50 protein-coding genes and 2 pseudogenes (1 of these 52 cut by a window edge) are annotated in these 56413 nt (G+C 73.4%); 13 read left to right on the top strand and 39 right to left on the bottom strand.

The window, feature by feature from the left end:
- A pseudogene (locus tag ABTY56_RS30125) lies at positions 1-342 on the top strand (serine/threonine-protein kinase); its annotated part reaches 1002 nt to the left of the window's first position; the annotation flags it as partial.
- 950 nt (positions 343-1292) lie between these two features.
- Here the strand turns inward: ABTY56_RS30125 and ABTY56_RS30120 are convergent.
- Positions 1293-2105 carry a TrmH family RNA methyltransferase gene (locus tag ABTY56_RS30120; RefSeq protein WP_350632515.1) on the bottom strand — a complete coding sequence of 271 codons (813 nt, stop codon included), beginning with the start codon at positions 2103-2105 and terminating at the stop codon, positions 1293-1295.
- 89 nt (positions 2106-2194) lie between these two features.
- Between ABTY56_RS30120 and ABTY56_RS30115 the strand changes: the two genes are divergently transcribed.
- Positions 2195-4939 carry a SpoIIE family protein phosphatase gene (locus ABTY56_RS30115; RefSeq protein WP_502893213.1) on the top strand — a complete coding sequence of 915 codons (2745 nt, stop codon included), beginning with the start codon at positions 2195-2197 and terminating at the stop codon, positions 4937-4939.
- A 36-nt stretch (positions 4940-4975) separates the two neighbouring features.
- Here ABTY56_RS30115 and cobA read toward each other — a convergent pair whose 3' ends face one another.
- The 16 genes from cobA to ABTY56_RS30035 form a co-directional block, all read right to left on the bottom strand.
- The gene (cobA, locus tag ABTY56_RS30110; protein WP_350632513.1) at positions 4976-6223 is read right to left on the bottom strand and encodes a uroporphyrinogen-III C-methyltransferase; all 1248 of its coding nucleotides are present in this window, start codon (positions 6221-6223) and stop codon (positions 4976-4978) included.
- A 114-nt stretch (positions 6224-6337) separates the two neighbouring features.
- Entirely contained in the window at positions 6338-10306 is a 3969-nt protein-coding gene (cobT, locus tag ABTY56_RS30105; RefSeq protein WP_350632512.1) for a nicotinate-nucleotide--dimethylbenzimidazole phosphoribosyltransferase, read from the bottom strand.
- Between the two features lie 507 nt (positions 10307-10813).
- Positions 10814-12067 carry a precorrin-6y C5,15-methyltransferase (decarboxylating) subunit CbiE gene (gene cbiE, locus ABTY56_RS30100; RefSeq protein ID WP_350632511.1) on the bottom strand — a complete coding sequence of 418 codons (1254 nt, stop codon included), beginning with the start codon at positions 12065-12067 and terminating at the stop codon, positions 10814-10816.
- A gap of 237 nt (positions 12068-12304) precedes the next feature.
- Positions 12305-12940: a GNAT family N-acetyltransferase gene (locus ABTY56_RS30095; protein WP_350632510.1), complete on the bottom strand. Its 636-nt coding sequence runs from the start codon at positions 12938-12940 to the stop codon at positions 12305-12307.
- Positions 12941-13142: 202 nt separating this feature from the next.
- Positions 13143-13967 (bottom strand): MetQ/NlpA family ABC transporter substrate-binding protein, encoded by an 825-nt coding sequence (locus ABTY56_RS30090; RefSeq protein ID WP_350632509.1) that lies wholly within the window; start codon positions 13965-13967, stop codon positions 13143-13145.
- 59 nt (positions 13968-14026) lie between these two features.
- The gene (locus tag ABTY56_RS30085) at positions 14027-14758 is read right to left on the bottom strand and encodes a methionine ABC transporter permease (protein ID WP_350632508.1); all 732 of its coding nucleotides are present in this window, start codon (positions 14756-14758) and stop codon (positions 14027-14029) included.
- On the bottom strand, positions 14755-15780 hold the full coding sequence (locus ABTY56_RS30080) for a methionine ABC transporter ATP-binding protein (RefSeq protein ID WP_350632507.1): 1026 nt from the start codon (positions 15778-15780) through the stop codon (positions 14755-14757). The genes ABTY56_RS30085 and ABTY56_RS30080 overlap by 4 nt, the downstream gene beginning before the upstream one ends.
- Before the next feature lie 549 nt (positions 15781-16329).
- On the bottom strand, positions 16330-16830 hold the full coding sequence (locus ABTY56_RS30075; protein WP_350632506.1) for a GNAT family N-acetyltransferase: 501 nt from the start codon (positions 16828-16830) through the stop codon (positions 16330-16332).
- A gap of 210 nt (positions 16831-17040) precedes the next feature.
- Positions 17041-17298 (bottom strand): winged helix-turn-helix domain-containing protein, encoded by a 258-nt coding sequence (locus tag ABTY56_RS30070; RefSeq protein ID WP_350523765.1) that lies wholly within the window; start codon positions 17296-17298, stop codon positions 17041-17043.
- A gap of 109 nt (positions 17299-17407) precedes the next feature.
- Positions 17408-18832 (bottom strand): argininosuccinate lyase, encoded by a 1425-nt coding sequence (argH, locus tag ABTY56_RS30065; RefSeq protein WP_350632505.1) that lies wholly within the window; start codon positions 18830-18832, stop codon positions 17408-17410.
- A 113-nt stretch (positions 18833-18945) separates the two neighbouring features.
- Positions 18946-19494 carry an arginine repressor gene (locus tag ABTY56_RS30060; protein ID WP_049652068.1) on the bottom strand — a complete coding sequence of 183 codons (549 nt, stop codon included), beginning with the start codon at positions 19492-19494 and terminating at the stop codon, positions 18946-18948.
- A gap of 23 nt (positions 19495-19517) precedes the next feature.
- Positions 19518-20723, bottom strand: coding sequence for an acetylornithine transaminase (locus ABTY56_RS30055; protein ID WP_350632504.1), 1206 nt, complete (start codon positions 20721-20723; stop codon positions 19518-19520).
- Complete coding sequence (gene argB / locus ABTY56_RS30050; protein WP_350632526.1) at positions 20720-21595, bottom strand: acetylglutamate kinase; 876 nt, start codon at positions 21593-21595, stop codon at positions 20720-20722. The genes ABTY56_RS30055 and argB overlap by 4 nt, the downstream gene beginning before the upstream one ends.
- Before the next feature lie 176 nt (positions 21596-21771).
- Positions 21772-22926, bottom strand: a complete 1155-nt coding sequence (gene argJ / locus ABTY56_RS30045; protein ID WP_350632525.1) for a bifunctional glutamate N-acetyltransferase/amino-acid acetyltransferase ArgJ — start codon at positions 22924-22926, stop codon at positions 21772-21774.
- Positions 22927-22940: 14 nt separating this feature from the next.
- Positions 22941-23969 (bottom strand): N-acetyl-gamma-glutamyl-phosphate reductase, encoded by a 1029-nt coding sequence (gene argC, locus ABTY56_RS30040; RefSeq protein WP_350523768.1) that lies wholly within the window; start codon positions 23967-23969, stop codon positions 22941-22943.
- A gap of 142 nt (positions 23970-24111) precedes the next feature.
- A complete protein-coding gene (locus ABTY56_RS30035; RefSeq protein WP_350632503.1) occupies positions 24112-25323 on the bottom strand; it encodes a methyltransferase in 1212 nt (403 codons plus the stop codon).
- 96 nt (positions 25324-25419) lie between these two features.
- Between ABTY56_RS30035 and ABTY56_RS30030 the strand changes: the two genes are divergently transcribed.
- Complete coding sequence (locus ABTY56_RS30030; protein ID WP_350523769.1) at positions 25420-25824, top strand: VOC family protein; 405 nt, start codon at positions 25420-25422, stop codon at positions 25822-25824.
- A 124-nt stretch (positions 25825-25948) separates the two neighbouring features.
- Positions 25949-26323, top strand: a complete 375-nt coding sequence (locus tag ABTY56_RS30025; protein ID WP_350632502.1) for an RNA-binding S4 domain-containing protein — start codon at positions 25949-25951, stop codon at positions 26321-26323.
- A gap of 18 nt (positions 26324-26341) precedes the next feature.
- Here ABTY56_RS30025 and ABTY56_RS30020 read toward each other — a convergent pair whose 3' ends face one another.
- From ABTY56_RS30020 to ABTY56_RS30005, 4 genes are all read right to left on the bottom strand, one after another.
- Positions 26342-26866 carry an FBP domain-containing protein gene (locus ABTY56_RS30020; protein WP_350632501.1) on the bottom strand — a complete coding sequence of 175 codons (525 nt, stop codon included), beginning with the start codon at positions 26864-26866 and terminating at the stop codon, positions 26342-26344.
- A gap of 37 nt (positions 26867-26903) precedes the next feature.
- Entirely contained in the window at positions 26904-27395 is a 492-nt protein-coding gene (locus tag ABTY56_RS30015; RefSeq protein WP_350632500.1) for a hypothetical protein, read from the bottom strand.
- Between the two features lie 81 nt (positions 27396-27476).
- Complete coding sequence (locus ABTY56_RS30010; protein WP_350632499.1) at positions 27477-27689, bottom strand: hypothetical protein; 213 nt, start codon at positions 27687-27689, stop codon at positions 27477-27479.
- A gap of 124 nt (positions 27690-27813) precedes the next feature.
- Positions 27814-28698 (bottom strand): SAM-dependent methyltransferase, encoded by an 885-nt coding sequence (locus tag ABTY56_RS30005; RefSeq protein ID WP_350632498.1) that lies wholly within the window; start codon positions 28696-28698, stop codon positions 27814-27816.
- 209 nt (positions 28699-28907) lie between these two features.
- On the opposite strand from ABTY56_RS30005, the gene ABTY56_RS30000 reads away from it, so the two are divergent.
- Positions 28908-29816, top strand: a complete 909-nt coding sequence (locus ABTY56_RS30000; protein ID WP_350632497.1) for a polysaccharide deacetylase family protein — start codon at positions 28908-28910, stop codon at positions 29814-29816.
- A 15-nt stretch (positions 29817-29831) separates the two neighbouring features.
- Here the strand turns inward: ABTY56_RS30000 and ABTY56_RS29995 are convergent, their stop codons facing one another.
- Positions 29832-30650, bottom strand: a complete 819-nt coding sequence (locus ABTY56_RS29995) for an SDR family NAD(P)-dependent oxidoreductase (RefSeq protein WP_350632496.1) — start codon at positions 30648-30650, stop codon at positions 29832-29834.
- 313 nt (positions 30651-30963) lie between these two features.
- Between ABTY56_RS29995 and ABTY56_RS29990 the strand changes: the two genes are divergently transcribed.
- Complete coding sequence (locus ABTY56_RS29990) at positions 30964-31833, top strand: 3-hydroxybutyryl-CoA dehydrogenase (RefSeq protein WP_350632495.1); 870 nt, start codon at positions 30964-30966, stop codon at positions 31831-31833.
- Between the two features lie 94 nt (positions 31834-31927).
- Here the strand turns inward: ABTY56_RS29990 and ABTY56_RS29985 are convergent, their stop codons facing one another.
- From ABTY56_RS29985 to infC, 12 genes are all read right to left on the bottom strand, one after another.
- Positions 31928-33019 (bottom strand): sugar ABC transporter substrate-binding protein, encoded by a 1092-nt coding sequence (locus tag ABTY56_RS29985; protein ID WP_350632494.1) that lies wholly within the window; start codon positions 33017-33019, stop codon positions 31928-31930.
- A gap of 264 nt (positions 33020-33283) precedes the next feature.
- Positions 33284-34120, bottom strand: a complete 837-nt coding sequence (locus tag ABTY56_RS29980) for a chitosanase (RefSeq protein ID WP_350632493.1) — start codon at positions 34118-34120, stop codon at positions 33284-33286.
- A gap of 119 nt (positions 34121-34239) precedes the next feature.
- Positions 34240-35205 (bottom strand): ABC-2 membrane transporter-related protein, encoded by a 966-nt coding sequence (locus ABTY56_RS29975; RefSeq protein WP_350632492.1) that lies wholly within the window; start codon positions 35203-35205, stop codon positions 34240-34242.
- Positions 35202-36128 carry an ATP-binding cassette domain-containing protein gene (locus ABTY56_RS29970; RefSeq protein WP_350632491.1) on the bottom strand — a complete coding sequence of 309 codons (927 nt, stop codon included), beginning with the start codon at positions 36126-36128 and terminating at the stop codon, positions 35202-35204. The genes ABTY56_RS29975 and ABTY56_RS29970 overlap by 4 nt, the downstream gene beginning before the upstream one ends.
- Positions 36128-36565 carry a GntR family transcriptional regulator gene (locus ABTY56_RS29965; RefSeq protein WP_350632490.1) on the bottom strand — a complete coding sequence of 146 codons (438 nt, stop codon included), beginning with the start codon at positions 36563-36565 and terminating at the stop codon, positions 36128-36130. Before ABTY56_RS29965 ends, ABTY56_RS29970 begins: the two co-directional genes overlap by 1 nt.
- 130 nt (positions 36566-36695) lie before the next feature.
- Positions 36696-39197, bottom strand: a complete 2502-nt coding sequence (gene pheT / locus ABTY56_RS29960; protein WP_350632489.1) for a phenylalanine--tRNA ligase subunit beta — start codon at positions 39195-39197, stop codon at positions 36696-36698.
- Complete coding sequence (pheS, locus tag ABTY56_RS29955; protein ID WP_350632488.1) at positions 39197-40318, bottom strand: phenylalanine--tRNA ligase subunit alpha; 1122 nt, start codon at positions 40316-40318, stop codon at positions 39197-39199. Before pheS ends, pheT begins: the two co-directional genes overlap by 1 nt.
- 232 nt (positions 40319-40550) lie before the next feature.
- On the bottom strand, positions 40551-41654 hold the full coding sequence (locus ABTY56_RS29950; protein WP_350632487.1) for a sensor histidine kinase: 1104 nt from the start codon (positions 41652-41654) through the stop codon (positions 40551-40553).
- Positions 41655-41819: 165 nt separating this feature from the next.
- Complete coding sequence (locus ABTY56_RS29945; protein ID WP_350632486.1) at positions 41820-42686, bottom strand: TrmH family RNA methyltransferase; 867 nt, start codon at positions 42684-42686, stop codon at positions 41820-41822.
- A 113-nt stretch (positions 42687-42799) separates the two neighbouring features.
- Positions 42800-43195 carry a 50S ribosomal protein L20 gene (gene rplT, locus ABTY56_RS29940; protein WP_030055649.1) on the bottom strand — a complete coding sequence of 132 codons (396 nt, stop codon included), beginning with the start codon at positions 43193-43195 and terminating at the stop codon, positions 42800-42802.
- 109 nt (positions 43196-43304) lie between these two features.
- The gene (rpmI, locus tag ABTY56_RS29935) at positions 43305-43499 is read right to left on the bottom strand and encodes a 50S ribosomal protein L35 (RefSeq protein WP_045701618.1); all 195 of its coding nucleotides are present in this window, start codon (positions 43497-43499) and stop codon (positions 43305-43307) included.
- A gap of 145 nt (positions 43500-43644) precedes the next feature.
- The gene (gene infC / locus ABTY56_RS29930; protein WP_350632524.1) at positions 43645-44394 is read right to left on the bottom strand and encodes a translation initiation factor IF-3; all 750 of its coding nucleotides are present in this window, start codon (positions 44392-44394) and stop codon (positions 43645-43647) included.
- Between the two features lie 476 nt (positions 44395-44870).
- Here infC and ABTY56_RS29925 point away from each other — a divergent pair, with 476 nt between their 5' ends.
- Positions 44871-45248 (top strand): DUF1844 domain-containing protein, encoded by a 378-nt coding sequence (locus ABTY56_RS29925; protein WP_350632485.1) that lies wholly within the window; start codon positions 44871-44873, stop codon positions 45246-45248.
- 59 nt (positions 45249-45307) lie between these two features.
- On the opposite strand, the gene ABTY56_RS29920 is transcribed toward ABTY56_RS29925, so the two are convergent.
- The gene (locus tag ABTY56_RS29920) at positions 45308-46081 is read right to left on the bottom strand and encodes an SseB family protein (protein WP_350632484.1); all 774 of its coding nucleotides are present in this window, start codon (positions 46079-46081) and stop codon (positions 45308-45310) included.
- 91 nt (positions 46082-46172) lie between these two features.
- On the opposite strand from ABTY56_RS29920, the gene ABTY56_RS29915 reads away from it, so the two are divergent.
- The 3 genes from ABTY56_RS29915 to ABTY56_RS29905 all read left to right on the top strand — a co-directional run bounded on the left by ABTY56_RS29915 (position 46173) and on the right by ABTY56_RS29905 (position 49037).
- Positions 46173-47390 carry an amino acid deaminase/aldolase gene (locus ABTY56_RS29915; RefSeq protein ID WP_350632483.1) on the top strand — a complete coding sequence of 406 codons (1218 nt, stop codon included), beginning with the start codon at positions 46173-46175 and terminating at the stop codon, positions 47388-47390.
- Positions 47391-47451: 61 nt separating this feature from the next.
- Complete coding sequence (locus ABTY56_RS29910) at positions 47452-47874, top strand: hypothetical protein (protein WP_350632482.1); 423 nt, start codon at positions 47452-47454, stop codon at positions 47872-47874.
- A 245-nt stretch (positions 47875-48119) separates the two neighbouring features.
- Entirely contained in the window at positions 48120-49037 is a 918-nt protein-coding gene (locus ABTY56_RS29905; protein WP_350632481.1) for a lytic polysaccharide monooxygenase auxiliary activity family 9 protein, read from the top strand.
- A 172-nt stretch (positions 49038-49209) separates the two neighbouring features.
- Here ABTY56_RS29905 and ABTY56_RS29900 read toward each other — a convergent pair whose 3' ends face one another.
- The 3 genes from ABTY56_RS29900 to ABTY56_RS29890 all read right to left on the bottom strand — a co-directional run bounded on the left by ABTY56_RS29900 (position 49210) and on the right by ABTY56_RS29890 (position 53021).
- A complete protein-coding gene (locus ABTY56_RS29900; RefSeq protein WP_350632480.1) occupies positions 49210-50457 on the bottom strand; it encodes a DUF2510 domain-containing protein in 1248 nt (415 codons plus the stop codon).
- Between the two features lie 111 nt (positions 50458-50568).
- Positions 50569-51369: a 3-oxoacyl-ACP reductase gene (locus ABTY56_RS29895; protein ID WP_350632479.1), complete on the bottom strand. Its 801-nt coding sequence runs from the start codon at positions 51367-51369 to the stop codon at positions 50569-50571.
- A gap of 116 nt (positions 51370-51485) precedes the next feature.
- Positions 51486-53021 (bottom strand): glutamine synthetase family protein, encoded by a 1536-nt coding sequence (locus ABTY56_RS29890; RefSeq protein WP_350632478.1) that lies wholly within the window; start codon positions 53019-53021, stop codon positions 51486-51488.
- Positions 53022-53195: 174 nt separating this feature from the next.
- On the opposite strand from ABTY56_RS29890, the gene ABTY56_RS29885 reads away from it, so the two are divergent.
- The 3 genes from ABTY56_RS29885 to ABTY56_RS29875 all read left to right on the top strand — a co-directional run bounded on the left by ABTY56_RS29885 (position 53196) and on the right by ABTY56_RS29875 (position 56229).
- Positions 53196-53996, top strand: coding sequence for a gamma-glutamyl-gamma-aminobutyrate hydrolase family protein (locus ABTY56_RS29885; RefSeq protein ID WP_350632477.1), 801 nt, complete (start codon positions 53196-53198; stop codon positions 53994-53996).
- A 194-nt stretch (positions 53997-54190) separates the two neighbouring features.
- On the top strand, positions 54191-55267 hold the full coding sequence (locus ABTY56_RS29880; protein ID WP_350632476.1) for a cation diffusion facilitator family transporter: 1077 nt from the start codon (positions 54191-54193) through the stop codon (positions 55265-55267).
- Between the two features lie 59 nt (positions 55268-55326).
- A complete protein-coding gene (locus ABTY56_RS29875) occupies positions 55327-56229 on the top strand; it encodes a 5'-3' exonuclease (protein WP_350632523.1) in 903 nt (300 codons plus the stop codon).
- Between the two features lie 90 nt (positions 56230-56319).
- Here ABTY56_RS29875 and ABTY56_RS29870 read toward each other — a convergent pair.
- Positions 56320-56413 (bottom strand): annotated as a pseudogene (locus tag ABTY56_RS29870) (LuxR C-terminal-related transcriptional regulator); the annotation flags it as partial.

The following is a 56413-nucleotide window of genomic DNA, read 5'->3' as shown; positions in this document are numbered from 1 at the left end:
GGGCGCCGCCCGCAGGGGGCCGCCGCACCACTCCCCCGGCCCGAGCCGACGCCCGTGACCCGTCCGCTGCGCCCGGACCGTCCGCAGACGCCGCCCCCGGCCCGTCCCGGCCCCCGCGACCGGGTCCGCCCCCGCGACCGCCAGCACACCCCCGCCCCCGGCGGACGGCCCGGCACGGCGCGGCAGCGGCTGCTGCGGCAGCGCCTGGTGGTCTTCGTCACGGTGACCATCGGGGTGGCGCTGGCCATCGCGGCCGCACAGGGGTGCGAGGACCGGGGCAACCAGGGGCTGAAGCCGCCGACCGGGGCGGTCGCGAGCGCCGGTGCCGGTGCCGGTGCGGGCGGCGGCGGTGGCGGTGGCGGTTTGCTGGCGGTGCCGGGGACATCGGTGGACGTCGTCCCGCAGGCCACGACCACACCACTCCCGGCGGCAGCGCGCGGCGGCACGGCGGACGGTGCCCTGACCGCCCCGCAGGGGCCGGTACCGGCGGTCGACTGGCCGAACCGCAGCTACCCCGACGGGGCGGGCGGACCGGCCATCGCCCTGAAGGACGGCCACTCGGCCGGGGCCGGGCCGCAGGTCGCGCTGACCACGGTGCTGCCGGCCCGGTACAAGGGCCTGCCGGCCGCGGTCGTGGTCCTGCGGCGAGCCGAGGGCTCGGCGCCGGTCGACCTCGTCCAGCTCTACACCTTCACCGGGGACAGCCCGGTCTCCGCCACCTCCCGCACCTCGGCGGCGGACCCCCAGGCGGCGGCCACCTGGCGGCTGGACGGCAGCACGGTCGTCCGCGAGGAACGCGTCGCCGCCACCGGCGCGGTCACCTCCACCCGCTACACCGTCCGCGCCGACGGCACCCTCGACGAGTCCTGGCCCGGCGCCCCCGGCGTCCCCGCCCAACCCCCCGCCGCCGCCCCGGCCCCACCCACGGCCGCCGCAACGGGCTGACCGGGGGCGGGGTGCAGCACGGGACGTCGGATCGGCCGACTTCCCGTGTCACGGCGGCACGCACGGCAGGGGCTGCGCGGGTTTCCGGCCGGTGAAGCTGCCCCGCGCCGCGCACGGTGAGCCGCTGAAGGGCGAGCCGGCTACGCGGAGCCGGGCCGGCCGACATCGAAGGCCATGCAGTACGGCACGGGAACGCGGTTCGCCCCGGTGTGAAGGCTGCCACCGGGGCCGCGGACGAGGGGCCGGCCGCACCACGATGCCGCCGGGTGCCCTGTGGACGCAGGAAGTCGAACCGGCCGACCTCCGGTGACATGGCGGCACCCGCGGCCTCCGGCGGCGGGGCGGGGTCAGGTGGTGGGGGTGGTGACGGCGTAGAAGGCCACGGCTGCGGCGGCGCCCACGTTGAGGGAGTCGATGCCGTGGGCCATGGGGATGCGGACCGGGTGGTCGGCGGCCGCGATGGCGTGGGGGGTGAGGCCGTCGCCCTCGGCGCCGAGCATGAGGGCGGCTTTGGGGAGGCGGTGCGGGGTGAGGCCGGCGAGGTCGACGGCGTTGTCCGCGGGGGTGAGGGCGAGGAGGGTGAAGCCGGCGGCGCGCACCGTGTCGAGGGCGGCCGGCCAGGGGTCGAGGCGGGCGTACGGGACCGCGAAGACGGCGCCCATGGAGACCTTGACGGCGCGCCGGTACAGCGGGTCGGCGCAGTCGGGCGAGAGCAGGACGGCGTCCATGCCGAGGGCGGCGGCGCTGCGGAAGATGGCGCCGAGGTTGGTGTGGTCGACCAGGCCCTCCAGGACGGCGACCCGGCGGGCTCCGGCGAGCAGGTCGGCCGCGTCCGGGAGGGGCTTGCGCTCCATCGAGGCGAGGGCGCCGCGGTGGACGTGGTAGCCGGTGACGGCTTCGGCGAGCGTGGGCTCGACCACGTGGACCGGGGCGTCGGCCTCGGCGATGACGTCGGCCATCACGTCCAGCCACTTGGCAGTGAGCAGCATCGACCGCATCCGGTAGCCGGCGGCGAGGGCCCGGCGGATGACCTTCTCCCCCTCCGCGATGAACAGGCCCTCGGCGGGTTCGCGGCGGCGGCGCAGTTCGACGTCGGTGAGGCCGGTGTAGTCGGCGAGTCGGGGGTCGGCCGGGTCGGTGATGGTGCTGGGTTCGGACACCCTGCGATCTTGCCAAGCCGGGGCGGGGAAGGCCAAACGGCCGATGGGACGGGGTGGTCCCCGGCTGGTCGGAGTGCAAATATGACCGTATGGCCCGATATCCGGGCCGATCCCGGGCTCCGTCGGCCTCTGGCGCCACTGGCTCCGCCGGCTCCTCCGGTGGGCGCCCACACGGTCGGCCACAGCTGCCGCGCGCGATGCGGGAATGGCCGGTGTGGCACCGGTCGCTGGCGGGACAGGTGTTCGCGCTGCAGATCCTGGTCGTGCTGCTGCTGGTGGCGGCGGCCGTGGTGGCACTGGTGGTGCAGTCGCACAAGGACGCCGACAACGAGGCGCGCAACCGCTCGGTGGCGGTCGCCCAGACCTTCGCGAACTCGCCGGGCATGGTCGAGGCGCTCCGCTCCCCCGATCCGACCGCGATCCTCCAGCCGAAGGCGCAGTCCGCACGGATCGGCTCCGGCGTGGACTTCATCGTCGTCCTGAACAACCAGGGCATCCGCTACACCCACCCGAACCCGGCCCGGATCGGCCAGAAGTTCGTCGGCACCTACGAGCCCGCCCTGCACGGCCAGGTGGTGACCGAGCACGTCACGGGCACGCTCGGCCCGCTGGTGCAGGCCGTCGTGCCGGTGTACGCGCCGGACGGCCAGGTGGTCGGGCTGGTCTCGGCGGGCGTCACGCTGGCGAACGTGAGCACGGCGAGCGAGCGTCAGCTGCCGGTGGTGCTGGGCGCGGCGGCCGGCGCGATCGGGCTGGCCACGCTCGGGACGGCGCTGATCAGCCGTCGGCTGCGGCGGCAGACGCGCGGGTTGGGCCCGATCGAGATGACCCGCATGTACGAGCACCACGCGGCCGTGCTGCACGCGGTGCGCGAGGGCGTCATGATCGTCGGTGGGGACGGGCGGCTGCTGCTCTGCAACGACGAGGCCCGCCGACTGCTGGACCTGCCGCCGGACGCCGAGGGCCGTCCGGTGACCGAGCTGGGCCTGGAGCAGGCGCCGCTGGCGCTGCTGACGGCCAACCGCCAGGTGACCGACCAGGTGGTGCTGGCCGGGGAGCGGCTGCTGGCGGTGAACGTCAGGCTGACCGACCAGGCCCCCGACGGGCCGCCCGGCTGCGTCGCCACGCTGCGCGACTCCACCGAGCTGCTGGCGCTGTCCGGCCGGGCCGAGCGCGCCCAGCGGCGGCTGCGGCTGCTGTACGACGCCGGGGTGACGGTGGGCAGCACGCTGGACGTGACGCGGACGGCGGAGGAGCTGGCGCAGGTCGCGGTGCCGCGGTTCGCGGACTTCGTCACGGTGGACCTCGCGGAGCAGGTCCTGGCCGGCGAGGAGCCGCCACCAGGCACCTCGCTGGGGCGGATGCGGCGGACGGCGGTGCAGGGCGTCCGGGACGACGCGCCGTTCTACCCGGTCGGCACGGTGCTGGACGTGGTGCCCGAGACCCCGCTCGCGGGGGTGCTGCACAGCGGGGAGCCCGCCCTGGAACCGGACCTGGCGGAGGCCCTGCGGTGGCGGGAGCAGGACCCGCAGCGGTCGGCGCAGCTGCTGGCGTACGGGGTGCACTCGCTGGTGCGGGTGCCGCTGCGGGCGCGCGGGGTGCCGCTGGGGGTGGCCCGGTTCTGGCGGGCGCAGCGGGAGGAGCCGTTCGAGACGGACGACCTGGCGCTGGCCGAGGAGCTGGTGTCGCACGCCGCGGTGTGCATCGACAACGCCCGGCGCTACACCCGGGAGCACGCGATGGCGGTGACGCTGCAGCACAGCCTGCTGCCGCGCAGCCTGCCGGCCCAGAACGCGCTGGAGGTGGCGCACCGCTACCTGCCGGCCCAGGCGGGGGTGGGCGGGGACTGGTTCGACGTGATCCCGCTGCCGGGCGCGCGGGTGGCCCTGGTGGTAGGGGACGTGGTGGGGCACGGGCTGCACGCGGCGGCCACGATGGGCCGGCTGCGCACCGCGATCCACAACTTCTCGACCCTGGACCTGCCGCCGGACGAGCTGCTGGGGCACCTGGACGAGCTGGTGAACCGGATCGACCAGGACGAGGCGGCGAGCGGGGAGCACGCGGGACTGACCGGGGCGACCTGTCTGTACGCGATCTACGACCCGGTGTCGCGGCGCTGCACGCTGGCGACCGCCGGGCACCCGCCGCCCGCCGTGGTGGACCCGCAGGGCCGGGTGGCGTTCCCGGAGCTGCCGACCGGGCCGCCGCTCGGGCTGGCGGTGCTGCCGTTCGAGACGGCCGAGCTGGAGCTGGCGGAGGGCAGCCGACTGGTGCTGTACACGGACGGGCTGATCGAGGACCGCGACCGGGACATCGACGAGGGGCTGGAGCTGTTGCGGACCGCGCTGAGCGGCCCGCTGCGCACGCCCGAGCAGACCTGCGCGGACGTGCTCGGGGCGATGCTGCCGTCGCACCCGCAGGACGACATCGCGCTGTTGGTGGCGCAGACCAGGGTGCTGGCGCCGGACCACGTGGCGGAGTGGGACGTGCCGTCCGACCCGGCCGCGGTGGGTGCCGTGCGGGGCGAGGTGGCCCGGCGACTGGAGGCCTGGGGGCTGGAGGATGCCGCGTTCGTCACCGAGCTGATCCTCAGCGAGCTGGTGACCAACGCGATCCGCTACGGCTCGGGGCCGATCCGGGTACGGCTGCTCCGGGACCGTGCGCTGATCTGCGAGGTGTCGGACGGCAGCAGCACCTCGCCGCACCTGCGGTACGCGGCGACCGAGGACGAGGGCGGGCGCGGGCTGTTCCTGGTCGCCCAGTTCGCGGACCGCTGGGGGACGCGCTACACGGCGACCGGGAAGGTCATCTGGACGGAGCAGCCGCTGGAGTAGGAAGTCGGCCGGGCCGACTTCCCACTCCGGGGGTGCCTACCGCTGGAAGGCGGCGGCCAGGACGTTGACGACGTCGCCGACGACGATCACCGCCGGGGGCTTGACGCCCTCGGCCTCGACCACGGCGGCGACGGTGCCCAGGGTGGCGTCGACCCGGCGCTGGGCGGCGGTGGTGCCCTCCTGGACGATCGCGACCGGGGTGTCCGCCGGCCGGCCGTACTCGACCAGCCGGGCGGCGATCGCGCCGATCTTGTCCACGGCCATCAGCAGCACCAGGGTGCCGCTCATCTTCGCGGCGGCCTCCCAGTTGGTGAGGGAGCGCTCGTCGTCCGGGCCGACGTGGCCGGAGATCACGGTGAACTCGTGGGTCATGCCGCGGTGGGTGACCGGGACGCCAGCCGAGGCGGGCACGCTGATCGAGCTGGAGATCCCGGGCACGACGGTGACCGGCAGGCCCGCCTCGGCGCAGGCCAGCAGCTCCTCGCCGCCGCGCCCGAAGACGTACGGGTCGCCGCCCTTGAGACGGACGACGAACTTGCCGGCCTTGGCGTGCTCGATCAGGGTGCGGTTGATCGCCTCCTGGGCCATGAACCGGCCGTACGGGATCTTGGAGGCGTCGATCACCTCGACGTGCTCGGGCAGCTCGGCGAGCAGCTCGCGCGGGGCGAGGCGGTCGGTGACCACCACGTCGGCATCGGCGAGCAGGCGGCGGCCGCGCACGGTGATCAGGTCCGGGTCCCCGGGGCCGCCGCCGACCAGGGCGACGCCGGCGCCGTGCGAGCGGTACTGGCGGGCAGCCAGCGAGCCGTCCCGCAGGCCGTCCACGATGGCGTCGCGCAGGGCGGCGGAGTGGCGCGGGTCGCCGGTGAGGACGGCCACGGTGGCGCCCGCGTCGCGGCCGCTGGCCGGGGTCCAGGCGGTGGCGGCGGAGGCGTCGTCGCTGCGGGAGCAGAACACCCGGCCGCGCTCGGCCTCGGCGCTGACCGCCGCGTTGACGGCCGGGTCGTCGGTGGCGACCAGGACGTACCAGGTGTCGGCCAGGTCGCCGTCACGGTACGGGCGGGCGTGCCAGGTGAGCTCGCCGGCGTCGGCCATCGCCTGGACGGCCGGGGTGGTGGCCGGGGATATCAGGTGCAGCTCGGCCCCGGCCGCGATCAGGGCGGGCAGCCGGCGCTGGGCGACCTGGCCGCCGCCGACCACGACGACGCGGCGGCCGGCCAGCAGCAGGCCGACCGGGTAGGGAGTACGGCCCTCGGTGCTCGGGTGCGGGGTGGGCGCGGTCATCGGCGCTGCTCCTGATCGGGGTGAGGGGTGAGGTGTGGGGACGGTACGGCGAGACGCCGCTCCGCGGCCCGGCGCGCCCTCGGGCCGGTCCGCGGAGCGGTGACGAGGTGTGCGTCAGGCCTTCTCGGTGACCCCGGCGGAGTCGAAGGTGGCTACATCGTGCATCGCCCGGGCCGCGCTCTGCACCAGCGGAAGGGCCAGCAGGGCGCCGGTGCCCTCGCCGAGCCGCAGGTCCAGGTCGATCAGCGGACGCAGGCCGAGCTTCGCCAGCGCGGCCTGGTGGCCGGGCTCGGCGGAGCGGTGCCCGGCGATGCAGGCGGCCAGCACCTCGGGGGCGATCGCCTTGGCGGCCAGGGCGGCCGAACCGGCGATGACACCGTCCAGCACCACCGGGGTGCGCAGCGAGGCGGCGCCCAGCAGGAAGCCGGCGATGGCCGCGTGCTCCAGGCCGCCGACCGCGGCGAGGACGCCGATCGGGTCGCTCGGGTCGGGCTGGTGGAGGGCCAGCGCGGCGCGGATGACCTCGATCTTGCGGGCGTGGGTCTCGTCGTCGATGCCGGTGCCGCGGCCGGTGACCTCGGCCGGGTCGAGACCGGTGAACACCGAGATCAGGGCGGCCGAGGCGGTGGTGTTGGCGATGCCCATGTCACCGGTGACCAGCGCCTTGTTGCCCGCCGCGATCAGGTCGCGGGCGGTCTCGATGCCGACCTCGACGGCCTGGAGGACCTCCTCGCGGGTCATCGCCGGGCCCTGGGTCATGTCGGCGGTGCCGGGGCGGACCTTGCGCGGCAGCAGGCCGGTGGCGCGGCCCTGCTGGACGGCCTCCGGCAGCTCGGCGGCCACGCCGACGTCGACCACGCAGACCTCGGTGCCGATCTGCTTCGCGAAGGAGTTGATCACCGCTCCCCCGGCCAGGAAGTTGCCGACCATCTGGGCGGTCACCTCCTGCGGCCAGGGGCTGACTCCCTGGGCGTGCACGCCGTGGTCGCCCGCGAAGATCGCCACGCAGGCGGGCTCCGGGATCGGCGGCGGGCACTTGCGGGACAGGCCGCACAGCTGGGCGGAGATGATCTCCAGCATGCCGAGCGAACCGGCCGGCTTGGTCATCCGCTTCTGGCGGTCCCAGGCCTCGCCGAGCGCCTTGGCGTCCAGCGGGCGGATGCCGCGCAGGGTCTCGGCGAGCAGGCTCTGCGGCTCCTCGCCGGGCAGCGCGCGGTTGCCGTACTGCTCCTCGTGGACGACCCAGGACAGCGGGCGCTTCTTGGCCCAGCCCTGCTGCTCCAGCTCGGGCTCGCCCGGGAAGGAGTCGACGAAGCCGACGCACAGGTAGGCGACGACCTCCAGGTGCTCGGGCAGGCCGAGCTCGCGGACCAGCTCCTCGTCGTCGAAGAAGCTCACCCAGCCGACGCCCAGGCCCTCGGCGCGGGCGGCCAGCCAGAGGTTCTCGACGGCCAGGGCGGCCGAGTACGGGGCCATCTGGGGCTGGGTGTGCCGGCCGAGGGTGTGCCGGCCGCCGCGGGTGCGGTCGGCGGTCACCACGATGTTGACCGGGGTTTCGAGGATGGCCTCGATCTTGATTTCCTTGAACTGCTTGGCCCGGCCCTTGGGCAGCGAGTCCGCGTACGCCTCGCGCTGGCGCTCGGCCAGGGCGTGCATCCGCTTGCGGGTCTTGCGCGAGCGGATCACCACGAAGTCCCAGGGCTGCGAGTAGCCGACGCTGGGCGCGGTGTGCGCGGCCTCCAGGACGCGGATCAGCACCTCGTGCGGGATCGGGTCCGGGCGGAAGCCGTTGCGGATGTCGCGGCGCTCGCGGATCACCTGGTGGACGGCGTCGCGACCGGCCTCGTCGTACCCCGGGGCGGCCGGGCCGCGCGGCTCGGCGGGCTCCTCGGGCTGCTGCTCCTCGGCGGCCGGCTGGTCGGCGGCGGGGGCCTCGGGGGCCTGCTCGGCTCCGACCGGCTGGTCGGCGGCGGGCTGCTCGGCCTCGGGGGCCTCGGGGGCCTGCTCGGCGGCGACGGGCTGTTCGACCTGCTCGACCTGCTCGACCTGCTCGGCGGGCTGGTCGGCCTGCGGCTCCTCGGCAACGGCGGCCTCGGCGGCCTGCTCGGCGGTCTCGGCGACGGCTGCGTCGGCGGGGGCCTCGGCCGGGACCTGGGCCTGGGCCTGCTCGGCGACCGGCTCGGCGGCGGCCTCCGGCGCGACCGCAGGGGCCTCGGCACCGTTCTCGGCCGGCGCGACGACGGCCTCGGCGACCTCGGCGACCTCGGCGAGATCGGCGACCTCGGCGACGGACTGCTGCTCCGGCTCCTGCGCGGCGGCTTCGACGGGCTGCGCCGCCTCGGCCGCGGCGGCCGGCTCGGCGACGGTCTCGACCGCGGTGTCGCCCGTGGTCCCGGCGACCGGCTCGGTGACACCCTCGGCGGGAGCCTCGGCCGGCGACTGGGCCTGCTCGGCGACCGGCTCGGCAGGGGCATCCGCCGGGGTCTCGGCCGGCGCGGCCTCCTGCTGCTGCGGCTGCTCGGCCTCGACGGCGGGCTCGTTGACGGCCTCGCTGCCGGGCTCGCTGACGGCCTGCCCGGACGGCATCTCACCGGTGCCCGCGGCGGTCTCGGCGACCGGCTCGACGACGGCCTCCGGCGCGACCGCAGGGGCCTCGGCGGCCTCCGCGCTCTGGGCGGGCTCGGCGGCGGGAGCGGCCTGGACGGCCTCGCCGCCTTCGACGGCCTGCGGCGCGTCGGCGGCCACTATGGGCGCGGACGGCTGCGGAGCCGCCTCCTCGACCGCCGGGGCCTGGGTGGCCTCGACCTTGGGCAGGCCGTGCGGGGTGGGCGCGGCGAGGAAGGCGGAGATCCGGCGCGGCTGACCGGCCGGGGCGGCGGCCTCGGCCTCGGCCTGCTCGACGGCGCCCTCGACCGCGACGGTCTCGACGGCGACGGACCCGGCGGCGGCCGGGTCGACCATGACCGACTCGACGGCGACCGACTCCACGGCGACGGACTCGACCGCGACCGGAGCGGCGGTGGCCTGGGCCTGCTCGGCGACCGGCTCGACCACGACGGCCTGCGGCGCGACGGCCACGGCCTCCGCGGCGGCCTGCGCGGCCTGGGCACCCTGGAAGGCCTGGGCGGCCTCCGGCGTCTCGATGACCTCGATCACCTCGATCGCCCCGACCGTCTCGACGGCGAGCACGCCCTCGACCGGCTGCGAGGCATGCGGCACCTGCAGCGGCTGCTGGAGGTCCGGGGCGAGCGGCGGCTGCTGACCGTCCGCCACCGGAGCACCCGCGACCAGCGGGACGATCGGCGGCACCGGTGCTGCCGGAGCGGCGTGCGGCGCGGCGGCCGGAGCCTGGAAGGCGGCCTCGGCCATCGGCGGCCGGCCGACGACCGGGATGCCGTGCGCGGGCGTGCCGCCCTGCGACGGGCCGCGGTCGGCCAGCGAGCGGACCGGGACCTGGCCGGTCATCAGCGACGGGTCCGGGATCGGCGGGCCGGCGTGCAGCGGGCGACGCGGCGGCTGAGCCTGCGTCATCGGCTGCTGCGCCTGCTGCTGCAACTGGACGGGCTGCTGCTGGACCTGCTCGGCGCCGAGCGCCGGCGGGTCCACCGGCGGCCAGGACGGCTCGACCGGGGTGCCGTCCTGCTGCTGCGCGAGCGGCAGTTGCTCGGCGGGGACGGCGGCCATCGGCTCGCCCCAGGAACCCTGCGGGCCGGGCATCAGCAGCACGTCGTCATCGTCGTCCAAGCCGTCCGGCGAGTCGGGCTGGTCGAGGAAGTGGAAGGCCGGACGCGGGGCGCCCTGGTCGACGCCCATGCCCCATCCCTCGCCGGGGTGACCGCCCGGCGGCACGCCGGGGACGGCGTAACCGGGCTGGCCCTGCGGCGGGATGGTGCCCATGCCCGGCGGCATCGCGCCGGGCATGCCACCGACTGGGGCCGCCGGGTTCGGGATCATTCCGCCGTCCGTCGCGACGCCCTGCAGAGGTGCAACGCCCGCGACGCCCTCCGGTCCGCCGAGCGGGTCAGGCCCGGCGTGCAGGTGCTCCGGCAGTCCCTCGCCCGGGACGTGGCCGCCATCGGTCATTGTCAAAGCTCCTTCCAGGCCGCTGCCGCGCCCTTGGCGACACGATCACCGATCGCAGCGCCCATCCGCACGGGCCGGGCCTGCACCGACCCGCCCCTCAACCACACGCGGCCGCCGCGCCGTGGCGCTGCGGCCCAAGTCCATCCGGCGCGCTGCGGCGCCCCGGCCCGGTGCACCGCCCGCACGGGGCGGCGCATCGTCTGAAACAACGACAACCCGGAGCAACCGGCACGACCGCACCGGACCCTACGGCATTCTCCAGGTCCGGCACGAGGCTCGTCGAATTGCCCACACTCCGAGCGGAACCGGCTTGCACCACGTCAAAAAGGTGACAAACCGACCGAATCGGGTGGGTCGCCGATCACTGCAGCCGCCCAGGACGTCACACTACCGGCCCGGCGCGGTCACCTCTCGAATCGGTGTCCGGATGCGACCTGGATCACCGTCCGTGCTATGCGCGGGCGACCGCCCGCGCGACCGTCGCGCCCCGGCGCACGCCCGAGGCCTTCACACGATCTGCTCACCCCAGAGCACCAGTGCGCCGGTTCCGCCCGCCCCCAGTTCCAGCCCGCCGCCCTCGCCCGCGGACCTCAGCGGGGTCGACTGGAGCAGCACGCCGTCCGCCCGGTAGCCGGCCGCGCCGATCGCCCGGCTGATCTCCTCCACCTCGGCGAAGGTGCGGGCCAGTGCGACGAAGCGGGCCGGCTTGCGGGCCAGCACCGCGCGCACCACCTCCGGTCCACCGGACTCCACCACCGCCGCGTCCGGTTCCGGCAGGCCGCCCAGCACTTCGGGGCCGCTGCCGTACACGGCCTCCACCTCGACGCCGTACCGGCGGGCGTTGACGGCCAGCCGGGCGCAGGCCGAGCGGGAGCCCTCGACCGCGACCACGGCGGCGCCGAACCGGGCCGCCTCCACCGCGAGGGCGCCGTTCCCCGCGCCGACCGACCAGACCAGGTCCCCGGGACGTGCACCCAGACGGGCCAGCACCAGGGCGCGCACGTGGGCAGGGAGCTCCTCCGACGCGCCCGTTTCACCACCCGTGCGCCCGGCGCCCGCGTAGGCATCACCGGGGAGCGCCCAGCCGCGCTCCGCGCCGGGGTAGCCGACCGGGCGCCCGGCCAGCCAGCCTGCCGCCTGGTCCACCGCCGCCGCCTGGGCGCCGCCGATCACCAGCACCACGTTGGGGTCGCGCCAGACGTGGTCGGCGATCCGGTCGGAGGTGAGGACGGTGACGTCCTCGTCCGGGGTGCCGAGGGCCTCGCAGACCACGAAGGTCCGGTGCACCCCGCGCAGCATCAGGGCGAGTTCGGCGGGGCCGGCGCCCGGGGCGGTGAGCACCGCGACCTTGGGGTGGGCCCGGCAGATGTTGGCCGCGCGGCGCAGCCGACCGCCGTGCGCACTGACCACCTGGGCGTCCTCCCAGGGCATGCCGGCCCGGGCGAAGGCGGTGGCGACGGAGGAGACGGCGGGCAGGACCTCCAGTTCGAGGCCGTACTCGGGACGGCGCAAGGTGCGCACCACGCCGAAGAAGCCCGGGTCGCCCTCGGCGACCACGACGGCGGCGCCGCGGTGTTCGGCGATCCGGCGGGCAGCCTGCCGGATGTCGCCGAGGGTGATCCGCTCGGCGGCGTCCGGCACCGGGAGGGCGCCCAGTTGGTAGGGGGCTCCGGCCACCAGGGTCGCCGCGGCCAGGGCCGCGCCGGCGGCCTCGGTCAGCGGCGTGCCGTCCCACCCGATGACCGTGATCCGGTCAGCCATCTGCGGCCGTTCTCCCTCGACTCGGTGCGCCACTCGGTGCGCCGTGGTGTGCCGTGGTGCGGCGTGCTGCGGCGCCGGTCAGAGGCTACCGGGTGTGATCCCCCGGAGGCGGACATCTCGTACACATGTCCGTGGCGAGCGGGTGACCGGCGGCTGTCGGGATGTGCGGATCCGACCGCGCGGGCCCGACCCCGAAGGTCCGACCGCGCTGGTCCGACCGCCCCGGACGGCGCGGGTTCAGTCGCGCAGCACGTAGCGGTGGTCGCCGTGCCAGCCGTCCCGGTGCAGCTCGGGCGACTCCAGGTCCTCCGGGAGCAGGCTCCAGAGGATGAGGTCGCTGCGGCTCTCTTCCACGACCTCGCCGGACTCGCCGCGCACTATCCAGGCGCTGCGCAGCACGCCCTCGCTGATGCCGCCGATCTTCTGGGCGACCTGCTGGGCGGCGGTGTTCCCGGCGGCGGTGCGCATCTCCAGACGCAGGAAGCCGCGGTCCTCGAACAGCCACTGGGCGACCCCGAGGACGGCCTCCGGGGCGTAGCCCTCGCCGCGCGCCCAGGAGGCGGTGACGTAGGAGATCTCGGTGCTGCGCAGCCGCCAGTCGGTGTTGCGCAGTTCGACCAGGCCGACCAGGCGCTGGGTCAGGTGTTCCGTGACGGCGAAGACGATGCCGCGCCCGGCGGCCCGGTGGGCGGGGGCGAGGCTGCGGGTGAGCTCGGCGGCGTACGCCTCGGTGAACGGGTGCGGGAGGTCGGTCCAGGCCAGGACGAGGTCGTCAGCCATCATCGTGGCCAGGCCGGGGGCGTCGTCCTCCGCAAGGGGACGCAGCAGCAGCCGTTCGGTGCTGATGGCGGTCTCGGGGAAGCTCGCTGCCATGCCGTCTCTCCTCGCCGGGTCGTGAACACAACACCGTACGCCTCCGTCGCACTCCGGGTACCACGCGGTGCGCCGCGCGCACGACGGTACGTCAGAACGCCGTCGCCCGAAGGTGTCCCTGGTGCATACTGCCCGACCGGGCCCCCGCCGAGGTGCGGCGGGGGCCCGGTCGGGCGTCGGGGGCGTACGGCGGTGCGACGGATCAGAACGCCGGGACGACCGAGCCCTGGAAGGTGTCGTCGATGTACTTCTTGACCTCGTCGGAGTGCAGCAGCTCGGCGAGCTTCTTGACCCGCGGGTCGTTCTCCTTGCCCTTCTTGACGGCGAGGATGTTGGCGTACGGGTTGCCCTCGGCCTTCTCCAGCACCAGTGCGTCGGTGGCGGGCTTCAGGCCGGAGTCCAGCGCGTAGTTGCCGTTGATGACGGCGGCGTCGACGTCGGCGATGGAGCGGGGCAGCTGGGCCGCCTCCAGCTCCTTCCACTTGAGGTTCTTCGGGTTGCCGGTCACGTCGGCCGGGGTGGCGGCGGTGCCGGCGCCGTCCTTGAGGGTGACCAGCTTGTTGTCGGCGAGCAGCTTGAGCGCGCGGCCCTCGTTGGTGGCGTCGTTGGGCAGGCCGATGGTGGCACCGTCCGGGAGGTCGGTGATCGACTTGACCTTCTTGGAGTAGACGCCGAGCGGCTCCAGGTGCACGGTCCCGACCGAGACGATGTCGGTGCCACGCTTCTTGTTGAAGTCCTCCAGGTACGGGACGTGCTGGAAGTAGTTGGCGTCGGCCGAACCGTCCTGCACCGCCGTGTTGGGGGTCACGTAGTCGGTGACCTCCTTGATGTCCAGCTTGAGGCCGGCCTTCTCCGCAAGGTTGTCCTTGACGAACTTGAGGATCTGCCCGTGCGGGGTGGGGCTGGCCACGACCTTGAGCGGCGCGTTCGGGTCCGAGGAGGACGAGCCCGAGCTGCTGCAGGCGGCCACCGAGAGGGCGAGACCGGCGGTGGCGAGGACACTGGTGAACTTCACAACGTTGCGCACGAAAAGTGCCTTTCTGCGTGATGCGGGGGAGCCGCGTCCGGGGATCGGACGTGGGAGGTCTAGGAGGCGACGAGGTCCTCGTCGGCGGTGGCGACGCCACGGGAGCGGAGCAGGCGGGTCCGGCCTCCGCCGTGGCCGCGGTTGGCCAGCCGGCGCACGAGGTAGTCGCCGGCCAGCTGGACGACGGTGACGATGACCGCGATCTCGGCGACGATGATCCACATGAACGCGGTCTCGAAGCGCAGGTAGCCGTACCGGTAGGCGAGGTCGCCGAGGCCGCCGCCGCCGACGGTGCCGGCCATCGCGGAGTAGCCGATCAGCGCGATGATCGTGGTGGTGACGGAGGCGACGATGCCGGGGAGCGCCTCGGGGACGAACGTCTTGCGCACGAGCGTCCAGGTGCCTCCGCCCATCGCCTGCACGGCCTCGACCAGGCCGCGGTCGACCTCGCGGACGTTGGTCTCGACCAGCCGGGCGAAGAAGGGGATCGCGCCGACGGTCAGCGGCACGGTGGCCGCCTGCCAGCCGAGCGAGTTGCCGGTCAGCCACCGGGTGAAGGAGATCAGCGCGATCATCAGGATGATGAACGGCAGTGAGCGCGCGAGGTTCACGATCGCGCCGAGCACCTTGTTCACCGGCTGGTTCTGGAGCGCTCCGCCCTTGGAGGTGAGCACCAGCAGGACGCCGAGCGGCAGGCCGAGCAGCACGGTGCAGGCCGTGGACACGCCGACCATCTGGAAGGTCTCCACCGTGGCGGGCCGCATCAGGGCCCACATCTCGTCCCAGGTCATGCCACCGCTCCGTCCACCGCGCCGAGTACGTCCACCTGCAGGCCCTGCTCGCGCAGGTAGCCGATCGGCACCACGTTGTCCTGGTGCCCGCCGGGCAGCTCGACCCGCATCCGCCCGACCATCCGGCCGGCGATGGTCTCCACGGCGGCGCCGAGGATGTTGATGTCGATCTGGTAGGTGCGGGCCAGCTGGGAGACGAACGGCTGGGCCGAGGTGTCGCCCTGGAAGGTGATCTCCAGCACGGTGGAGCCGGGGTGGCCGGTGCCGAACTCGCTGAGCGGGAACAGCTCGCGGGCCAGCTCGGAGCCGGGCTCGGCCAGCAGGTCGGTGAGCTCGCCGGACTCGACCACCTTGCCGCCGCGCATCAGGGCGGCGGAGTCGCAGACGGACTTGATGACGTCCATCTCGTGGGTGATCAGCAGGACGGTGAGGCCGAGCTGCTGGTTGAGCTCGCGCAGCAGGTTGAGGATCGAGCGGGTGGTCTCCGGGTCGAGCGCCGAGGTGGCCTCGTCGGAGAGCAGCACCTTGGGGTCGCCGGCCAGGGCGCGGGCGATGCCGACGCGCTGCTTCTGGCCGCCGGACAGCTGGTTGGGGTAGCTGCGGGCCTTGTCGCCGAGGCCGACCAGGTCGAGCAGCTCGGCGGCCTTGCGGCGGCGCTGGGTGCGGTCCAGGCCGATGATCTCCAGCGGGAGTTCGACGTTCTGTTGCACCGTCCGCGAGGAGAGCAGGTTGAAGTGCTGGAAGACCATGCCGATCCGGCGGCGCGCCTCGCGCAGCTCCCGTCCCGCCCGGTTCTCGCCGCCGGACAGCGCGGTGAGTTCGACCCCGTCCACGGTGACGGTGCCGGAGGTCGGGCGCTCCAGCATGTTCACGCAGCGGATGAGGGTGGACTTGCCGGCACCGCTGGTGCCGACGACGCCGTAGACCTCGCCCGGGCGGACGTGCAGGTCGACACCGGCGAGGGCGGTCACCTCGCGGCCTCGGGAGCGGTAGACCTTCGTGAGGTCCGTGGTGGTGATCACAGCTGCTTCCGTGGGTCGGGGGCGGGCGGCGCGGGTCGACCGCCCGACCGGTTCCGGTCGGCGGTTTCCTACGGCGCTTCGCCAGGGGGATCCGGACCTGCCGCCCCTTGATCGTGGCCGCCGGGCGGCCGGGCCACGCGACGGCGTGGCCCTTACGAGTAAGCGGCGCCCGCGGGTGGGCGGGCACGGCAAGGGGAGGGGTCCGGGAGGATGGGCGCGCTCGCACGGGGGGGAGCGGCGCCGGAGTCTCGCTTCGGGGCGCGAGGGGGTGGCACCCGCACGGGGGTGCCGGGGGCGGTGGCCCTCAGCAGTGACACATTCGACGGCACATGGCACGCTCACCTGCCGGCAGCGTGCCGGTGGGGGTGCAGTTCGTCGTCGCAGTCATGTAAGCCAGTAAAACAGATGGTTCGGGGTACGCCCAATCATTTCGCGGCGCTGTCCGCAATGCGGACACATACCGCTGTGACCAGGGAAGACATGGCTCGGCGCCGCCACCGAACCGTCCGGATGGTGGCGGCGCCGAGCCGGGGGTGCGGGGCGGCGGGCTCAGGCCGTCGCGGCGAGCGGGGTGTCGACGGCCTTCTCCAGGTGGACGAAACTCAGCCGGCTGTTGACCTGCTCGACCCGGGTCTGGCGGTAGCCCTGGCGGGCGTACAGGCGCAGGTTGCCGAGGCTGCGGTGGCCGGTGAACAGGCGGTAGGCGGACACCTGGCCGTCCTCGGCGAGCCGGCGCTCCAGCGCGTCCAGCAGGCGGCCGCCGAGGCCGTGGCGCTGCATCCGCGGGTGGACGACCAGACGCCCTATCCGGCCGACGCCGTCGGCGTCGATGCGGCCGCGGACGGTGCCGACCACCTCGTCGCCCAGCCGGGCGACCAGGAAGTGCTGCTCGGTCAGTTCGGCGCGCAGGCTCTCCAGGCTCTGTGTCAGGGGCTCGATCGCCCAGTCGCCGTACAGCTCGGCCTCGGGCTGGTAGCCGAGGTACTGGAGCTTGAGGATCTGCTCCGCGTCCTCGGCCGCCGCGGCCGAGATGATCACGCTCATGCCCATGTGGAGGGGCCTCCCCAGTCGTCGTGCCCGGCGCGCAGAGGGTGGCGCGCTCACGCTCAGTATCCGAGTGATCGCGGCACCGTCAAGAGCTGCGTTCGCCAGCGCTCTACCCGGGTGTCAGCTTCCCTCAACCTTCGCGGGGTCTGACGTGGCGAGGGTCACGCCCCGACGCGCAGGGCGGCGCGGGTGCCCGCAGGCGCCCCGGGCGCCTCACGGGTACCGCTCCGCACGGAGCAACGTGCGCAGGCAGGCGAGGCAGCGGGAGCGCGTGGGCCCGATGGAGCCGCGGGGCATGCCGAGGCGCTCGGAGAGCTCGCGGTAGGTGGGCGGCGGGTCCTCGGCGAGGGCGGCGATCAGTTGCGGACAGCGACCGGGCAGGGCGGCCACGGTCTCGCGGACCACGCGGCGGCGGCGTTCGGCGAGGTAGACGTCCTCGGCGGAGGGGACGGGGGGAAGGGTGGTGCACACACCGTGCATGACGCCCGGGGGCGGGGCCGGTTACGCCCGGGCCGTGGCACGGACGCCGGAGGGGCGCGCCGGTCGGACCGCCGCGCCCCTCCTCCCTGCCGGCCTCCGGTCAGCCCCGGACCCACTCCTGCTGCCGCGCCAGATCCGCCTTCACCTCGGCGAGCTGGACCGCGACCGCGGAGGGGGCGGTGCCGCCGCGCCCGTTGCGGGAGGCGATGGCGCCGTGCACGCTGAGCACCGAACGGACCTCCGGCGTCAGGTGCCCGGAGATCGCGGCGAACTGCTCGTCCGTCAGGTCGGACAGCTCGATGCCCTCGGCCTCGCAGACCTTGACGCAGGCGCCGGCCACCTCGTGCGCGACCCGGAACGGCACGCCCTGCTTGACCAGCCACTCGGCGATGTCGGTGGCGAGCGAGAAGCCGGCCGGGGCGAGCTCCTCCAGCCGCTCCCGGTGCACGGTGAGGGTGGCCATCATCCCGGTGAACGCGGGCAGCAGCACCTCCAGCGTGTCGCAGGAGTCGAAGACCGGCTCCTTGTCCTCCTGGAGGTCCCGGTTGTAGGCGAGCGGCAGCGCCTTGAGGGTGGCCAGCAGGCCGGTCAGGTTGCCGATCAGGCGGCCGGACTTGCCACGGGCGAGCTCGGCGATGTCCGGGTTCTTCTTCTGCGGCATGATCGAGGAGCCGGTGGAGAAGGCGTCGTGCAGCGTGATGAAGCCGAACTCCTTGGTGTTCCAGATGATCACCTCCTCCGCGATCCGGGAGAGGTTGATCCCGATCATCGCGGTCACGAAGGCGAACTCGGCGACGAAGTCGCGCGAGGCCGTGCCGTCGATGGAGTTGCCGACCGAGCCGCCCTCGAAGCCGAGGTCGGCGGCGACGGCCTGCGGGTCGAGGCCGAGCGAGGAGCCGGCCAGCGCCCCGGAGCCGTACGGCGAGACGGCGGTGCGGGCGTCCCACTGGCGCAGCCGCTCGGCGTCCCGGCCGAGGGCCTGCACGTGCGCGAGGACGTGGTGGGCGAAGAGCACGGGCTGGGCGTGCTGGAGGTGGGTGCGGCCCGGCATGGCGGTGTCCGGGTGCGCCTCGGCGAGGCCGACCAGGGCCTGCTGGAGGTCGAGCAGCAGGCCGCCGATGGTCTTCGCGTGGTCCCGCAGGTACATCCGGAACAGGGTGGCGATCTGGTCGTTGCGCGAGCGCCCGGCCCGCAGCTTGCCGCCGAGCTCGGCGCCGAGGCGCTCCAGCAGGCCGCGCTCCAGGGCGGTGTGGACGTCCTCGTCGGCGACGGTGCCCGTGAAGGTGCCCGCCTCGACGTCGGCGAGCAGCCGGTCGAGGCCGGCCAGCATGGCGGCCAGCTCGTCGTCGGACAGCAGCCCGGCCTTGTGCAGGACCCGGGCGTGGGCCTTGGAGCCGGCGATGTCGTACGGCGCGAGCCGCCAGTCGAAGTGGACCGAGGCGGACAGCTTGGCCAGCGCCTCGGACGGGCCGTCGGCGAAGCGCGCGCCCCAGAGGCGGACGTCGGAGGACTGCTGGGCGGTCATCGCGTGGCTCCTTCATGCATGTACAGTGGACGGCATAAGTATGCACGACGGCGTATGAAACACAAAACCCCGGCCGAGCGGGATCCGTCGGCCGGGGTCGTGGGTCTCGGGCGCTACTGCGCCTTCGCCTGGGCGAGTTGCATGAGGTGGTCGGCGAGCGCCTGGCCGCCGGCCGGGTCGCGGCTGATCAGCAGGACGGTGTCGTCGCCGGCGATGGTGCCGATGATCTCGAACACCTCGGCCTGGTCGATCGCCGAGGCGAGGAACTGGGCGGCGCCCGGCGGGGTGCGCAGCACGACCAGGTTGCCGGAGGCCGTCGCCGAGACCATGAGCTCGCCGGCCAGCCGGGCCATCCGGCCCTCGCTGGCCGACTCCCCCATCGGTGCGCGCGGCGTGCGGTCGCCGCCCTCGGCCGGGACGGCGTAGATCAGTGCGCCGTCCCGGTTGCGGATCTTGACCGCGCCCAGCTCGTCCAGGTCCCGGGAGAGGGTGGCCTGGGTGACCACGAGTCCGTCGTCGGCGAGCAGCTTGGCGAGCTGGCTCTGCGAACGCACGGGCTGGCGGGTGAGCAGGTCCACGATCCGCCGGTGGCGCGCGGTGCGGGTCTGCGGGACCTGCGGCGTCGGGCCGGCGGCGGAGGGGCCGGAGTGGGAAGCGGTCATGTGATTATTCTCCCGGACGACGGTCAGCTCGCATCGGCCGGGGCGTTCTCGCGCACCGTCCGGAGGATGCCCGGCAGGGCCGCGAGGAAGGCGTCCGCCTCCTGCTCGGTCAGGACGAGCGGCGGAGCCAGTCGGACGGCGTCCGGAACGGCCGCGTTGACGAGGAAGCCGGCCTCCTGCGCCACGGCCTGGATCCGGGCCGAGACCGGCGCGGTGAGCACGATGCCGAGCAGCAGTCCGGCCCCGCGCACGTGCGAGACCAGCGGGTCGCCGATCGCCTCGATGCCGTGCCGCAGCCGCTCGCCGAGCTTGCGGACGTGCTCCAGCAGACCCTCGGACTCGATGGTGTCCAGCACCGCGAGCCCGGCCGCGGCGGCCACCGGGTTGCCGCCGAAGGTGGTGCCGTGCTGGCCCGGGGTGAGCAGCTCCGCGGCCTGCCCGAAGGCGATGACGGCGCCCATCGGGAGCCCGCCGCCGAGTGCCTTGGCCAGGGTGACGACGTCCGGCTCGACGCCCTCGAAGGCCTGGTGGGCGTACCAGTGGCCGGTACGGCCGACGCCGGTCTGGATCTCGTCCAGGACGAGCAGGGTGCCGGTGGCCCGGGTGATCTCGCGGGCCGCCTTCAGGTAGCCGTCCGGGAGCGGGACGGCGCCGTTCTCGCCCTGGATCGGCTCCAGGAAGACCGCGGCGGTGTCCGTGGTGACGGCCTCGCGCAGTGCCTCGACGTCGCCGAACGGGACGTGGGTGACGTCGCCGGGCAGCGGGCGGAACGGGTCCTGCTTGGCGGGCTGGCCGGTGAGCGCGAGGGCGCCCATCGTCCGGCCGTGGAAGGCGCCCTGGAGGGCGACCAGGTGGGTGCGGCCGGTGCGCCGGCTGATCTTGAAGGCGGCCTCGTTGGCCTCGGCGCCGGAGTTGCAGAAGAACACCCGCCCGCCCGGCCGGCCGTCCAGCTCCAGCAGCCGCTCGGCGAGGGCGATGGTGGGCTCGGCCATGAAGAGGTTGGAGACGTGGCCGAGGGTGGCGATCTGCTTGCCGACCGCCTCGACGACGGCCGGGTGGGCGGTGCCGAGCGCGTTGACGGCGATGCCGCCGAGCAGGTCGGTGTACTCCTTGCCGTCGGCGTCCCAGAGCTTGCTGCCCTCGCCGCGCACCAGCGGGATCCGCGGGGTGCCGTAGTTGTCGGTGAAGCTGTGCTGCCACCGCTCGGTGAGCTGCTCGTTGTGCGTCATGCCAGTCCCCCGGTCACGGTCGGTTCGTCGTCCGGCACGACCATCGTGCCGATGCCCTCGTCGGTGAAGATCTCCAGCAGCAGGCTGTGCGGCACTCGGCCGTCCAGGACGCGGGCGGTGCCCACGCCGGAACGGACGGCGCGCAGGCAGCCCTCCATCTTGGGGAGCATGCCGCTGGCCAGGCCGGGCAGCAGTTCGTCCAGCTCGCTCGCGTTGAGCTGGCTGATCACGTCGTCGGAGTTCGGCCAGTCCTTGTAGAGGCCCTCGACGTCGGTGAGGACGACGAGCATCTCGGCGCCGAGCGCGACCGCGAGGGCGGCGGCGGCGGTGTCGGCGTTGATGTTGTAGACGTGGCCGTCGGCGCCCCGCGCGATCGAGGAGATGACCGGGATCCGGCCGTCGGCGATCAGCGCCTTCACCGCGCCGGCCTCGATGTTGACGATGTCGCCGACCAGGCCGATGTCCACCTGCTCGCCGTCGACCACGGCGTAGCGCTTGACCGCTGTCATGGTGTGCGCGTCCTCGCCGGTCATGCCGACGGCGAACGGGCCGTGCTCGTTGAGCAGGCCGACCAGCTCGCGCTGCACCTGGCCGGCCAGCACCATCCGGACCACGTCCATGGTCTCGGGGGTGGTGACCCGCAGGCCGTTGGTGAAGCTGGACTCCAGGCCGAGCTTGTCCAGCTGGGCACTGATCTGCGGGCCGCCGCCGTGCACCACGACGGGGTGGAGTCCGGCGTAGCGCAGGAACACGACGTCCTGGGCGAACGCGGCCTTCAGCTCGTCGTCCACCATGGCGTTGCCGCCGAACTTGATCACGACGGTCTTGCCGTGGAAGCGCTCCAGCCACGGCAGCGCCTCGATCAGCGTCATGGCCTTGGGCAACGCGGTGTTGTTGCGGGCCTGTTCGCCCTTGGGTGCGATCTGCACGGGATTCCCTCGTCGATGGGGGTCCCCCCGGCCGGAGGCTGGGGAAGGATGTCGCGGACCGCTGCTGCCGCGGTTCGGTGGTGCCGCGGGTCAGGATGTCGCGGACGAAGTGACGTGGATCAGGTCGAGTAGGCGCTGTTCTCGTGAACGTAGTCAGCGGTCAGGTCGTTGGTCCACAGCGAGGCGCTCGCCGTACCGGCGTTGAGGTTCGCGGTGATGACGACGTCGCGGCCCGTCATGTCCACCAGGTCGCGGTCCTCGCCGACGCCGCCGGCCTTGCAGACCCAGACACCGTTGATGGCGACGTCCAGCTCGTTCGGGTCGAAGGCGGCGGAGGTGGTGCCGATGGCGGCCAGCACCCGGCCCCAGTTGGGGTCCTCGCCGTGGATGGCGCACTTGAGCAGGTTGTTGCGGCCGATCGTCCGGGCGACCTCGACCGCCTCGTCCTCGGTGGCGGCGCCGGTGACGTCGATCCGGATGTCCTTGCTCGCGCCCTCGGCGTCGCCGATCAGCCGGCGGGCCAGGTCGGCGCTGACCGTGCGGACGGCCTCGGCGAACTCGGCCTGGTCCGGGGTGACGCCGCTGGCGCCGGAGGCGAGCAGCAGCACGGTGTCGTTGGTCGACATGCAGCCGTCGGAGTCGATCCGGTCGAAGGTGGTGCGGGTGGCGCCGCGCAGGGCGGCGTCCAGGTCGGCGCTGTCGACGGCGGCGTCGGTGGTGAGCACGACCAGCATGGTGGCGAGGCTCGGTGCGAGCATGCCCGCGCCCTTGGCCATGCCGCCGACCGTCCAGCCGGCCGGGCTGGTGAACTGGGCGGTCTTGTGCACGGTGTCGGTGGTCTTGATGGCGATCGCGGCGGCCTCGCCCCCGGTCTCGCTGAGCTCGCCGACGGCCTGGCCGACGCCGGGCAGCAGGATGTCCATCGGCAGCCGGACCCCGATCAGGCCGGTGGAGGCGACGGCGACCTCGCCCGCGTTGAGCTTCAGCTCCTCGGCGACCTTCTCCGCGGTGGCGTGGGTGTCCTGGAAGCCGAGCGGGCCGGTACAGGCGTTGGCACCACCGGAGTTGAGGATGACCGCGGACACCAGTCCGCCCTTGAGGACCTGCTCGGACCAGAGCACCGGCGCGGCCTTGACCCGGTTCGCGGTGAAGACACCGGCCGCGGCGAGCGACGGGCCGTCGTTGACCACCAGGGCGAGGTCGGGGGCGCCGGAGGCCTTGAGGCCGGCCGTCACCCCGGCGGCGCGGAAGCCCTTGGCGGCTGTCACGCCCACGTTGGTGGCAGTGCTCACGGTGCGACTCCGTTCACGGGAAGGCCCAGCTCCTCGGGAAGGCCGAGGGCGATGTTCATGCTCTGCACCGCGCCGCCGGCGGTGCCCTTGACCAGGTTGTCGATCGCGCTGATCGCGATGATCCGCCCGGCGGTGGCGTCCAGGGCGACCTGGACCAGGGCGGTGTTGGCGCCGTAGACGCTGCTGGTCTGCGGCCACTGCCCCTCGGGCAGCAGGTGGACGAAGGCCTCGTCCGCGAACGCCTCGGTGTAGGCGGCGCGCAGGCTCTCGGCGGTCACGCCGGGCTTCGCCTTGGCGGAGCAGGTGGCGAGGATGCCGCGCGGCATCGGGACGAGGGTGGGGGTGAAGGAGACCGTGACCGGCTCGCCCGCGAGCGGGGTGAGGTTCTGGGCCATCTCGGGGGTGTGCCGGTGCACGCCGCCGACGCCGTACGGGCTGACGCTGCCCATCACCTCGCTGCCCAGCAGGTGCGGCTTGGCGGCCTTGCCCGCACCGGAGGTGCCGGAGGCGGCGACCACCACGGCCTCCGGCTCGGCGAGCCCGGCCGCGTACGCGGGGAACAGCGCGAGCGAGACGGCCGTCGGGTAGCAGCCGGGCACGGCGATCCGGTTGCTGCCCTTCAACGCGGCGCGGTGGCCGGGGAGTTCGGGCAGGCCGTAGGGCCAGGTGCCGGCGTGCGCGGAGCCGTAGAACTGCTCCCAGTCGGCGGCGGCCTTGAGCCGGAAGTCGGCGCCGCAGTCCACCACCAGGACGTTCTGGCCGAGGGCCTCGGCGACGGCGGCGGACTGGCCGTGGGGCAGCGCCAGGAACACCACGTCGTGATCGGCCAGCACCTCGGGGGTGGTGGGTTCGAGGACGCGGTCGGCGAGCGGGATCAGGTGCGGCTGCAGCGCGCCCAGCCTGGTGCCCGCGTTCGAGCCGCCGGTCAGCGCCCCGATCTCCACCTCCGGGTGGCCGAGCAGCAGACGCAGTACCTCGCCGCCCGCGTACCCGCTCGCGCCGGCGACGGCGACTCGCAATGCCATGGCGTTCCTCCTTAGTCGTGGCATGAATATACGCGCGACGGAAAATTCATGCAAGGAGTATGCGCCGGAGCCCCGCCCGGGCACGGCCGGGGCGGAGCGGGCGGGACGGGTGGGACGGGGCGGGGCGGGCGGAGCGGGCGGGTCAGCGCTTGACGGCGCGCAGCACCACGAACTTGGGGTTGCCGGCCACGAGTCGGCAGTTGCCGAAGAGGCGGCGCAGCTTGACGTGGTAGCCGAGGTGGCGGTTGCCGACCACCCAGAGTTCGCCGCCGGGCCGCAGCGCCCGCTTGGCGCCGGTGAACATCCGCCACGCGGTGGCGTCGGTGGTGGCCTGGTGGGAGTGGAACGGCGGGTTGTTGAGCACCAGGTCCACCGAGCCGGGGGCGACCGCGTCCGTCGCGAGCGCGTCGGCGGTGAGGAACTCGGCCGGGGCGTCCGGGCCCAGGTTGGCGCGGAAGGTCTCCTCGGCGGAGGCCACCGCCTGGTGCGACTCGTCCACGAAGAGCAGCTCCGCGCCCGGCCCGGCGAGCGCCGCGGCCGTACCGACCACGCCGTTGCCGCAGCCGAGGTCCACCACCCGGGCGCCCGGCGCGGGGGTGGGCAGGTGGGCGAGGAAGAAGCGGGTGCCGATGTCGAGGCGCTCGGCGCAGAAGGTGCCGGCGTGGTTGACCACCGTACGGCCGGCGGCGGGGCCGATGTCCGACGGCAGCGCGTAGCGGTGCGGCCACGGGCTGGGGCCGGGGTCGAGCGCCGGGTCCGGGGTGGAGAAGATCAGCCGGGCCTTGCGGACGGCGAGCGAGGTGCGGGTCGGGCCGAGGATCCGCTCGAAGAGCTGGAGCGTGGAGGTGTGGATCTCGGTGACCATGCCGGTGCCGATCACCACGGTGCCGGGGTGGATCGCGGGGGCGAGCCGGTGCAGCTGGTCCTCCAGCAGGGCCAGGCTCTTGGGGACGCGCACCAGCAACACGTCGATCCGCTCCGGCGGGGTGTCCCGGGTGCTGAGCAGCCGGTCCCGGTCGACGGCGGCACCGGCCCGGGCCAGGTTGGCGAGGGTGGCCTGTCGGCCGAGGTGGGACTCGGAGATCTGGACCGGCCGGAATCCGGCGAGCGCGGTGGTCAGCGCACCCCAGCGGTCGCCGAGGACGGCGATCCGGCGGTCGGCCAGCTCGGTCGCGGCGCCGGCCGCGCTCGCCGCCTCGCCCGCGAGGTGGCGCAGCAGGTACTCGTCGGCGGCGTCCCAGGCCCGGAGCCGCTCGCGCGAGTCCTCGGGGAAGCGGGTGAGGTCGAAGGTGCCCCACGGGGTGGCCAGCGAGCTGGCCTGCGGGGTCGCGGCGGGCGTGGTCTGGGGATTCATCGTGTTCTCAGGCTATCGGACGGGCAGCGGGGAACAGTTTTGGATGACGGCCGCCGGACGGATACTGGAAGAGCCCGACCGAGAGGGGTGAGGGCGATGGACTGGAAGCTCGAAGTCGTGGTGGTCCCGGTGTCCGACGTGGACCGCGCGAAGCTCTTCTACGAGGAGCAGGCCGGCTTCACGGTGGACCACGACACCCGTCTGCGGGACGGGGTCCGGGTGGTCCAGCTGACTCCCCCGGGCTCGCCCTGCTCGATCGTGGTGGGCAAGGGGGTGATCGACTCACCGCCCGGGTCCGTCAAGGGCCTCCAGCTGGTGGTGGCGGACATCGAGAAGGCGCACGCCGAACTGCGGGCGCGGGGCGTGGAGGTGAGCCCGGTCCAGCACTTCGTGGCGGGGGCCCGGGTGAACGGCCACGGCGAGGCGTGGAACAACTTCGTGTTCTTCAACGACCCGGACGGGAACGGCTGGGCGGTCCAGGAGGCGCCGCGCGCGGCGTAGGCCCGCGGACGCGGCGCGGACGGCGGTGCGGGCACTGCTGCGGCGCGGCTGCGCGGAGTCCCGTGAGCGCGCGCCCCGGCCGTGCGGGCCCGGCACGACCCGACCGCTTGGGTAGGCTCCGAGGATGGCTGAACACGAGGGAAGCGTGCGGGTGGACAGCTGGATCTGGTCGGTCCGGCTGGTCAAGACGCGGGCGCTGGCGGCGGCCGCCTGCCGGGCCGGGCACGTCCGGGTGAACGGGGAGCGGGCCAAGCCGGCCCAGGCGCTGAAGCCCGGCGACGAGGTCCGGGTCCGCGAGGAGAACCACGAGCGGGTCGTGGTGGTGCGGAAGCTGATCCGCAAGCGGGTCGGCGCCGAGGCGGCGGCGGAGTGCCTGGTCGACAACAGCCCGCCGCGGCCGCCGCGCGAGTTCGTCGCGGCGGCCGGGCAGCGGGACCGCGGGGCCGGACGCCCGACCAAGCGGGAGCGCCGCGAGCTGGACGAGCTGCGCGGGCACTGAGCCCGGGGCTCCTGGGCCCTACGCGGACACGGCGGCCGCGGCGGAGGTGTCGGTGAGCACCTTGCCGAGGAAGGCGTCGAGGTTGCCCACCGTCCGGGCGATCTGCTCCTCCAGCGGCAGCGACTCGTCGGGCCTGGTGACCAGGGTGGACTTCTTCAGCCCGCGCACGTACAGCGAGCAGGCGAGGTCGGCGCAGATGTACGTCCCGACCGTGTTGCCCTCGCGCCCGGCCGCGCCGGCCCGGCGGGCGGCGAGCAGCGCGACGCCGGTGCCGGCATGCGTGGTGATGCACAGCGAGCAGACGTTGCTCTTGGTCAGGCTGCGCCGGACCGTCGGCACCCGCAGCGTCACGCCGACGAGCTCGCCGCCGTGCCGGGCCACCAGGTAGGCGCGGTCGGGCGCGCCCTGGTCCCGCCAGCCGAGGAAGTCCAGGTTCTCCCAGGGCAGTTCGGCCAGGCCCCGGGGCAGGTTGAGCCGACGGGCCTCGCCCTTGGAGCAGTTGACGAAGGACGCGCGGATCTCGTTCTCGCTCAGGGGTTCCATGCCCGGAAGCTAACACTGCTCCGCAGGCCCTGTCGCGTCAATTTCTCCCGGTTCGTACGGGGTTGCTCGGTCCGGACGGGGTGCTCGGCCCGACTGGGTGCTCGACCCGGACCGGGTGTTCGGCCTGGACGGCGAGCCGCCGCGGGGCGTCCTCGCCGATCCGGGTGAGCAGGTCGTCCAGCGCGAGGAAGGCCTCCCAGCGTTCCCGGCCGCCGGCGGCGGCGAGCCGGTCGACCACCCGGTCCTCCAGGTCCGGGACGCGCTTGTTCTTCCAGGCCTTGTCGGCCAGGCTGACCAGCAGTTCCTCGACGGTGACGCCGGGCTCGCCCCAACTCGCGTGGCTGCGGGCGAAGCGGGCGAGCCGCTCGGGGACGCCGCGGGCGAGCAGCAGCGCGTGGCCGACGGCCTCGTGCGCGGAGCCGGGCGCGGAGAGTTCGGAGGGCCTGTCGTCAGACTCCCGTCGTCCGCCCGGAGGGCGGGCGGGGCGGCGTTGGGGTGCGTGCATCGCAAGGCGGAGGAGGGAGTCCATGCGGAGCATCGGCGACCGACGACAACGCCGCGAGGTGCGTGCCCCAGCGTCGCCCCGCAGGCGGGAGTCTGACGACAGACCCTACGGGTGGACGGTCTTCCCGATGTCATGGGTGGCGGCGCCGTAGCGCACGGCCTCGCGGTCGAACTCCAGGCCCTCGCGGGCGCAGAACTCGGCGATCTCCTCGGCGACCTCGTGCACCAGCGCGAGGTGGGCGACCAGTCGGGGCGGCGCCGCGAGGGCCCGCAGCAGGTCGACGACGTCGGCGGGCAACGGCGGCAGGGTGGTGGTCACGCCGCAGGCTACCGGGGCGGGTGAGGCGTTGTCAGTGCGGGTGCGTAGGCTGCGGTGACCCGGTCCCGGCGCAGGAGGGAGGCGCCGGGACCGGGCTCGGTCCGTACCGGTCTCGGGCCGGCGGTTACGGCTTGAAGGCGACGCCCGCGTACGCGGAGACGTCCTGCCAGCCCTCGGGCAGTTCCGTGGTGGGCACGTGCCCGGCGGTGGGGCGCCAGAGCGGGAGCTGGACGAGCCCGGGGCCGACGAACTCGAAGTCGCCGAAGAAGGGTTCGACACCGGCCCGGGGGCGCAGGACGAGCGGGGCGCTGGCGCTCTTGTAGATGCGGGCGCCCTCGGCGGCGCTCTCGCGGGAGGCGAAGTCGGGGCTGCCGTGCGAGAGGATCAGGGCGCTGCCGGGCGCGAGCGCGTCGCGCAGGGTGCGCACGATCTGCTGAGCACCGTCCTCGTCGCGGATGAAGTGCAGGACGGCGACCAGCATCAGCGCGACCGGCCGGGAGAGGTCGACGGCGGCGGCCAGCCCGGGGTGGGCGAGGATCGCGGCCGGGTCGCGCAGGTCGGCCTCGATCACCGAGGTGTGCCCGGCGGGGTGGCTCGCCAGCAGGGCGCGGGCGTGGGTGGCGACGATCGGGTCGTTGTCCACGTACACCACGCGGGCGTCCGGGGCGACCCGCTGGGCGACCTCGCTGGTGGAGCCGACGGCCGGGATGCCGGTGCCGATGTCGACGAACTGGCGGATGCCCCGGTCGGCCGCGAACTGCACGGCGCGGCCGAGGAACTGCCGGTTGGTGCGGGCCAGCAGCGGCAGCGCCGGGTAGGCGGCTATCGCGGCCTGGGCGGCCTTGCGGTCGGCTTCGAAGTTGTCCTTGCCGCCGAGGTAGTAGTCGTACATCCGGGCCGTGTGCGGGATGCCGGTGTCCAGCTCGCCCGGCGGCTGCCAGTCGTCCGCCCTGGCCCAGTCCCAGTCGGTGCCGCTCGCCTGGCCGGTGGCCGTGGTGTCGTCGTGCATCCTGTTCCGCCCCCAATGCGCAATGCCGGAATTGTGCGACCGCCCGTCAACACGCGGTGCGCGGTGATCGTATCCAACGACACACCGTGGAAACAGCGGGAGTTCAGGTTTACGCAACGCCCGTAGACAGAATGTGTGCACGTCAAGGACGCTACGGACCGGTCATACCGGATCGCCCGCCCCGGCCGTGCTCTCTATGCTGGCTGCCGATGACTGCCGACCGCCGCACCGTACTGCGCACCGCCGCCAAGCTGGCCGCCCTCTCCGCCACCGGTGGCCTCCTCACCGCCTGCGGCACCGACGTCCCCCGCCGGGCCGATCCCGGGGCGTTGGCCGCACACCCGGGCACCGTCGACCCGCAGCACGTCACCGACCCGGCCTGGAACGGCGGGGAGGGCCCGGCCTCCCCCGCCCCGACCGCCCCGACTGAGCCCCAGCCCACCGCCGAGGCCACCCCGGCCGCCGCCCAGGCCTCCGCCCCGCCGACCCCGCCCCCGCTGCCGCCGCTCGCGCCCGGCACCCCGGTCGAGGTCGTGTACGGGCCGCGCACCGGCAAGAACGTGGCGCTCACCTTCCACGGCAGCGGGGACCCGAAGCTGGCCACCGCGCTGCTGGAGATCGCCGAGCAGCGCGGCGCCAAGCTGACCGTGATGGTCGTCGGCAGCTGGCTCGACCAGCAGCCGCAGATGGCCCGGCGGATCCTGGACGGCGGCCACGAGCTGGGCAACCACACCCAGAACCACCTCAACATCTCCGCCATGACGCCCGACCAGGCACGCGCCGAGATCGCCCAGTGCGCCGACCGGCTGCAGCGGCTCACCGGCTCGATCGGCCGCTGGTTCCGCCCGTCCGCCGCGCAGTACGCCACCCCGATGGTGCGCGAGCAGGCCAAGGCCGTCGGCTACGAGCACGTGCTGTCCTTCGACGTCGACCCGCGCGACTACAACGACCCCTCGGCCGCCGAACTGCAGCGCCGGGTGCTGAACTCGGTGCGCGGCGGCTCCGTGGTCGCGCTGCACATGGGCCACCAGTGCACGGTGGACGCGCTGCCGGCCATCCTGGACGGCCTCGCCAAGGCCGGGCTCAAGCCGGTCACCGCCAGCCAGCTCTGCGCGTGAGGGCTCGGGGGCCGGTCAGACCATCGGGTCGTCGTCCTTGTACGGGCGCAGCCGCAGCGTGCGGGCGTCCGCGGCGCGGATCGCGTCGGCCCGGCCGACCAGCTCCTCCAGGTCGTCCCGTCCGGCGTGGATGAACCGCCCGTGCAGCCCGTCGAAGCGGCCGCGGGCGGCGTCCACGGTGACCGCCACCATGTACGGGATGGAGCTCCAGGTCTTCATGTCCTTGAACATCGGCATCCCGGCGGTCATGTCGGTGGCCACCGCGCCCGGGCTGATGTCCAGCACGACGACGTCGTGCTCCGCGAGCGAGTCCGCCATGTTGTCGGAGAGCTGGAGCAGCGCGCCCTTGGACGTCGCGTACGCCGTGTAGTTGCCGTCCGGGCGCAGCGCGAAGCCGGAGTTGAGGTTGACCACCCGGCCGCTGCGCCGGGCGACCATGCCGGGCAGCACGCAGCGCAGCAGGTTGTAGGGGCCGCGCAGGTTGGTCTCGATCACCTGCCACCACTGGTTGGCGTCGGTCTCCCAGATCGGCACCTCGGCGCGGTCGACCTGGCCGGCGTTGTTGACCAGCAGGTCGATCGGCCCGAGGTCGCGCTCGACCAGCCGGACGGCCTCGCGCACCGATCCGGGGCGGGTGACGTCGGCGGTGACGGCGACACCCCGGGAGCCGTGCTTGACGCACTCCTTGAGGGTGTCGGTCAGCGTCTCGTGGGTGCGGCCGACCAGGCCGACGGCCATCCCCTCGGCGGCCAGGCCGATGGCGATCTCCCGGCCGATGCCCCGGCCGGCGCCGGTCACCAGGGCGACCTGTCCTTCGAGCGATCCCGTCGACACCGTGTGCTCCCTTCCCGTCCCCGACCCTGTCCGCTGCCCGCTGTCCGTCCCCGGCCCCCGTCTGCGGCATTCTGTCGGCCGCGGGGCGGCGACGGCCCCGGGCGCACGGGCCGGGACCGCCGCCTCACCCGTTCGGAGGACCCACCGGCGGTGGCACTCCGCCGGGGAGGGGGTGACCTACTGGCCGGTACGGAGTAGTAACGTCGTCGGGGCGGTGACCGGTGCACCCATTCCGGTACACCGACCCGCTGACCAGCAGCTCGCTGGGCCACCAGTCGCTGGGCGACCCCCAGCACCACCGAAGGGCAACTGAGTGAGTGACATCGCGCGCGTCGGAGTAGTCGGCTGCGGTCTGATGGGGTCGGGCATCGCCGAGGTCTTCGCCCGGGCCGGGCTGGACGTCCTGGTGTCGGAGGCCACCGGTGAGGCGCTGGAGCTCGGCCGTACGCGGCTGACCAACTCCCTGGACACGGCGGTCAAGCGCGGCAAGCTGACCCCCGAGCAGCGGGACGAGGCGATGGCCCGGCTGTCCTTCACCGTCGACCTGGCCGACTTCGCCGACCGCGACCTGGTGGTCGAGGCCGTCGCCGAGCGCGAGGACATCAAGGTCCGGATCTTCCAGACCCTGGACCAGGTCATCAAGCGCCGGGACGCGATCCTCGCCTCCAACACCTCCTCGATCCCGATCGTGAAGCTGGCCGCCGCCACCTCCCGCCCGGAGCAGGTGATCGGCCTGCACTTCTTCAACCCGGCGCCGGTGCAGAAGCTGGTCGAGGTCATCCCGACCCTGACCACCTCGGCGGCCACCACCGAGCGGGTCGAGGCCTTCGCCTCCCAGGTGCTCGCCAAGGAGCCGATCCGCGCCCGCGACCGGGCCGGTTTCGTGGTCAACGCGCTGCTGGTGCCGTACCTGCTGTCCGCGGTGCGGATGTTCGAGTCGGGCGTGGCCACCGCCTCCGACATCGACAAGGGCATGGAGGCCGGCTGCGCCCACCCGATGGGCCCGCTGCGCCTGTGCGACCTGATCGGCCTGGACACCATCGTCTCGATCGCCGAGTCGATGTACGACGAGTACAAGGAGCCGCTGTACGCCGCTCCCCCGCTGCTCTCCCGGATGGTCGACGCGGGCCTGCTCGGCCGCAAGTCCGGCCGCGGCTTCTACGACTACACCGCGAGCGCCTGACCGAGCCGGCCCCACCCGTTGTACGGCCGGGCAGGGAGTGCCGGGGGCGACGCGGCCGGCTCCCCGCCCCGCGGGGCGGGGAGCCGGTCCTCCGCTACTTGACGCCGGCCGCCGCGCAGGCGTCCGCGTACTGCGGCGTGCAGATGTCGGCGGCCTTGTAGAGGCCGCCGCCGACCACCGTGACCTGCACCTTCGCCTTTGTCACCACGATCGGGGTGAGCAGCAGGGACGGGATGTGCAGCCCGCCGCTGTCGGTGACCGCGGTCGCCGTCGAGCTGATGTCCAGGCCCTCGACCAGCTCGACGGCGATGCTGCCGGCCGCGTCCGCCTCGGGCTTGTACGGCTTGTAGATGGTGTAGGTCTGCTCGCCGGTGAGGACCCGGCGCACCGCGTCCATGGACGCGTCCTGACCGCCCACGGGCACGTTCTTGATGCCCGCCGCCTTCAGCGACTCGATGACGGCCGCGGCCATGCCGTCGTTGGCCGCGTAGACGGCCTGGATGCCGTCCTTGCCCAGGCTTTGGATGGCCTCGTTCATCTTCGCCGTGGCCACCTCCGGCTTCCACTCGCCGGACTGCTCGTAGGCGATCTTCTTGACCTTGCCGTCCAGAGCGCGGTGCGCGCCCGCCTTGAACTGCGCCGCGTTGGGGTCGGAGTCGGCGCCGTTGATCATCACGACATTGGCCGAGGCGGCCTTCGGGCCGAGCGCGTCCAACAGGGTCTGGCCCTGGAGTTCACCGGTGCGTCCGTTGTCGAAGGACACGTAGGCGGCGACCTTGCCGGCGGCCAGCCGGTCGTAGGCGACGACCTTCACGCCCTTGGCAGCGGCGGCCTCGACCCACGGGGCGGTGCCATTGGCGTTGACCGGGTCGAGCAGGATGACCTTGACGCCCTGGGCCAGCATGTCGTCGAACTGGCGCTTCTGGGTGCTCTCGTTCCCGTTCGCGTTGGCGTAGCTGATCGTGCACCTCGGGCAGAGGCTGGTGACCGTCTGCTGGATCAGCGGCCTGTCGAAGGCCTCGTAGCGGGTGGAGGAGGTGTTCTCCGGTAGAAGCAGACCGATGCTCCGTTCACTCCCGCCGGCCGCCGGCTGCTGCGGTGCGACGGTCTGGCCGCAGGCCGCGAGGGTGAGCGTGAGCAACACGGCGGTCGTTCCCGCGGCCGCGAGACGCATGGGTCTGTTCATGATCGGTGGTGCCTCCTGTACGCGCCGCGGCGTCGCGGCAGGGAAGGGAGTCAAGCGCCACCGGGCCGATGCGTCAATAAGTGAAGGAGTCTTCGTTATTTCTCCTGTCCGATTCGTTATGGAGCGAATGATCCGTGCGCATCGCCGCAGGAAGGCCGCCGGACGGCTCCGGAGTGGAGTCGACTCCTGAAGGAAGCGCGGAACGAAAACCGACGGCGGGCGGCCCCGGGGAAAGGGGTCGCCCGCCGTCGGGACGGTGACGGCTCAACTGTTGATGGTGTAGCTGTCGCCGTAGACCTTCCACTTCAGCGGCGGGTTGAGGTCGAAGTTCTTGGCGTTGAGGAAGACCATCTGCTCGGTGTCCACCCGGCTGGTGTCGGAGTGGGCCTCCTCCTTCTTCATGACCACCTTGCGGGCGTCCAGGAAGGCCTTGAGGTAGGTGGCCTCGTCGCCGCCCTGGGCGGGAGTCTTGGCCTTCTTCAGGGCGGCGGCGCGGATGCCGCCGAAGCTGTCCGAGCTGTTGCCCGGCCCGTGCATGACGATGGCGTCGTAGTAGGCGAACTGGCCGAGCGCACCCAGACCGTCCTTCTTCGCCTGGCTGACGGCGGGGTTGAAGTACACCCGGTCGCGCTCGTCGTTCTGGGCCTGCTGGAAGACGGTGTCCTTGGCGGCGGCGGCCCAGTCGCGCTCGAACGCGGAGCCGAGGCCGGCGTGCGAGTCGGTGCCGTTGACCTTCTTCAGCGCGGGCAGGTACTTCGCCAGGACGTTGCCGGGCTTGAGGTCGGTGTAGTGCTGGACCAGCTCCAGCATGTCACCGGTGCCGGAACAGAAGCCGATGATGCCGGCGGTGTAGCCCCGGCCGTCCTTGATGTCCTCGATGTACTTGTACTGGGCCTTCCAGTCCAGCGACGAGTTCTCCGCGCTGGACACCAGCTGCATGGCGATGTCCTTCTTGTGCGGGTCGTCCAGCCCGACGCCCTTGAGCTGGACGGCCGGGGCCGGGGCGGCCTGGGCCGCCGAGGTGGCCGCGACGGTGAGGGGCGCGGCCACCAGGGCGGCGGCAAGGGCGATGCGGAGGGCGCGACGGGGCTGAGGGCGCATGGGACGCTCCGATTCCTCGATGGGTTAGGAAACTTTCCTAACGAGAAGGAAACGCCGTCCGCCCGCACTCCCGCAAGGGTTTTGACGGAAACTCTTCAAGTGATCAAGGGACCCGCCGGTCAGACCGCCCTGCGCCGGACCCACCAGACCGCCGCCGCGCCCAGGACGACGGCGAGCGCGGTCGTCCAGCCGAACTCGATGAACTGGAAGGGCCAGTAGCGACTTTCCGGCTGGTAGGACTCGTGCAGCGAGTAGCCGCCCTCGCCCAGCAGCTTCTGGGCTCCGTAGTAGTCACCGCCCAGGTCGTACAGTCGGCCGAGGCCGAGCGTGTTCCCCGCCGGGTCGGTGACCCAGAGGCCGCCCTCCCAGCGGTGGTCGAGCGAGGTCTGGGCGAGCGTGTGCACCGTGTCCTGGAGCGGAGCGCGGTAGTGGAACCGCAGCGACTCGGCCACCAGGGTGGTCGCGACCGAGGCCACCACCCCGATCCCCACCGCCACCACCGTCCGCCGCAGCACGGCCCCGGCGAGCGCGGACAGCGCGAAGACCAGCAGCACCCGGCCGACCAGCGCGGGCGGGGCGCTGGTGAACACCAGCGGAGCGAACCGGCCCCCGCCGGCCGCCAGCGGAGTGATCCACCAGTTGAGCACCGCCGCCGTCAGGACCGTCACCACGGCCAGCACGCCGCCGACGACGACCAGCCCGCCGACCGTCCACCGGGTGCGGCCGGCCCCCTGCGTCCAGGCGAAGCGCACGGTGCCGTGCTCGAACTCCCGGGCGAGCAGCGGAGCCCCGACGAACGCCCCGAGGGCGCCGCCCAGGAAGTAGACCACGTTCCCGCCGACCGCCAGTTCGGCGCCGTACTCGCGCAGGAACTCCTTCCACCGCTCGTTGCAGGTCCGCAGTGCCATGTCGCACCCGGCCGCACCGGAGCGGTCGAGCCCGGCATGGACGTAGTACCCGGTGACGGCCAGCACGAGGAGCAGCCCGGCGAGGACGCCCAGGAGGGTCCGCAGCGCCGGTCGGTGGCGCAGCCCGGCCGCCCGCAGGACGGCGGAGCGGGGCGGGGCGAGGGTCAGGGAGCTCACGACAGCAGGACCTTCTCGTTCGGACGGACGGCCCCGCGCGGGCCGGGCAGTGCGGAGGCGGTCGGCTCCCGCAGGTAGGCGAGCACCAACTCCTCCAGGCCGACGCGCTGTTGGCGCCAGCCGGCGGAGACGGGGGCGTCCACGCCGCCGGTGCGGACCAGCAGGTGGGACTGCGCGTCGGCCCGGCGGTCGCGGACCACCGGCAGCTGCTCGGCGATCCGGTCCGCCTCGGCGGTCGGGCCGGTGAGCATCCGGTGGCCGCCCAGGAGGTCGTCGACCTCTCCCGCCACCTGGACCCGGCCGCCGCCGAGCACCACCAGGTAGTCGCAGCTCTGCTGCAGCTCGCTGACGGCGTGCGAGGAGAACATCACCGAGAGGCCGTCCTCGGCCACCGCGGTCAGCAGCACGGCCATGAAGTCGTGCCGGGCGAGCGGGTCGAGCGCGGCCAACGGCTCGTCCAGGAGCAGCAGTTCGGGGCGCTTGGCGAGTGCCAGGGCGAGCGAGACCTGGGCCTGCTGGCCACCGGAGAGGCGTCCGTACTTGCGCTCCAGCGGGATGCCGAGGCCCTCCAGGTGGGCGCGCGCCCGGGCGTCGTCCCAGCGGCGGTTGAGGTGGCGGCCCATCGCGAGCAGGTCCCGTACGGGCAGGCCCGGGTAGAGCGCGGCGTTCTGGGCGACGAAGCCGATCCGGTCCAAGGCCCGCGGCGAGCCGGGGAGTTGGTCACCGAGGACGGTCATGACGCCCTCGCTCGGCAGGGTCAGGCCGGCGGCAAGCCCGAGCAGCGTGGTCTTGCCGGCGCCGTTCGGGCCGACCAGGGCCACCACGTGCCCGGCGGGGACGGCGAGATGGCAGTCCCGCAGGGCCCAGGAGCGGCGGTAGCGCTTGCCGATCCCGCCGCAGTCGATCACGTTGTCCGTCGCCATCACGCCACCACCCCGTCGCGCCCCTCACGCAGGTCGCGCAGCGCGTCCTCGAACACCGCGACCATCCCCTCCTCGTCCAGCCCGGCGGCTCCCGCCGCGCGCATCCAGTCCAGCAACCCCCGCCGCAGCGCGGCCCGTTCGCGCAGCGGCACCACCCCGGCGGGCAGCCCCCGCACGAAGGTGCCCTGACCCCGACGGCCGGCCGCGAGGCCGCGGTGCTCCAGCTCGCGGTACGCCTTGAGCACGGTGTTCGGGTTGATCGCCAGCCCGGCCACCACCTCGCGCACCCGGGGAAGCCGGTCCCCCTCGGTCAACCAGCCCATCCGCAGCGCCTGTTCGACCTGTTGCACCAACTGCAGGTAGGTCGGGACACCGGAGGCCGGGTCCAGGCGGAACTCGATGGGCGAGGGCCGGTCGTCACCTTTATCTACTTCCATAGGTAAAGAGATAAGCGATGGACTGATGCCACGTCAAGCCCGGGCGCGGGTCGAATCCGGGCAGCACGAAGGGCCCCGCCCCCGGACCGGGTGGTCCGGGGGCGGGGCCCCTGCTCTGGGCGCTACCGCATCAGGCGCCGCGCAGCACCGCTCCGGTACGGGCGACGGCCTCGGCGACGGCCGCCTCGCGGGCGGCGGTGGCCTCGTCGGCGGTCAGGGTGCGGTCGACGGCACGGAAGCGCAGCGCGTACGCCAGCGACTTCTTGCCCTCGCCCACCTGCTCGCCGGTGAACACGTCGAACAGCCGGATGGCCTCCAGCAGTTCGCCGGCGCCGGTACGCAGCGCGGACTCGACGTCGGCGGCCGGAACCGCGGTGTCGACGATCAGCGCGACGTCCTGGGTGGCCACCGGGAAGCCGGAGACCGTCGGGCCGTTGACCCGCCGGGCACCGTCGGCGGTGAGCAGGTCGACGTCGATCTCCATCGCGGCGGTACGGGCCGGCAGGCCGAGCGCCTTGACCACCCGCGGGTGCAGCTCACCGGCGTGGCCGACCACCCGGTCGGTGCCGGTGACGACCAGCTCGGCGCAGCGGCCCGGGTGCCAGGGCGCCAGCTGGCCCTGGCGGACGGTCAGCTCGACGCCGGCCGCGCGGGCCACCGTGCGGGCCGCCTCGACGGCGTCCGCCCAGAAGGCCTGCGAGCCCTTGCCCCACCAGCCCGACGGCAGCCGCTCGCCCGCGAGGGCGACGGCGATCCGGCGCGGCTGGTCCGGCAGCGCGGCGTCCAGCTCGGCCAGCTCCTCGGTGCTGGGCCGGTGGTCGACGGCCGGGCGCGGGGCCACGGACAGCTCGTCCTTGGGAAGGAAGACGGTGCCGGCCTCGAAGATCGCCAGGTCGGTGTTGCCGCGGCCGATGTTGCGACGCAGCGCACCGAGCAGGCCCGGCAGCAGCGTGGTGCGCAGCGCCGGCTCCTCGTCGTTGAGCGGGTTGACCAGCTTGACCGTACGGCGGCGGCGGTCGTCCGACTCCAGGCCGAGCGCGTCCCAGGCCGCCTCGCCGAGGAACGGGTAGTTGTTGACCTCGACGTAGCCGGCCCCGGCCAGCGCGACGCCGATCCGGCGGCTGACCCGCTGGGCCTCGGTCAGGCCCTTGCCCGGCGGCACGTCGGGCATCCGGGCGGGGACGTTGTCGTAGCCCTCCAGCCGGATGACCTCCTCGGCGAGGTCGTACGGGTCGGTGAGGTCGGGGCGCCAGGTCGGCGGGGTGACCTCAAGGACGTCGGCGCCGGAGACCGAGCAGCCGACCTCCTGCAGGCGCCGGGTGACGGTCTCGCGGCCGTACTCCGTGCCGGCCACCCGGTCGGGCAGGTCGGCGGCGATGGTGATGGTGCGCACCGGGTGCGGGGCGGCGATGTCGGTGACCCCGGCCTCGGCGGTGCCGCCGGCGATCAGGACCAGCAGGTCGACGGCGCGCTGCGCGGCGGCACGGGCGGCCTCCGGGTCGACGCCGCGCTCGAAGCGCTTGGACGCCTCGGAGGGCAGCTTGTGCCGCTTGGCGGTGCGGGCGATGGCGACCGGGTCGAAGTGCGCCGCCTCGATGATCACCTCGGTGGTGCCCGGGCCGGCGGCCGGGTCGAGGATCTCGGTGGAGGCGCCGCCCATGACACCGGCCAGCCCGATCGGGCCGCTGTTGTCGCAGATCAGCAGGTCCTCGCCGGCGAGCTTGCGCTCGACGCCGTCGAGGGTGGTGAGGCTCTCGCCCTGCTCCGCCCGGCGGACCGTGATCGGGCCGTTCACGCGCTGCTTGTCGTAGGCGTGCAGCGGCTGGCCGACTTCGAGCATCACGTAGTTGGTGATGTCGACGGTCAGCGAGATCGGGCGGATGCCCGACTTCTGCAGGCGGCGCTGCAGCCAGATCGGGGACTTGGCGTTCGGGTCGACGCCGACGACCGTGCGGGCCACGAAACGGTCGCAGCCGGCCGGGTCGTTGACCTTGACCAGGTAGCCGAAGGAGTTGGCCGGCGGCACGTCGAGCAGCGCCGGGTCGGCCAGCGGCAGCCCGTACGCGGCGGCGGCCTCGCGGGCCACGCCGCGCATGGACAGGCAGTAGCCGCGGTCCGGGGTGACGGCGATGTCGAGCACCTCGTCGACGAGCTGGAGCAGCTCGATGGCGTCGGTGCCGGGCTCGTACTCCGGCGGGAGCACGATGATGCCGTGGTGGTCGTCGCCCATGCCCAGCTCGCGGGCGGAGCAGATCATGCCGGCCGAGGTCTGGCCGTAGGTCTTGCGGGCCGCGATCGGGAAGGGGCCGGGCAGCACGGCGCCGGGGAGCACGACCACGACCTTGTCGCCGACGGCGAAGTTGGTCGCGCCGCAGACGATCTCCTGGGGCTCGCCGGTGCCGTTGGCGTCGCCGACGTTGACGAAGCAGTGCCGGATCGGCTTCTTGAAGCCGGCCAGCTCCTCGATGGAGAGCACCTCGCCGACCACCAGCGGACCCTTGAGGTCGGCGCCGATCTGCTCGACGGTCTCGACCTCCAGGCCGGCCCGGACCAGACGCTCCGCGACGTCACGGCCGGTCGCGCCGGTCGGCAGGTCGACGTACTCGCGCAGCCAGGAAAGCGGGACGCGCATCAGATCTCCATCCCGAACGGGAGGGTGAAGCGCACGTCACCCTCGACCATGTCGCGCATGTCGGCGACGTTGTGACGATTCATCAGGATCCGCTCCAGGCCCAGGCCGAAGGCGAACCCGCTGTAGCGGTTGGGGTCGACACCGCAGGCGACCAGCACCCGCGGGTTGACCACGCCGCAGCCGCCGAGCTCGATCCAGCCCTCGGAGGAGCAGGTGCGGCACGGGCGGTCCGGGTTGCCGACGCTCGCACCCAGGCACACGAAGCACTGCAGGTCGACCTCGGCCGACGGCTCGGTGAACGGGAAGTACGAGGGCCGCCAGCGCAGCTCCAGGTGGTCGCCGATCAGCTTCTCGACCAGGACCTCGATGGTGCCCTTGAGGTCGGCGAAGGTGATGCCCTCGTCCACCGCGAGGCCCTCGACCTGGCGGAAGACCGGCGTGTGGGTGGCGTCCAGCTCGTCCGTCCGGTAGACCCGGCCGGGGCAGACCACGTAGATGGGGGGCTCGCGGTCGAGCATGGTGCGGGCCTGGACCGGGGAGGTCTGGGTGCGCAGCACCACGCCGGAGTCGGCGGAGCCGTCCGGGGCCCGGACGAAGAAGGTGTCCTGCATCGAGCGAGCCGGGTGGTCCGGGCCCAGGTTGAGGGCGTCGAAGTTGAGCCACTCGGCCTCGACCTCGGGGCCCTCGGCGACCTGGTAGCCCATCGCGACGAAGGTGTCCTCGATGCGCTCGGCCATGGTGGTCAGCGGGTGCCGGGCGCCGCGCGGGGCGCGGTCGTACGGCAGCGTGACGTCCACCGCCTCCTCGACCAGCACGCGGGCGTCGCGCTCCGCCTCCAGCTCGGCCTGCCGCTTGGCGAGGGCCTGGTTGACGGCGCCGCGGGCCTGGCCGATCAGCTTGCCGGCGGCGGCCTTGGCGTGCGGGGGCAGGGCGCCGATCTCGCGGTTGGCGAGCGAGAGCGGGGACCGGTCGCCGGTGTGGGCGACCTTGGCCTGCTTCAGCTCGTCCAGGGTGCTGGCGGCGGCGAAGGCGGCGACGGCCTCGTCCCGCGCCTGCTCCACCACCTCGGGCTTGAGGGCCTCGACCTCGACCGGGTCGTACGACTTGTTGGGTGCCGACATCTCTATCTTTCCCGTGCTCCTGCTCGTCCGTGCTCAGGTGTGTGGGTTCGCCTTCGCGCCACGCCCGGCGGGGCCGGGGCACGGGCAGCCGGTTTCCGTTCGCCGGAGGCTCACGGGAGTGGGTGTCCGCGGCTCAGCCGCGCAGGGCGTTGCTCGACGCCAAAGGTCGAGTGTAGTCGCAGCGCGTAGCGCCGCTGCCGCGATGCCCGTCCGGCGGGACTCCGGCGCTCGTTCAGAGCATGAAGTCGGGCACACCGGCGGGCAGGATAAATCGGAACCGGGCGCCGCCGCCGGGCGCGCGGTCGACGCGGATCGAGCCGCCGTGGGCCTCCACGATGCCCTTGACGATATAGAGGCCCAGGCCCGTGCCGCCGCGCTTGGAGCCGCGCCAGAAGCGGGTGAAGACGCGCGGCATCGACTCCTCGGGGATGCCGCTGCCTTCGTCGCTCACGGTGACCGCTGTGCCTTCCACGATGCGGGGCGGGGTGCCGGAGCGCTCCCAGACGGGTGCCTCGACGACCTCCTTGGCCGGTGCCACCTCGATCGTGACAGTTCCCTCGCCGTGCCGCACGGCATTTTCCAGCAGGTTGGCGAGCACCTGGTCGACCTTGTCCGGGTCGGCCCACAGGACGGTCAGCGGCTCGCTGACCCGGACGTCGAAGCGCTCCTCGGGGATGCCGGTGGCGACCTTGCGCTCGACGTGCCGGCGCACCGCCGCGACCAGGTCGACCACCTGCTTGCGCAGCTCCAGCCGCCCGGCGTCGATCCGGGAGATGTCCAGCAGCTCCGCGATCAGCCGGGTGACCCGGTCGGCGTCGGCGTCCACCGTCTCCAGCATCAGCCGCTTCTGCCCGTCGGTGAACCGCTCCCACTTGGCCAGCAGCGTCGCCGTGAAGCCCTTGACGCTGGTCAGCGGGGAGCGCAGCTCGTGCGCGACGGTGGCGATCAGCTCGGCGTGGCTGCGCTCGGTCCGGCGCCGGGCCTCGGTGCCGCGCAGGGCGATCACCAGGCGCTCCAGCGGCCCGCACGGCACCGCGCGGACGTACCGGGCGGAGACCAGCACCTCGTGGCCGCCGGGCAGCAGCAGGTTGCGCTCCGGCTGGCGGGTGCGGATGGCCAGGCCGCCGTACGGGTCGGTCAGCTGCCACCAGCGGCGGCCGTCCAGGTCCTCCAGCGGGAGGACGTCCTCCAGCCCGAAGCCGAGCGCGGCCTCCGGGAGCACGCCGGTGAGCCGGGCCGCGGCCCGGTTGAAGCAGACCACCCGGCCCAGCGCGTCGGCGACCACCAGGCCGTCCGGCAGGTCGTCCGGGTCGAGCTCTGGCCCGTTGCCGACCATGGGTTGCCTCCCCGATTACCCACCGTGCCTATGCCCCCACCGAGGCAGACCCTAGCGCCTCGCAGGCCCCCGCAGTAGGGCTTGCGGGGCGGATCGCCCGGGCCCGGCGGGATCCGCCCGGCGAGCCGCGGGTACCACGGGGCGATCCGGTGCGCCCCGGGTGCGTCAGGCGTTCGAACGGCAGCCGCCGGGCGAACGCTGCGCCCGGGCCGACGCGTACAGGCAGACGGCCGCGGCGGTGGCCAGGTTGAGGCTCTCGGCGTGACCGTGGATCGGGACGCGCACGACCTCGTCGGTGAGCGCGCGGGTCTCCTCCGGGAGCCCCCACGCCTCGTTGCCGAACACCCACGCGCCGGGCGCGCCCAGAGTGCCCTCGTCCAGCTCCTGGTCCAGGTCGCGCTCCCCCGCGCCGTCCGCGGCGAGCACCCGGATCCCGGCCTCGCGCAGCTTCCCGACAGCCTCCTCGACCGGCACGCCGACGGCCACCGGCAGGTGGAAGAGGCTGCCCACGGAGGCGCGGACGGCCTTCGGGTTGTACAGGTCCACCGAGGCGTCGGTGAGCACCACGGCGTCCGCGCCGGCCGCGTCGGCGGTGCGCAGCACCGTGCCGGCGTTCCCGGGGTCGCGCACGTGCGCGAGGATCGCGACGAGCTTCGGGCGGGCCTTGAGCACGTCGTCGAACGGGGTGTCGATGAAGCGGCAGAGCGCCACGATGCCCTGCGGGGTCACGGTGTCGCAGATGTCGGCGATCACCTCGTCGGTGGCGGTCAGCACGGGCAGCCCCTCGGCCAGGGTGGCCTCGACGATGCCGGCGTGCCGCTCGGCCGCCTCCGGGGTCACGTAGACCTCGACCACGGCGTGCTCGCCCGTGCCCGGCAGCCTGCCGAAGGCGACGGCCTCCCGGACGGCCTGCGGGCCCTCGGCCAGGAAGCGGCGCTCCTTGGTGCGCTGGTTGCGCTTGGCCAGCCGGCGGGCGGCGACGACGCGCGGCGAGCGCAGGGAGGTCAGCAGGGGGGTGTCGGTGCTCGGCATGGTCTCGATCTCTGGAGGCGCAGGCGGACGGCGGTCGCTGAGGGGCGGAAATGCAGAACCGGACCCGCAGGCGAGCCTGCGGGTCCGGTCAGAGCTCAACCGATCTCGGAAGATCAGGCGGCGTCGGCGGCGGCCTTCGGGGCGTTCACGTCGGCCGGGAGCGCCTTCTGGGCGACCTCGACCAGGGAGGCGAACGCACCCGGGTCGTTGACGGCCAGGTCGGCCAGCATCTTGCGGTCGATCTCGACGCTGGCGGCCTTCAGGCCCTGCACGAAGCGGTTGTAGGTGATGCCGTTGGCACGGGCCGCAGCGTTGATGCGCTGGATCCACAGCTGACGGAAGTCGCCCTTGCGCTTCTTGCGGTCGTTGAAGTTGTAGACCAGCGAGTGGGTGACCTGCTCCTTGGCCTTGCGGTACAGGCGCGAACGCTGGCCCCGGTAGCCGCTGGCGCGCTCCAGGATGACCCGGCGCTTCTTGTGGGCGTTGACTGCCCGCTTGACGCGTGCCACTTCATTACTCCTTGGGTTGGACCACGGACTACTTCACGTGGTCCGTCATTCGAATGGGTCGGGAAGGATCAGCTGCCCCGCTCACGGCTCGCGCCGGGCGGGAGGGCGATCACTTGCCGAGAAGCTTCTTGATCTTCTTGGCGTCAGCGGGGGCCAGCTCGATCGTCCCGGCCAGCTTGCGGGTCAGCGTCGAGGGCTTGTGCTCCAGGAGGTGGCGGCGGCCGGCGCGCTCGCGCAGCACCTTGCCAGAGCCACTGATCTTGAAGCGCTTGCTGGCGCCACTGTGCGTCTTCTGCTTCGGCATTTCGCCGTATCTCCTCGTCGGTCCCGTTCACGCCCGCGCAGCGTCTGCCACACGGGCGTGAACTGGATGGATCTGCGGTGACCGGGCGGGCTGCCCGGTCACCCTAGGGGGCCGGTCTCCCGGACTGCCCTGGGCCGGTGAAGGCTCAGGCGCCCTGGGACGCGGCCGGCTGCTCGACCGGAGCGTCGGCCTCGACGGCCGGCGCCTCGGCCGGGGCGTCCTGCGCCTCGGTCACGGCGTCGTCGGCCATCGCGTCCTCGGCCACCGCGTCGTCGGCCATCTCGTCGTCGACCTCGGGGGCGGCGTCGGAGCCGGGGGTGCGGCCCTGACGCTCGGCCTTGCGGGCGTCCGCGAGGGCGCGGGCCTCGGCCATCGCCTCGGTCTTCTTCTTGTGCGGGCCAAGAACCATGATCATGTTACGGCCGTCCTGCTTGGGCGAGGACTCGACGAAGCCCAGGTCCTGGACGTCGTCGGCGAGCCGCTGCAGCAGGCGGAAGCCCAGCTCGGGGCGGGACTGCTCACGACCACGGAACATGATCGTGATCTTGACCTTGTCGCCCTGCTTGAGGAACCGGACGACGTGACCCTTCTTGGTGTCATAGTCGTGCGGGTCGATCTTCGGCCGGAGCTTCATCTCCTTGATGACCGTGTGCGCCTGGTTCTTGCGCGCCTCACGAGCCTTCATGGCCGACTCGTACTTGAACTTTCCGTAGTCCATGAGCTTGCACACCGGCGGCCGGGCGGTCGCCGCGACCTCGACCAGGTCGAGGTCGTACTCCTGCGCGAGCTCCAGCGCCTTGGCAAGCGGCACGATGCCGACCTGCTCGCCGCTGGGACCGACGAGTCGCACCTCCGGAACGCGGATCCGGTCGTTGATGCGGGGCTCGGTGCTGATGGGGCCTCCTCGGTTGCACCTTCTGCGATGCGGCCGTCGGACGGCGGTCGCACGTAGTGGACTCGACCACTGGGCGGGGCTTCATTCGTGCTGCGCTGCCCGGCACCTTCCGGCACCGCCGCACCCGCGACACGAAAAAAGCCCCGCTCGGTACAAGCGGGGCTCCACACAACCGGGGGCTGCGCCCGGTGAGGGGCGCTGCGGCGACTCGGCGCCAGGCGCCCGTCGCGGACCGGGACCCGTCGACCGCGAGGCCGATCAGGTGGGAGACTTTCGCGGTTGCCCTCTCGGGCCTCCTCAGTGGAGCCTCCACTTGCTGGCCAGGCGCCCATACGGGATCCCGGCCGGTCAGTCTCGAAGCATACAGGGCCGGGAGGTCCGACGCCATTCCGCCCCGGCGCACTGCCTTCCCGGCGCGCCACGGAGCCCTTGTACGCTCCACGTGTACCCACACGGCACGACGGAACGAGCCCCCCTTGAGCAGCGAGCCCACCCAGACCCCCGGCACGGACGACGACGCGATCGGCTTCGACGACCTCACCCGCGACATCGCCGAGGTCCCGGCCGTCGAGGTGATCACCACCGTCGCCGTGCACCTGATGAGCGCGGCCGCCGTCAAGTGCGGTCTCGCCGAGGGCGGCGAGAAGGACAAGGACCTGGACGAGGCCCGCAAGCTGATCACCGCGCTGGCCGGGCTGGTCACCGCCGGCGCGCCGGAGATCAGCAACTTCCACGCCGCCCCGCTGCGCGACGGCCTGCGCTCGCTGCAGCTCGCCTTCCGCGAGGCCTCCATCGTCCCCGACGCGCCGGGCGCGGGCCCGGGCGAGAAGTTCACCGGGCCGGTCTACTCCTGAGACGGTTCGAAAGGGCCTCCACCTACCAGAGCCGGTAGGTGGAGGCCCTTCGTCGTTCCTTACCGCTTGTGGAGCGGCTCACCCGGCAGTTCCGCGCTCGCCGGCAGCACCGCGAGCTCCAGCCCCCGGTCCAGCCGCACCCGCAGCACCGGGTCGGCGGCCACCCCCTGGCCGAGCCGCTGCACGGCCTCCACCAGCCCCGACTGGTCCAGCGCCGGGTCGAACACCACCGCGATCACCCCGTCCGAGTCCCCGGAGGCCGCCAGCAGCCCGCTGACCACGTGCGGCTCGGCCGCCAGCAGCGCCCGGACCGCCTCGCGCACCTCCGGGTCCAGCGCCGGCGGCACGAACGGACGGTTCTCCGCGAGCGCCCGCAGCCGTGCGCCGCTCAGCTGGAATGCCACCGGGCCGGCCGGGTCGATCAGCAGGGTGTCGGCGCGCTCCGAGAAGGCCACCATCGCGGCCTGCGGGGCGGCCGTCGGCGCCGGGCGGGCGTCGGCGCGCCAGCGGGCGAGCGACTCCAGCGACGTGAAGGCGGGCAGCGCGCGGCGCCCGTCCGGCGCCTCCAGCACCGGGACGGCCATGTCGCTGGTCTTCTCGTGCTTGTGCCCGTGCTCGTCCACCTCGACCTCGCCGAGGATCGCCACGATCGGGACCATCAGCCGGGTGGGGGTCAGCGCCGCCAGCACCTCGGGCTCGGCCGCGCGGTCCTGCGACCAGCGGGCGAGGGCCTCGACGAGCGCCGGGTCGGCGGTGCCGTCGTCGTCGCCGAAGCCGGGGTCCGGGATGTTCTTGCCGACGAACGCCGGGTTGGAGAAGTCTTTGCGGTCCACCCGACCGACCCTATGCCACCGCACCCGACCGGCCCGATTTCCCCGCACGCGCCCCCTACCCACCGGTAGCCCGCTGTGGCACCCTGCGCCCATGGTGATCCTCGACGCACCCGCGCCCGCCCCGGTCTCCGACCGCCTCCGGTACGACCGCGCCACCGCCCACCTGGACGGGCCGGTGGCCGTCGTGGACCTCGCCGCCTTCGACGCCAACGCCGCCGACCTGGTGCGCCGGGCGGGCGGCAAGCCGATCCGGGTCGCCAGCAAGTCGGTGCGCTGCCGGGCGCTGCTGGAGCGGGTACTGGCCATGGACGGCTTCGCCGGGGTCATGAGCTTCACCCTGGACGAGTCGCTCTGGCTGGCCCGCGGCGGCGTCCGGGACGTCCTGCTCGCCTACCCCTCCGCCGACCGGGACGGGTTCGCCGAACTCACCGCCGACCCGGAGACCGCCCGGCAGATCACCGTCGTCCTGGACGACCCGGACCAGCTGGACCTGATCGACAAGGCCCGCACGGGCGACGCCGAGGTGCGGGTCTGCCTGGAGCTGGACACAGCCCTGCACCTGCTCGGCGGCCGGGTCCGGGTGGGCGCCCGGCGCTCGCCGCTGCGCACCCCCGAGGACCTCGGCGCCTTCGCCGAACTCGTCCAGCACCGCCGGGGCTTCCGGGTGGTCGGCCTGATGGCGTACGAGGGACACGTCGCCGGAGTGGGCGACCGGGTGCCCGGACGGCCGGTGCGCTCGCGGCTGATCCGGCTGATGCAGACCAAGGCCCGGGCCGAACTGGCCGAGCGGCGCGCGGCGGTGGTCCGCCGGCTGCGGCAGGTGGCCGAGCTGGAGTTCGTCAACGGCGGCGGCACCGGCAGCGTGGAGTCCACGGTGGCCGAGCGCGCCGTCACCGAGGTGGCGGCCGGCTCCGGGCTGTACCAGCCGCAGCTGTTCGACAACTACCGCTCGTTCCGGGGCCGTCCGGCAGCCCTGTTCGGCCAGCCGGTGGTGCGCCGCCCCGGCCTCGGCGTGGTGACGGTGCTCGGCGGCGGCTACCCGGCCTCCGGCGCGGCCGGCCCGGACCGCTCGCCGGTGCCGTACCTCCCGCCGGGCCTGCGCTACGACCCGATGGAGGGCGCAGGCGAGGTCCAGACCCCGCTGCTCGGCTCGGCCGCCGACGACCTGCTGATCGGCGACCGGGTCTGGTTCCGGCACGCCAAGGCGGGCGAGCTGTGCGAGCGCTTCGCGGAACTGCACCTGATCGAGGGCGAGAGCGTCGTCCGGACCGTCCCGACGTACCGGGGTGAGGGAAAGACGTTCCTCTGACGTTTCGTCCGCCTCTGCCCTACCGTGGTGCCGACAGCAGCAAGGGAACACGGAGGGGCGCATGGACGGCGAGCTCGTGCAGGAGATGGTGAGGTCCGGGGCGACCTCGGTGGCCGGGCTGATGGCCACGGCCGCATGGAACCAGGCCAGTTCGCGGATCGCCCGGCTGTTCGGGCGCGGTGAGCGGGACGCGGAGGCGAGCACCGAGCTGGAGGTGATCCGCGCCGAGGTGCTGGAGGCCGGCGGCGACGAGGAGATCCTGGCCGACCAGACCGCGGCCCTTCGCAACCGGCTGCGCGCCCTGTTCCGGGACAACCCGCAGGCGGCCGACGAACTCTTCGACATCCTCGCCGAGTTCGCTCCCGAGCAGTTCAGCAGGGACCCCGGCGGGACGTACATCATCAATGTGATCAGCGGGAGCTCGACCGTCACCGGCGACCTCGTGATCCAGGCCGGCACGGTCAACAAGGTCCACCGCCACTGACCTTTCCCCAGCCTTAACCAGGCCCGATGGAAGAGCTAACTCTGGCTTTCCATCGGGCCTTTGTGCTGCTCGGGGGCCTACAGTCCGTCAACAAGTGGTCCACGCGCGGCTATTGCGCTCTGGTCCAGACCAATTCTACGCTCGGGCCGGGGGCCGGGATCCGGGCCGACCGGCCCCCGAACGGGCAGGCGTGTCCGCTCTCCCCCACAACTCGCCCGGAACGACGGTCAAGGAGTCCCCACCCCATGTCCATCAAGCGAAGTGCCCTGTCCGTCGGCGTGGTCGGCGCCGCGGTCCTCGCGGTGGCCGCAACCACCGCCGGCACCGCCGTCGCCCACGGCACGATGACCAACCCCGTCAGCCGGGTCGCCGCCTGCTACGCGGAGGGCCCGGAGCACCCGGTGTCCCAGGTCTGCAAGGACCTCGTGGCCGCGAGCGGCACCCAGCCGCTGTACGACTGGAACGAGGTCAACATCGCCAACGCCGCCGGCAACCACCAGGCGCTGATCCCGGACGGCAAGCTCTGCTCGGCCAACCGCGACAAGTACCAGGCGCTGGACTGGCCGCGCACCGACTGGCCGGCCACCCCGGTCAAGGCGGGCGCGTTCACCTTCCAGTTCCGCACCACCGCGCCGCACGTCGGCACCCAGACCGTCTACATCACCAAGCCGAGCTACGACCCCACCAAGCCGCTGAAGTGGTCGGACCTCGACCCGGCCCCGGTGGCCCAGGTGCAGGTCACCCGGACCGCCACCGACGGGTACTACACCTACTCCGGCACCCTGCCGCAGCGCACCGGCCGCCAGCTGCTCTACATGGTCTGGCAGCGCAGCGACAGCCCGGAGGCGTTCTACAGCTGCTCCGACGTCGACTTCGGCTCGACCGCCGCCGCTGCCGCCCCGGCGCTCGCCGCGCAGGCCCCGGCCGCGCCCAGCGACGCCCAGATCGCGGCCGACGCGCCCAGGTCCACGGTCGCCCACCACGGCCACGGCGGGGACCCGAACGCCCCGGCCGGCCAGATCGTCCCGACCACCTCCGCCGCCGTGGCCGGCACCTCGGCCACCGGCCCGCTGCTGCTCGCCGGTGCCGCCGCGATCGGCGTCGGCTGGGCCGGCATGGTGCTCCGGCGCCGTCGTGTCGAGGCTGTTCGACGCGACTCCTGACGCCGGACGCGGGCACCGGGCCGGTCAGACCCCCGTCCGGCCCGGTTCCCGTGACTCCAGGACCCCCAGGACGCCGGAACGGCGGGGCCCCGGAACAAGGACATCGGAACGGCGGCGGCCCACCCGGGGGTTCCCTCCCGGGTGGGCCGCCGCCGTGTGAGGAGCGCGGGGCTCAGGTCGTGGTGCCCCCGGTGCCACCGGCGCCGCCGCCCGCGCCGCCGGGGCCGGAGCCCGGGCCCGAGCCGGGCAGCCCGGGGATGCTCGGCAGCTTGCCCTTGTAGTCCTTGATGCCCTTGACGATGGTGTCCATCACGGCGACGTCCGGCGCCTTGTCGGCAATGTCGAAGCCGAAGTGCACCGAGACCAGCGCCTTGCCGTCGGCGGACGGGAAGACCACGGTCTGCACGTAGCCGTTGTTGCCCTTGGCGGCGTCCACCTTCCAGCGGACCAGGTAGCCGTCCCGGCCGTTGACCTTGACCGCCTCGGACTTGAGCTCCTGGTGGCCGGTGATGTCGCCGTACGAGTCCTTGGCCGCCTTCTCGATGTCGGTCTTGGCCGCCGCCTGGGCGTCGGTCCCCGCACCGTCGATCCGTCCGGTGTTCGCCCCGCCGAGGGTGCACTCGTTGCCGCTGCCGTCGGGGCAGTCGTACGAACCGACGGTGATCATGGCGTAGCCGTTGCCGGTGGTTTCGGCCTGCCAGCCGTTCGGGACGGGCAGGGTGAGCCTGTTCACCATGTCGATCGACGTGTCGGCGCCGGGCCGGACACGGCCGTTGCCGTTGCCCTGACCGTTGCCGTTGCCCTGACCGTTGCCGTTGCCGTTGCCCTGGCCGTTGCCCTGGCCGTCCTGGCTGCCGCCGTCGCCGGAGCCCGGGTATCCACCCCAGGGGCCGAAGTTGCCGCGCGGGGTGTGCTGGGCGGTCGGCTTGGGCTTGTCCCCGTGGCCGTCCATCGCGAGGTAGGTGATCCCCGAACCCGCACCCAGGCCGAGCAGCGCGGCGACGGTGGTCGCCACGACCAGCTTGGACGGCTTGCGCCGGGTCTTGCGCGGCGGCACGGGCGCGCCGAAGGGGGTACCGAAGGGCGGCGGCTCCGGGTAGCGGACGCTCGGGCCGCTCTCCAGGACCTCGCCCTCCAGCACGGTGGGCTGCTCGGCCGTCCCCGGCTCCGACCCCGACCCCGGCGCCCACCCCGGGTCGCCGGCCGCCGCCGAGGCCTCCGGAGCGTCCGAGGCCTCCGGAGCGTCCGGGGCGTCCGGGGCCGGAGCACCGGCCGCTGCACCGGCCGCCTCCGGGGCGTCCGAGGATGCGGGCCGGGTGGCGCCCGTCCAGCCCTTGCCGTCCCACCACCGCTGCGTCGCCGGGTCGCCGGTGGTGGCCTTCGGGTCCGGGTACCACCCGGCGGGAATCTGCTCACTCACAGCAGAGAATCTAAAGGCAGCCGGATAAACGCGAAATCAGCGCGGCACGGAATTCCCGCGGTTTTCGATGAGATTACGGTGAGAAGGAGTGGCGGTCCCCCGCGGCGGTGCTCACAGCGGGGTGACGTACGCCCCGGAGATGCCGCCGTCCACCAGGAACTCGCTCGCCGTGACGAACGAGGAGTCGTCGCTGGCCAGGAAGGCCACCGCGGCCGCGATCTCCTCCGCCCTGGCGAACCGGCCGAGCGGGATGTGCACCAGTCGGCGGGCGGCCCGCTGCGGGTCCTCGGCGAACAGCTCGCGCAGCAGCGGGGTGTCCACCGGCCCCGGGGAGAGCGCGTTGACCCGGATCCCCTCGCGGGCGAACTGCACGCCCAGCTCGCGGGACATCGCGAGCACCCCGCCCTTGGAGGCGGTGTAGGAGATCTGCGAGGTGGCCGCGCCCATCCGGGCCACGAAGCTGGCGGTGTTGATGATCGAGCCGCGCCCGTGCCGGCGCATGTAGGGCAGCGCGGCCTTGCAGCACAGGTAGACCGAGGTCAGGTTGACCTCCTGGACCTTGCGCCAGGCGTCGAGGCCGGTGGTCAGGATCGAGTCGTCCTCCGGCGGCGAGATGCCGGCGTTGTTGAACGCCACGTCCACGCTGCCGTAGGTCTCGTACGCCTCGTCGAACAGTGCCTCGACCATGTACGGATCGGTGACGTCGGTGTGCACGAACAGCCCGCCGACCTCCTTGGCGGTGGCCCGCCCGGTCTCCTCGTCGAGGTCGGCGCAGACCACCTTCGCCCCCTCCGAGGCGAGTCGGCGGGCGGCGGCCAGGCCGATGCCGCTGCCCGCTCCGGTGACCACGGCGGTGCGGCCGACCAGCCGGCGGCAGACCACCTCCTCCTGCGCGGCGTGCTTCTGGCTCATCGGGCTGTCACTCCTCGCTCTGGCTGAAGACGTTCTCGGTCTCGGTGAAGCGGCGCGGCGCGTCCGGCCTCATGCCACGCATCCACCCGTCATCCGTCACATCCGTCGGTCATGCGTCACATCCGTTCGAAGGATCGGTAGCGCTCCCAGTCCGTGACGGCGCCGTCGTAGGCGGCCTGCTCGACCCGGGCCATGTTCAGGTAGTGGTCGACCACGTCGTCGCCGAAGGCCTCCCGGGCCAGTTCGCTCTGCGCCCACAACTCGGCGGCCTCGCGCAGCGATCCGGGCACCCGCGCGTACTCCTCCACCGCGTAGGCGTTGCCCAGGCAGGGGGTCGGCAGTTCCAGCTTGCGCTGCAGCCCGTACAGACCGGCCGCGATCATCCCGGCCACGGCGAGGTACGGGTTGACGTCGCCGCCGGGCACCCGGTTCTCCATCCGCAGGCCGGGGCCGTGGCCGACCACCCGGTAGGCGCAGGTGCGGTTGTCCCGGCCCCAGGCGACGGCGGTCGGGGCGAAGGAGCCGGGGCGGTAGCGCTTGTAGGAGTTGATGTTCGGGGCGTAGAGCACGCTGAACTCGCGCAGCGCCTTCAGCTGGCCGGCCAGGAAGTGCCGCATGGTGTCGGTCATCCGGCCGTCCCGGTCGGCGAAGGCCGGGGCGCCGACGGCGTCGCGCAGCGAGAGGTGGATGTGGCAGCTGTTGCCCTCGCGCTCGTCGTACTTGGCCATGAAGGTGAGCGCGCAGCCGAGTTGGGCGGCGATCTCCTTGGCCCCGGTCTTGTAGACGCTGTGCTGGTCGCAGGTGGTGAGGGCGTCGGCGTAGCGGAAGGCGATCTCGTGCTGGCCGAGGTTGCACTCGCCCTTGGCGGACTCCACGACCAGGCCGGCGCCGGCCATCTCGTTGCGGATCCGGGAGAGCAGCGGCTCGACCCGGGCGGTGCCCAGCATCGAGTAGTCCACGTTGTAGAGGTTCGCCGGGGTCAGGCCGCGGTAGCCGCCGAGCCAGGCCTGCTCGTAGGTGTCGCGGAAGACCAGGAACTCCAGTTCGGTGCCGATGTCGGCGGCCAGGCCGTACTCGGCGAGCCGGGCGATCTGGCGGCGCAGCAGCTGGCGCGGGGCGGCGTCCACCGGGTGGCCGCCGTGCCGGGCGAGGTCGGCGGTGACCTGGGCGGTGCCGGGCTGCCAGGGGGTCAGCCGCAGGGTGCCGAGGTCGGGGCGCATCGCGAAGTCGCCGTAGCCGGTGGCCCAGGAGGAGAACGCGTAGCCGTCCACGGTGTTCAGGTCGACGTCGACGGCCAGCAGGTAGTCGCAGGCCTCGGCGCCGTGCTCGGCGACCTCGTCGAGGAAGAACCGGGCGGCGAAGCGCTTGCCCTGCAGCCGGCCCTGCATGTCGGTGAAGGCGAGCGCGACCGTGTGCACCTCGCCGGCGTCCACCAGGGTGCGCAGCTCGTCCAGGGTCAGCGGCGGCCGGGGCGGCACGCCCGCGGCGGTGGTCCCGGACGTGGTGCGCTCCGGCGCGGCGTTCCCGGGGGTGGCGTTCCCGGGTGCGGTGGTTCCGGGTGCGGTGGTTCCGGGTGCGGTGGTTCCGGGTGCGGTGGTTCCGGGTGCGGTGGTTCCGGGGGTGGCGTTCTCGGGGGCGGCGTTCCCGGACATGGCGGAGCCCTCCTTCCTCGACGTCCTCGAATGACTCGATCACTCTTCGAGATCAAGCGGTCACAGCGAACCGTACGGCCTGCGACTCTCGGGGCGGAAGAGGGCGGACTGGTGTGGCGCGCCGATATGCGTGGTTGACGGTGGATCAGGTGGTTCGGGAGGAGAATGCGCGCCATGAATCGCAGGCCTTTGATCGGTGTCAGCACCTATCTGGTGGACGCGAGCTGGAGCGACTGGCGGGGCCGCCGGGTCGCCCTCGTGCCCGAGCGGTACACCGCGTACGTCCGGGACTCCGGCGGGATCGCCGTCCTGCTGCCGCCGGACGCCCCGGAACGGGCGCCGGAGGTGCTGGCCCGGCTGGACGCGCTGGTCATCGCGGGCGGGCCGGACATCGACCCGGCGTACTACGGGGAGCCGGCCCATCCGGCGACCGAGGTGGACTCGCCGGAGCGCGACGCCTGGGAGGTCGCGCTGCTGCGGGCGGCACTGGCGGCGGGGATGCCGCTGCTGGGGGTCTGCCGCGGGATGCAGGTCCTGAACGTGGTGTGCGGGGGGACGCTGGTGCAGCACCTGCCGGACGTGGTGCCGGTGGACGTGCACGGCGGGTCGCCGGGACGGTACGGCACGCACCTGGTGCGGCCGGTGCCGGGCACGCTGCTGGGCGGGCTGCTGCCGGAGTGCGAGGTGGAGGTGCCGACCTTCCACCACCAGGCCGTCGACCGGGTGGGCACGGGCCTGCGGGTGAGCGCCCACGCGCCGGACGGCACGGTCGAGGCGGTGGAGGGGCCGGGGTTCACGCTCGGGGTGCAGTGGCATCCGGAGCAGGGGGACGACCTGCGGCTGATGCGGGCGCTGGTACGGGCGGCCACCGCCGCCACCCTGGACGCCTCGGCCCTGGACGCCGCCTTGGACGCCGCCGTCCCGGATGCCGCGGCCGCGGGCGCCGCGGCCCTGGACCCGGTCGCGCTGGGGTAGCTCAACTGGGCGCGGGCGCAGGCGACATCGGCTGGTCGAAGGGGTGCGGAGTGCACCGGGTTCGGCCACCCGAACGGCAACGACAACGGTCACCAGTACAGCCTTTGGATCTTTGTCGATTCTGCGGTTCACTTCGGGTGCGGGGCGGTCGCGCCGCGCCCCCGTTCGCCTCGGTGCGCCCAGAGAGGACTTCCATGGCCAGGCACGAGCATTCGCACGATGATCATGCGCATGACCACGCACAGTCGAACGGGCACGGGCACGGCGCCGGACATTCGCACGGCGGGCACGGGGGTCACGGCGGGCACTCGCACGACATCGCCGCCGACGCGGACCGCCGCTGGCTGCTCAGCGCGCTCGCCCTGATCGTCGTCTTCATGGCCGGCGAGGTCGTGGTCGGCTTCGCCGCCCAGTCCCTCGCGCTGATCTCGGACGCGGCGCACATGCTCACCGACGCCGCCTCGATCGTGCTCGCCCTGGTCGCGATGCGGCTCGCCGCCCGCCCGGCCCGCGGCGGCTACACCTACGGCCTCAAGCGCGCCGAGATCCTCTCCGCGCAGGCCAACGGCGTCACCCTGCTGGTGCTGTCGGCCTGGCTGGGCTACGAGGCCGTCACCAGGCTGATCACGCCGCCCGACGTCACCGGCTCGCTGGTGCTGATCACCGCGCTGATCGGGATCGTGGTCAACATCGCGGCCGCCTGGTGCATGTCCAAGGCCAACCGCAGCTCGCTGAACGTCGAGGGCGCCTTCCAGCACGTCCTCACCGACCTGTACGCGTTCATCGCCACCGCCGTCGCCGGTCTGATCGTCCTGACCACCGGCTTCGCCCAGGCCGACGCCATCGCCTCGCTGATCGTCGTCGCACTGATGCTCAAGGCCGGCATCGGGCTCGTCCGGGACTCCGGGCGGATCTTCCTGGAGGCCGCCCCGGCCGGGATCGACCCCGACGCGGTGGCCGACCGGATGGTCACCGAACCGCTGGTCGAGGAGATCCACGACCTGCACATCTGGGAGATCACCTCCAACCAGCCGGCGCTGTCCGCGCACATCCTGGTCACCCCCGGCGGCGACTGCCACGCCGTCCGGCGCCGCCTCCAGCGCCGGCTCGCCGAGGAGTACGGCATCACCCACAGCACCCTCCAGGTCGACCACGTCGGCGAGGACGAGGCGGGCGCGCTGCTGCAGATCGCCGCCCCCGGCGACACGGCCGCCGAACACTGCGCCGACGCCCACGGGCCGGTCCACCGCGCCGGGCCCCACGAGCACTGAGAACCGGGACTCCGTCAGCGCGGTGCGGCATGATCTGTGACGTGACCGCACCGCGACTGATGCTGCTCGACTCCGCCAGCCTGTACTTCCGGGCCTACTTCGGCGTACCGGACACCCTGCGCTCGCCGCAGGGCGAGCCGGTCAACGCCGTCCGCGGCCTGCTGGACTTCATCGCCCGGCTGGTCCACGACCACCGCCCCGACCGGCTGGTGGCCTGTATGGACGCCGACTGGCGCCCGCAGTGGCGGGTGGACCTCGTCCCCTCGTACAAGACCCACCGGGTCGCCGAGGCCGCCGTGGACGGCGAGGAGGAGGTGCCCGACACGCTCGCCCCGCAGGTCCCGGTGATCGAGCAGGTGCTGGACGCGCTCGGCATCGCCCGGGTCGGCTCCCCCGGCTTCGAGGCGGACGACGTCATCGGCACCCTCACCGCCCGCGCCGAGGGCCCGGTGCAGATCGTCACCGGCGACCGCGACCTCTTCCAGCTGGTGGACGACGCCCGGGGGATCACGGTGCTCTACCCGGTCAAGGGCATGGGCAACCTGCAGGTCACCGACGACGCGCTGCTGCTGGAGAAGTACGGCGTGCGCGGTGCCCAGTACGCCGACATGGCCGCCCTGCGCGGTGACCCGTCGGACGGCCTGCCCGGGGTCAAGGGCATCGGCGAGAAGACCGCCGCCCAGCTGATCAACGAGTACGGCGACCTCCCGGCCATCCGCGCCGCCGCACTGGACGTGGGCTCCAGGCTCACCCCGGCCCGCCGCCGCAACATCGTCGAGGGCTCCGCCTACCTCGACGTCGCCCCGAAGGTCGTCCGCGTCGCCGCCGACGCCCCCCTCCCCGCCTTCGACCCGGCCCTCCCCCGCGAGCCCCTCGACCCGATGACCCTCGAGGAGCTCTCCGGCCGCTGGGGCCTCGGCACCTCCCTCGACCGCCTCCTTGAGGCCCTGGCCGCCCGCTGACCCCGCCCGCCGAAGGCCGGGAGGGGGCGGCCCTGATCGAATCGGGGAAGTCTGTGGCCGCAGGCCGGGTCCCTCGGTGGCGTCGTCGCCCCAGGCCGCGATGCCCACCCGGTTACGGGCACCGAGCTTGCGCTGGATGCTGGCGAGGTGGTTCTTCACCGTCCCCGGCGAGATGAACAGCCCC

It is taken from the genome of Kitasatospora sp. NPDC097691 (assembly GCF_040302665.1).
GTDB lineage: Bacteria > Actinomycetota > Actinomycetes > Streptomycetales > Streptomycetaceae > Kitasatospora.
Note: the sequence above shows the minus strand (reverse complement) of the source record. Positions and strands in the feature narration are given on the sequence as shown.

Excerpts from the sequence above, each read along its gene's own strand:
- ABTY56_RS29980 (WP_350632493.1), bottom strand. The coding sequence starts at position 34,120 with ATGCGCCCTCAGCCCCGTCGCGCCCTCCGCATCGCCCTTGCCGCCGCC.
- cobT (WP_350632512.1), bottom strand. The coding sequence starts at position 10,306 with ATGACCGATGGCGGCCACGTCCCGGGCGAGGGACTGCCGGAGCACCTG.
- ABTY56_RS29910 (WP_350632482.1), top strand. The coding sequence starts at position 47,452 with ATGGACGGCGAGCTCGTGCAGGAGATGGTGAGGTCCGGGGCGACCTCG.
- ABTY56_RS29875 (WP_350632523.1), top strand. The coding sequence starts at position 55,327 with ATGCTGCTCGACTCCGCCAGCCTGTACTTCCGGGCCTACTTCGGCGTA.
- ABTY56_RS29905 (WP_350632481.1), top strand. The coding sequence starts at position 48,120 with ATGTCCATCAAGCGAAGTGCCCTGTCCGTCGGCGTGGTCGGCGCCGCG.
- ABTY56_RS30075 (WP_350632506.1), bottom strand. The coding sequence starts at position 16,830 with ATGGGCATGAGCGTGATCATCTCGGCCGCGGCGGCCGAGGACGCGGAG.
- ABTY56_RS30115 (WP_502893213.1), top strand. The coding sequence starts at position 2,195 with ATGGCCCGATATCCGGGCCGATCCCGGGCTCCGTCGGCCTCTGGCGCC.
- ABTY56_RS29945 (WP_350632486.1), bottom strand. The coding sequence starts at position 42,686 with ATGCCGAGCACCGACACCCCCCTGCTGACCTCCCTGCGCTCGCCGCGC.
- ABTY56_RS30015 (WP_350632500.1), bottom strand. The coding sequence starts at position 27,395 with ATGGACTCCCTCCTCCGCCTTGCGATGCACGCACCCCAACGCCGCCCC.
- ABTY56_RS29885 (WP_350632477.1), top strand. The coding sequence starts at position 53,196 with ATGAATCGCAGGCCTTTGATCGGTGTCAGCACCTATCTGGTGGACGCG.
- ABTY56_RS29970 (WP_350632491.1), bottom strand. The coding sequence starts at position 36,128 with ATGGCGACGGACAACGTGATCGACTGCGGCGGGATCGGCAAGCGCTAC.
- ABTY56_RS30025 (WP_350632502.1), top strand. The coding sequence starts at position 25,949 with ATGGCTGAACACGAGGGAAGCGTGCGGGTGGACAGCTGGATCTGGTCG.
- ABTY56_RS30085 (WP_350632508.1), bottom strand. The coding sequence starts at position 14,758 with ATGACCTGGGACGAGATGTGGGCCCTGATGCGGCCCGCCACGGTGGAG.
- ABTY56_RS29890 (WP_350632478.1), bottom strand. The coding sequence starts at position 53,021 with ATGTCCGGGAACGCCGCCCCCGAGAACGCCACCCCCGGAACCACCGCA.
- ABTY56_RS30055 (WP_350632504.1), bottom strand. The coding sequence starts at position 20,723 with ATGACGCACAACGAGCAGCTCACCGAGCGGTGGCAGCACAGCTTCACC.
- ABTY56_RS30005 (WP_350632498.1), bottom strand. The coding sequence starts at position 28,698 with ATGCACGACGACACCACGGCCACCGGCCAGGCGAGCGGCACCGACTGG.
- ABTY56_RS29895 (WP_350632479.1), bottom strand. The coding sequence starts at position 51,369 with ATGAGCCAGAAGCACGCCGCGCAGGAGGAGGTGGTCTGCCGCCGGCTG.
- ABTY56_RS29965 (WP_350632490.1), bottom strand. The coding sequence starts at position 36,565 with ATGGAAGTAGATAAAGGTGACGACCGGCCCTCGCCCATCGAGTTCCGC.
- ABTY56_RS29985 (WP_350632494.1), bottom strand. The coding sequence starts at position 33,019 with ATGAACAGACCCATGCGTCTCGCGGCCGCGGGAACGACCGCCGTGTTG.
- ABTY56_RS30095 (WP_350632510.1), bottom strand. The coding sequence starts at position 12,940 with ATGGCAGCGAGCTTCCCCGAGACCGCCATCAGCACCGAACGGCTGCTG.
- argC (WP_350523768.1), bottom strand. The coding sequence starts at position 23,969 with ATGGCATTGCGAGTCGCCGTCGCCGGCGCGAGCGGGTACGCGGGCGGC.
- cobA (WP_350632513.1), bottom strand. The coding sequence starts at position 6,223 with ATGACCGCGCCCACCCCGCACCCGAGCACCGAGGGCCGTACTCCCTAC.
- ABTY56_RS30060 (WP_049652068.1), bottom strand. The coding sequence starts at position 19,494 with ATGACCGCTTCCCACTCCGGCCCCTCCGCCGCCGGCCCGACGCCGCAG.
- argB (WP_350632526.1), bottom strand. The coding sequence starts at position 21,595 with ATGACGCTGATCGAGGCGCTGCCGTGGCTGGAGCGCTTCCACGGCAAG.
- ABTY56_RS29880 (WP_350632476.1), top strand. The coding sequence starts at position 54,191 with ATGGCCAGGCACGAGCATTCGCACGATGATCATGCGCATGACCACGCA.
- argH (WP_350632505.1), bottom strand. The coding sequence starts at position 18,832 with ATGACCGCCCAGCAGTCCTCCGACGTCCGCCTCTGGGGCGCGCGCTTC.
- pheS (WP_350632488.1), bottom strand. The coding sequence starts at position 40,318 with ATGTCGGCACCCAACAAGTCGTACGACCCGGTCGAGGTCGAGGCCCTC.
- ABTY56_RS29915 (WP_350632483.1), top strand. The coding sequence starts at position 46,173 with ATGGTGATCCTCGACGCACCCGCGCCCGCCCCGGTCTCCGACCGCCTC.
- rpmI (WP_045701618.1), bottom strand. The coding sequence starts at position 43,499 with ATGCCGAAGCAGAAGACGCACAGTGGCGCCAGCAAGCGCTTCAAGATC.
- ABTY56_RS30035 (WP_350632503.1), bottom strand. The coding sequence starts at position 25,323 with ATGAATCCCCAGACCACGCCCGCCGCGACCCCGCAGGCCAGCTCGCTG.
- ABTY56_RS29950 (WP_350632487.1), bottom strand. The coding sequence starts at position 41,654 with ATGGTCGGCAACGGGCCAGAGCTCGACCCGGACGACCTGCCGGACGGC.
- cbiE (WP_350632511.1), bottom strand. The coding sequence starts at position 12,067 with ATGGCTGACCGGATCACGGTCATCGGGTGGGACGGCACGCCGCTGACC.
- ABTY56_RS30000 (WP_350632497.1), top strand. The coding sequence starts at position 28,908 with ATGACTGCCGACCGCCGCACCGTACTGCGCACCGCCGCCAAGCTGGCC.
- ABTY56_RS30020 (WP_350632501.1), bottom strand. The coding sequence starts at position 26,866 with ATGGAACCCCTGAGCGAGAACGAGATCCGCGCGTCCTTCGTCAACTGC.
- ABTY56_RS30030 (WP_350523769.1), top strand. The coding sequence starts at position 25,420 with ATGGACTGGAAGCTCGAAGTCGTGGTGGTCCCGGTGTCCGACGTGGAC.
- pheT (WP_350632489.1), bottom strand. The coding sequence starts at position 39,197 with ATGCGCGTCCCGCTTTCCTGGCTGCGCGAGTACGTCGACCTGCCGACC.